Consider the following 57,130-nt stretch of genomic DNA (forward strand, 5'->3'; position numbering starts at 1 on the left):
GGATCGGTGAGCGGGGTCCGGTGCCGTGGATCGCGAGGCGGAGGAGGGAGCCCACGCGGAGCGCCGGCGACCGACGACAACGCGGCGAGGCGCGGCACCGGGGCTCGCGAGCCCGGCACGATCCGAAAGAGACGACCCAGCGGGCCCCGGGCCCCCGGCACGGGTGTGCCGGGGGCCGGAGGGCCGGGAGGCGGGTCCCCGGGGGTTACGGGCGCAGTGCCCGCTCCGCCCTCAGGTCCACCTTGTCCAGCTTCGCGTCGTACTTCGCCAGCGGCTTCGCCGGACCGTCGCTCCGCTTGGCCGCGGCCGGGGCGACGCCCGCCCACTTCTGGATGGTGGTGATGGCCGCGGCGTTCTGCGCGGCGGGCAGCCCGGCCACATTGGCGCCGTGGTTGGCGCCGGGCACGGTGTAGACATAGCTGTCACGGCTGCCCTTGCCCAGCCGGAACGGCTCGGCGCTCCACGGGTCGTTCTGGCCGTTGACGAACATCATCCCGCGGCTGTTGTTCCGCACCCAGCCGTCGATGTCCTTCATGGCGCTGTCCTTGAAGCGCATCGGGATGTCGCGCGGGACGAAGTTCCGCGGCGGCTGGTAGCCGTAGCGGGTGAGCCCCTTGAGGTGCGGCAGCGCGATGTCGGGCGAGCCCAGCTCCGTACCGGCCTGGTAGTAGTACGGCGTGTACGGGGTGAGGCCCTGGTCGGTGTAGAAGGAGAAGCCGGCGATGTCGTCGATCAGCTTGAAGAGATCCTGGTCGGCGAGGTTCTTGGCGACCGGGATCGAGGCGCAGTCGGCGGCCAGGCTGTACTGCCAGAAGCCCCAGGTGAAGTCGAGGACGACGGCCTCGTACGCCCTGTCGAGCGAGCCGACGGTCTTGAAGGTGTACGCGTTGTCGGCCGCGTACTGCTGGTAGATCTTCTGCATCGGTCCGCGCCGGATCAGGGCCTCGCGCTGGACGTTGTCGAGCTTGGTGCGGCACTCCTTGGTGCCGACCTTGGAGAGGAAGCGGTCGTACGCCTTGTCCTCGTCGTTGTCGACGTCGTTCGGGGCGACGTAGGCGACGACACCGTCCATGTCGCGCGGGTAGAACCGCTCGAAGTAGGTGGCGGTCATGCCGCCCTTGGAGCCGCCGGTGGCGATCCAGTTCTCGCTGTAGATCTGCTTCAGCGCGGTGTGGACGCGGTGCTGGTCGCTGGCGGCCTGCCAGATGTCGAGCTTGGACCAGTCGGCGGGGTTGGGCCGGGACGGCGTGAAGAACCGGTACTCCATGGAGACCTGGTTGCCGTCGATGATGGCCGTGGGCTCGCTGCGGCGCGGTGTGGTGCTCAGACCGTAGCCGGAGGTGAAGAAGACGGTGGGCCGGCTGGTGTCCTTGTGCAGCAGGGTGATCCGCTGCTGGAAGGTGCCCTTGGCGGGGTTCCGGTGGTCCACCGGCTGGGTGTAGTTGAGGACGAAGTACCGGTAGCCCGGGTGGGGCTTCTCCTCGATCAGGCTCATGCCCGGTATCGCGAGAACGCGGTCCTTGATGTCCTGAGCGGCGGCCTTCTGGGCCGCCTTGGTGCCTGTCGCGGTCTCCGCGGCGGTGGCCGCTCCCGCGGTCGCTCCGGCCGCGGTCGCGGTGCCGACGAGCATCGCGAACGACAGCACGCCTGTGAGCGCCTTGCGCATGAACCCTCCCCTGACTTCTTCATGTGGGTCGCGGTGAACCTAGCGGTGGTCACACCCGCCCCGCCAGCCCCCACAAGCTGTAACGCACATGAATCCAGTGACAGCCGTGTGACAGAAGGGATCAAAGTGATCAAGGTGGTCAGCAGAGAATCCATCCGGTGGAGCGTCCCACTCCGGACACCTGGCCGGAGGCCCGTACGCAGCGGTTGTGGGCGTGCACCGTGACGGGTCCCGCCTTGCGGGTGAACCGCCCCTTGTCGATCTTGGCGCGTCCGCCGCGCGCCTGGAGGGAGACGCTCATCGACCGGCGCGGTCCGGGCCGTTTGGCGAGGGTGACGGCGCAGGCGGAGCCGCGCTTCTTGTAGACGCGCAGCTCACCGGTGGCGAACTTGACCGTCTTGTCCGGCCGTCCCGAGCAGCCGGCGGGGGCGGGCGGGGCGGCGTACGCGCTGCCGGGGCCGGCGGCGGTGAGGCCGGCCACCGTCATCAGCACGGCGGCGAAGTGCGCGAGCAGCCGTCTCCCGAGGCCCCGTCCCCCGGTCCCCCGGCCCCACGGCCGGCGGCTGCGCGCGGGCTCCTGTCCCCCGAACCGGCGCCCGCGCGCGGGCGCCGTCCCCCTGAGCGTCATCGTCTCTCCCCTCCATGTGATCCTCCGTACTTGCGTACGACGTGCCGACGGCCCCTTTTGGTTGTCGCGAGCGGGCCGAAGTCATCCGGGAGGGGTACCGGGCGCACCCGGTGCTTGCCTTCTCTGCGCATCATGCATCAGGGCGGCGTACGCAGTGGGTCGGAGCCGTCCACGCGCCGGAATCGCGCCGGGAGCCCACCGGGCCGGAATCGCACCGGGCCGGAATCGCGCCGGAATCGCGCCGGGCCCGCCCGGCTCACGACCCGGCCGCTGATCCTGCCCCCGGCTCAGCCGACCACCGCGACCGGCTCGCCCTCCGGCGGCGGCGCGGTGTCCTCGCCGGTGAAGGTCCGCCACAGGGTGGCGTACTGCCCGCCCCTGGCCAGCAGCTCCGCGTGGGTGCCGTCCTCGGCGACCCGTCCATCGGCCATCACCACCACCCGGTCGGCGCGCGCGGCCGTGGTGAGCCGGTGGGCGACGACCAGGGTGGTGCGGCGGCCGGTGAGCCGTTCGGTGGCCTGGCTGACCTGGGCCTCGGTGGCGAGATCGAGGGCGGCGGTCGCCTCGTCGAGCAGGAGTATGTCCGGGTCGACCAGCTCGGCCCGGGCCAGCGCGATGAGCTGGCGCTGACCGGCCGAGAGATTGCGCCCGCGCTCGGAGACCTCGTGCAGATAGCCGCCGTCCAGGGTGGCGATCATGTCGTGGGCGCCGACCGCGCGGGCCGCGGCCTCCACCTCGGCGTCGCTCGCGCCGGACCGCCCGTAGGCGATGGCGTCCCGGACGGTGCCCGCGAAGAGATACGACTCCTGCGGTACGACCCCGAGCCGGTGCCGGTAGGCCGTCATGTCCAGCTCCCGCAGGTCCCGGCCGTCGGCCGTCACCCGTCCCCGGGTGGGGTCGTAGAACCGGGCGACCAGCTTCACCAGCGTGGACTTGCCGGCGCCGGTCTCGCCGACGAAGGCGACGGTCTGCCCTGCGGGTATCCGCAGATCGATCCCGTGCAGGGCGGCCTCGTCGTCCCCGTAGGCGAAGTCGACGCCCTCGAAGGCGAGGTCACCGCTGAGCGAGCGGACCCCGGCGGGTTCCCCGGCGCTCTCGGTGGAGGTCTTCTCCGCCAGCAGCTCCTGGATGCGCCGCACGGACACGGCCGCCTGCTGATAGCCGTCGAAGACCTGCGAGAGCTGCTGCACGGGCGCGAAGAACAGCTCGATGTAGAGGAGATAGGCCACCAGCGCACCGGTGGTGAGGGTGCCGGCCTCGATCCGGCCCGCGCCGACGATCAGCACCGCGGCGGCGGCGACCGACGACAGCAGCTGCACGAAGGGGAAGTAGACGGAGATCAGCCACTGGCCCCTGACCCGGGCCTGCCGGTAGCTGTCGCTGCCGGCCACATAGCGCTCGTTGCCCGCGCGCTCGCGGCGGAACGCCTGCACGATCCGCAGCCCGGAGACGGACTCCTGGAGATCGGCGTTGACGACGCTGACCCGGTCGCGGGCGAGTTCGTACGCCTTCACGGACTGCTTGCGGAAGAAGTACGTACCGAAGATCAGCACCGGCAGGGTCGCGAAGACCACCAGCGCCAGCGAGACATCGATGACGACCAGCGCCACCATGATCCCGAAGAAGGTGACCACCGAGACGAAGGCGGTGACCAGGCCCGTCTGGAGGAAGGTGGAGAGCGCGTCCACATCGGTGGTCATCCGGGTCATGATCCGACCGGTCAGTTCGCGCTCGTAGTAGTCGAGCCCGAGCCGCTGGAGCTGGGCGAAGATCCGCAGGCGTACGGAGTACAGCACCCGCTCGCCGGTGCGGCCGGTCATCCGGATCTCGCCGGTCTGGGCGATCCACTGCACCAGCACGGTGAGCAGCGCCAGCAGGGAGGCCGTCCACACGGCGGCGAGGGCGGCCTGCTCCACGCCCTGGTCGATGCCGTGCCGGATCAGCACGGGCAGCAGCAGTCCCATCCCCGCGTCCACGGTGACCAGCAGCAGGCTCAGCAGCAGCGGCAGCCCGAAGCCGCGCAGCAGCATCCGGATGCCCCGGCCCTCGCCGTGCGACCGCTCGGTTCCGGTGGCCCGCCCCTCGTCGACGGCGGGGGTGTCATCGGCCGGCGGCAGGGCCGCGACCTGGGCGAGCAGCTCGGGTGTCGCACCGGGTTCGGTCCTCTCCCCGGGGCTCTCGTCGCGCACCCAGAGGCGGGGGGTGATGCCGCGCTCGGCGTCGAACTCGGCGTCCAGCTCCTCCCGTACGGTCCGCTCGCGGTCCGGCGCCGGCTCCGCGTCCAGGGGCGGGGCGTGGCCCGGGGAGACCGCGCCCAGCTCGTGCGGGTCGGTCAGCAGCTTGCGGTAGAGGGCCGAGCGGGCGGTCAGCTCGTCATGGGTGCCGATGTCGGTGAGGCGTCCGCCGTCCAGGACGGCGATCCGGTCGGCGAGGCCCAGGGTGGAGCGGCGGTGGGCGATCAGCAGGGTGGTGCGGCCCGCCATGACCGCGCGCAGGGCCTCGTGGATCTCGTGCTCGACGCGGGCGTCCACGGCGGAGGTGGCGTCGTCGAGGAGGAGGAGCCGGGGGTCGGTGAGGATGGCGCGGGCGAGCGCGACGCGCTGCCGCTGGCCGCCGGAGAGGGTGAGGCCGTGCTCGCCGACCCTGGTCTCGTACCCGTCGGGCAGTTCGCCGATGAAGCGGTCGGCCTGGGCGGCGCGGGCGGCGGCCTCGATCTCGGCGGGGGTCGCGTCGGGCTTTCCGTAGGCGATGTTGGCGCCCACGGTGTCGGAGAAGAGGAAGCTGTCCTCGGGGACGAGGCCGATGGCGGCGCGCAGCGAGTCGAGGGTCAGCTCGCGCACATCGTGGCCGCCGACGAGGACGGCGCCGTGGGTGACGTCGTAGAACCGGGGCAGCAGCAGCGAGACGGTGGACTTGCCGCTGCCGGAGGCGCCGACGACGGCGACGGTCTCGCCCTCGCGGATCTCCAGCGAGAAGCCGTCGAGGACCGGCCGGTCCGGGTCGTAGCCGAAGGTCACCCCGTCGAACTCCACGGTCGCGGGCGCGTCGGCGGGCAGCTCCCTGGTGCCGTCCTGGAGGGTCGGCTCGGTGTCGATCAGCTCCAGGACGCGCTCCGCGCCCGCCCGGGCCTGCTGGCCCACGGTGAGGACCAGGGCGAGCATCCGCACCGGGCCGACGAGCTGGGCGAGATAGGCGGAGAAGGCGACGAAGGTGCCCAGGGTGATCTGGCCCCGGGTGGCGAGCCAGCCGCCGGTGGCGAGCATGGCGACCTGGCCGAGGGCGGGCACGGCCTGGAGGGCCGGGGTGTAGCGGGAGTTGAGCCGGATGGTGCGCAGCCGGCCGGCGAAGAGCCTGCGGCTCGCGGCGCGCAGCTTGCCGGCCTCCTGCTGCTCCTGGCCGAAGCCCTTCACGACCCGGACGCCGGAGACCGCGCCGTCCACGACTCCGGCGACGGTGGCGGCCTGGCTCTGCGCGTACCAGGTGGCGGGGTGCAGCCGGACGCGGCTGCGCTTGGCGATCCACCAGATGGCGGGGGCGACGGCGAGGGCGATCAGGGTCAGCGGCAGGGAGAGCCACGCCATGATCACGAGGGAGATCAGAAAGAGGAGGAAGTTCCCGATGGTCATCGGGAGCATGAAGAGCAGACCCTGGATGAGCTGGAGGTCGCTGGTGGCGCGGCCGACGACCTGGCCGGTGGAGAGTTCGTCCTGACGGCGGCCGTCGAGCCGGGTGATCGTCGCGTACATGTCGGTGCGCAGATCGTGCTGGACGTCGAGGGCGAGCCGGCCGCCGTAGTAGCGGCGGATGTAGGTCATGACGTAGACCACGAGGGCCGCGCATATGAGCAGACCGGTCCAGACGGCGAGGGAGCGGCTCCCGTCGCCGATGACATCGTCGATGACCACCTTGGTGATCAGCGGCACCAGCGCCATGACGCCCATGCCCGCGAGGGACGAGCCGAGGGCGAGGATCACATTGCGCCGGTATCTCCAGGCGTATCCGGTGAGCCGCCGGGCCCAGCCGCGCCCGCCCCCGGGTGTGCGGCCATCGGCGCTCCCCGCGCCCTCCGCCTGTCCCGCCGCTGCCTTCGCCGCCGCCACGTGGTGCCTCCCGTCGGATCTGTCCCGCCGGAAGGCACCAACGCCCCGGACAGCGGATTTCATCCCGCTGTAACAAATCCCCGGGGTCAGCGAGGAGCGGAGACGGCGTCCCGCGCGGGGCTCTCGGGCGTCGCCGGGAGCGCCTCGCGCGCCACAGTGGGCGGTACGAAGGCCGTGCGCGCCGGAGCCTTCGGGTTGAGGCCCTTGTGGATGGCGCGGGAGACGGCCTGGACGCTGTTGATCCCGTCGTTCATGGACTTGTTGCCGTGGGTGAGGACGGTGATCGTGTAGTGGTGGCCCTTGCCGGTGAAGGCGCCGATGGAGTGGACCCGCCAGCCGTGGGTCTTCCGGGGCAGCCAGCCGTTCTTGACCTGGACGGTCGCGGTGGCGGGGGCGCCGGCCGGGGTGCCCCAGCGCTGGTCCCTGACGACCTCGCGCATCAGCTTGAGGGCGTAGGCGCGCGAGGCGTCGGTGAGGACCGGGTTCCTGGTGGTCAGCCGGGCGAGGAACCGCTGCTCGTCACGGGCGGTGATCTGGGTGAGGCCCCAGTAGCCGCCGGCGCCGGGGACGGTCTGGGTCATCTCGGCCGCGGTGAGGAAGCGCTTGATCTTGGTCATGCCGAGCTGCTTCCACAGGGTGGTGGTGGAGGCGTTGTCCGACTTGGTGATCATGGCCTTGGCGAGGGACTGCTCGCGCGAGGTCAGCTTGCGCTTGGAGCGCTGGGCGTCGTGCAGCAGCGCGCCCAGGACGGTGGCCTTGACGACGCTGGCCGAGTCGAACTTCGTGGACGCCCGCAGGGAGCAGCTCGTCCCGGTGACGGCGTCGTCGACCTGGAAGGCGATGGTGCCCTTGCGGTTCTTGAGGGCGGCGGTGATGTCCTTCTTGAGCTTGGCGGCGAGCCCGGACTTCTTGGAGACGCAGCTGACCTGCGGGGCAGCCGCTGCCGCGGGGGTGGCGGTCGCGGTGACCGGTATGAGCACGGCGGCGGCGAGCAGGACGGCGAGGACCCGGCCGCGCGGGGCCGTTCGGTGGTGAGTCATGGAGGTTCCCCATCCCCTGGTGCATGGTGGCGGGTGCCCCACTGCGGGCACCCGCCACTCATGACCAACGGGAAACGGGATGGTTGTACGACAATCCTCGGCCCGGCCGAACGGTTACGGACCGGTGACACGCGTGGACGCGCGGGTCAGAGATTGCGGTGCACGGCGCGGGAGACGGCCTCTATCGTCCGGACGCCCTGGCTCATGTCCGCGTTGTCCTGGGTGAGGACGGTGATCGTGTAGTCGCGCCCCGGGCCGGTGAAGGCGCCGATGGAGTGCACCCGCCAGCCGCGGGTGGCGCGGGGCAGCCAGCCGTTCTTGAGGTGCGCGGTGGTGTGCGCGGGGACGCCGGCGGGGGTGCCCCAGCGCTGGTCCGGGGTGACCTCGCGCATCAGCGTGAGCGCGTAGGCCCGCGAGCGCCCGCTCAGCGGCCCGCCGTCGCCGGTCAGCAGCGCCAGGAGTCTGCCCTGGTCACGGGCGGTGATCCGGGTGAGCCCCCAGTAGTCGCCGGCGCCGGGGACGGTGCTCTTCATCCCGGCGGCCCTCAGGAACCGTTCGACCTTCGCGACCCCGAGCTGCCGCCAGAGCGCGGTGGTGGAGGCGTTGTCCGAAGCGGTGATCATCGCCCGCGCGAGCCCCCGCTCCCGCTCGCTCAGCCGCCGCCCCTGCCGCTGCGCGTCCAGCAGCAGCGCCCCGAGGACCGTCACCTTCACGACACTCGCCGAGTCGAAGGCCCGATCGGCGCCCAGCTCGCAGCTGGTGTCGGTGACCCGGTCGTGCACATACACGGCGGTGGACGCGTCGCGGGCGCCGACGGCGTCGAGTATGTCCCGCCCGAGGCGGTAGGCGAGTTCCACATCCATGGAGGTACAGGCGACTTCCGGCTCGGCCGGGGCCGCGGCCGCGGCGGCGGCGGCGGGTAAGGGAAGGAGCATCGGGGTGAGGAGCAGGGCGGAGGTGCGGAGTCTTCTGCGTATGCCTGAGCGGCTTGCCATGGGGCCCCCTTGGTGAGGGGTCCATTGACGCATGGGTGGCTGTGAAGGGGAGGGGGGTTCGGGGCGGTTCAGGGGGTGAAGTCGTACTCCAGGATGTAGGCGGAGGAGTCGAGGACCATGTCGTTCACCTCGACGGCCCACCCCTCCCCGGTGAAGGCGGTCCGGCAGATCAGCACCACGGGCGTGCCCGTCGGCAGGGAGAGCCAGTCGGCCTCCGCCGGGGAGGGCATCCGGGAGCGGATCTCCTCGCGGAAGCGGACCGGTGTGTGGCCGAGTTCAGCGAGCCGGGCGTAGATACCGCCGGGTCCGGTATTGGTCTCGGTGATGGCGGTGCCCGCCACGAGTTCGGCATCGAGATACGAGGTGGCGAGCATGACGGGCCGCCCGTCGAGCGCGAACCGCCGTCTGCGCACACACGCGGACGCGCCTTCGTCGAGCCCCAACAGACGGCGGACCGAATCCGGCGGCTCCTCCTCGGTCACCGAGACCGAATCGACCTCCAGGTCCCAGCCCTTGGCGTCGACCGCCCAGACCGAACGGCCCTCGCCCCACAGCCCCGCCGAGAGCCGCTGGACGCCCCGGCGCCGGATCGGCCGGTACTCGCGCACGAAAACGCCCGCGCCTTTTCTCGCCTCGGCGAGACCCTCCGTCTGGAGCACGCCGAGAGCCTGCCTGGCCGTCATCCGGGCGACGGTGTGGGTGGCCATCAGATCGTTCTCACCCGGCAGCCGGTCTCCGGGGCCGTACTGGCCGGTCTCGATGGCGGCCTTCAGTTCGAGGGCGATGCGCTGGTACTTGGGCTGTCGGCCGCTGCCCTGGCTTGCCACGTGGAGCCCTCCCTGATCATCTCTACGAATCCTATGAAGACCCCCTTGAATTCGCCGCCGCTTACCCGAACGACACACGTCCGGATTCGAACGTCTCTAGAGATGACTTGACTCCGGAGTGTGCATCGCTGTTCACTCAGCGCATCTCTAGAGATGCGTCGGTCCGTACTGCGATCCTGCGGAGGCTCCCGTGTCCAGCACCAACACCACCGAAGCCGGTAGGCAATTCCCTCGCACCCCGCGCAGCGCCCCCCGCGCCCGCGCCTTCCTGCGGGAGCGGCTCACCGCCTGGGGCATCACCGGCGAAGCCGTCTGCACCGCCGAGCTGTTGCTCTCCGAACTGGTCTCCAACGCCGTCCGGCACGCCCCCGTCCCGCCCGGCCGGGAGATCGGCGTACGGCTCGCTCTCGATGACGGCATCCTCCGACTGGAGGTCGCCGACACCGACGACCGCCGCCCCGAGCCCCGGCCGGCGGAGGCCCATGCCGAGGACGGGCGGGGGCTCGCGATCGTGAGTGCGCTCGCGGAGGGGTGGGGGTGGGTGCCCCGGGCGCACGGGATCGGGAAGACCGTGTGGGCGGAGCTGAAGATCCGGTAGCCGGGCCCCCGCTCAGAGGTGCGTCGGGGCGAACATCCGCAGCAGCGCCGGCAGCACCACCACCGACGGGCCCGGTTCCGCGAGGGCCTTCGTGAGGTCGTCCGTCAGGGTCTCGGGGGTGGTGCGCACCGCCGGGACGCCGAAGGATTCGGCGAGGGACACGAAGTCCGGGCGGGACAGTTCCGTGGCCGTCGCCTCGCCGAAGGCCTCGGTCATGTACTCGCGGAGGATGCCGTAGCCGCCGTCGTCGACGATCAGCCAGGTCACCGGGGAGCCGTACTGCTTCGCGGTGGCCAGTTCGGCGATCGAGTACATCGCGCCGCCGTCGCCGGAGACCGCCAGTACCGGGCGGGTGGGGTCGGCCGCCGCCGCGCCGAGGGCGGCCGGGAAGCCGTAGCCGAGGCCGCCCGCGCCCTGGGCGGAGTGCATGGTGTTGGGGCGGCGGGCGTCGAAGGCGGACCAGGCCCAGTAGGCGAGGATCGTCATGTCCCAGAAGCTGGGGGCGTCGTCGGGCAGCGCCCGGCGGACCGAGTCGAGGACGCTCCGCTCCAGGGTGAGCCCCTGGGCGCCGATCCGCTCCCGCACCCGGGCGAGGACCGCGCTCACCCGCTCGGGCGCCGTGGGGTCCGGCCGCTCGTCCACCGTCTCCAGGAGGGCGGAGAGCGCGAGCCGGGCGTCCGCGTGGATGCCGATGCCCGCGTGGTTGGACTCCAGCTTCCCCGCGTCGGCCTCGATCTGGATCACCCGGCCGCGCGGGGCGAAGGTGTGGTAGTTCGAGGAGAGTTCGCCGAGGCCGGAGCCGACCACCAGCAGGACGTCCGCGTCCTCCAGGAAGTCCGTGGTGTGCCGGTCCTCCAGCCAGGACTGGAGCGAGAGCGGGTGCTCCCAGGGGAAGGCGCCCTTGCCGCCGAAGGTGGTGACCACGGGCGCGGCGATCCGTTCGGCGAGCGCGCGCAGCTTCCCGGAGGCGTCCGAGCGCACCACCCCGCCGCCCGCGATGATCGCGGGCCGCTCGGCCCCGGAGAGCAGATGCGCGGCGAGCGCGGTCAGCTCGGGGCGCGGCAGCACGTCCTCGGGAGTGGCGTCCATCGCGGTGACGACCGGCAGCACGGTCTCGGCGAGCAGCACGTCCTGCGGGATCTCCACCCACACCGGCCCGTGCGGGGCGGTGAGCGCCGACTGCCAGGCTGCGGCGATCGCCGACGGGATCTGGGAGGCGGTACGGGCGGTGTGGACGGACTTGACGACGTCCCGGAACGACGCCTGCTGGTCGCGGAGTTCATGGAGATAGCCGTGGCGTCCGCCGCCGAGCCCGGCGGCGGGGATCTGGCTGCCGATGGCGAGCACGGGCGCCGACCCCGCCGCCGCCTCCTGGAGCGCGGCGAGCGACATCAGCGCGCCGGGGCCGGTGGAGAGCAGCAGCGGCGCGACCTCGCCGGTGATCCGGCCGTACGCGTCGGCGGCGAAGCCCGCGTTGTTCTCGACCCGGAGCCCGACATAGGTGAGCGAGGAGCGGCGCAGCGCGTCGAACATCCCCAGCGCGTGCTGCCCGGGGAGGCCGAAGACCGTGGTCGCGCCGAGACCCTGGAGGGTCTCGATCACCAGGTCGCCGCCGTTGCGCCCGGGGGGCGGGTTGAGGGCGGCCTCGGTCTGCGCGGCCGTGGGCCGCAGCTCCACATCGTGGTCGTGGGTCACCGGCCCGCCCTCCCGGCGGCGATCTGGCGGGACATGATCGTGGTCAGTTCGTACGCGGTGTGGGAGGCGGCCACGGCGGTGATCTCGGCGTGGTCGTAGGCGGGCGCGACCTCCACCACATCGGCCGAGACCAGGTTGCAGGAGGCCAGCCCGCGCAGGATCTCCAGCAGCTCGCGGGAGGTCATTCCGCCGGCCTCGGGGGTGCCGGTGCCGGGCGCGTGCGCCGGGTCGAGGCAGTCGATGTCGATGGAGATGTAGAGCGGGCGGTCCCCGATGCGCTGGCGGAGCTGGTCGGCGACCTCGTCGGCGCCCCGGCGATAGACATCGGCGGAGGTGACGATGCCGAAGCCGAGCTTCTCGTCCTCGGTCAGGTCCCCCTTGCCGTAGAGGGGGCCCCGGATGCCGACGTGGGAGAGGGCGGAGGTGTCGAGGATGCCCTCCTCGACGGCCCGGCGGAAGGGGGTGCCGTGGGTGTACTCGGCGCCGAAGTAGGTGTCCCAGGTGTCGAGGTGGGCGTCGAAGTGGAGCAGCGCGACCGGGCCGTGCCTCTTGGCGACGGAGCGCAGCAGCGGCAGGGCGATGGTGTGGTCGCCGCCGAGGGTCATCAGCCGGGCGCCGGTGGAGAGCAGGTCGTCGGCGGCGGACTCGACGGTCTCCACCGCCTCGTTGATGTTGAAGGGGTTGGCCGCTATGTCCCCGGCGTCGGCGACCTGGGCGAGCGCGAAGGGCGAGGCGTCCTGCGCGGGGTTGTAGGGGCGCAGCAGCCGGGAGGCCTCGCGGATGGCGTTGCCGCCGAAGCGGGCGCCGGGCCGGTAGGAGACCCCGGCGTCGAAGGGCACGCCGACGACGGCGACATCGGCGCTGCCGACCTCGTCGAGCCGGGGCAGCCGGGCGAACGTGGCGGGCCCGGCGTACCGGGGGACACGGGACGAGTCGACGGGGCCGCGCGGCTGCTCGGTGCTGCTCATGGTCTGCCTTCTTTCCAACGCTTCGCTGCGTTTTCCGACTCTAGTCAGGGAGGTGGTTCGGGGCGACGGCGGCCGGGGGCACGGCCCGCGGTTCCTCGCCCTCCGGCTCCTCGCCGCCCCGGCCGGCGAGCCGCTCCCGCCAGCGGGCGAGGACGGCCGCGTCGGTGGGCTCGGTGAGGAGGGAGACGGCGACATAGACGGCGAGGGAGGCGAGGAGCCCGTACATCACGGGTTCGGTGGCGAGGATTCCGTACCCCGCCATCAGCCCGATCACGGCGGCGCCGCCGACGGCGACGGCGGCCAGCGCGCCCTGGACGGTGCCGCGCTTCCACAGCAGTCCGCCGAGGATGGGGACGAGGAGTCCGCCGACGAGGAGGTTGTACGCCACGGTCAGCGCCTCGACGACATCGTTGAGGGCGATGGCGATGGCGATCACGGCGACACCCATGACGAGGATGAAGACGCGGTTGCCCCGGACCTCGTCGTGGTCGGCGGCGGGCGCGTCGCGGGAGGTGAGGCCGCGCAGCCGGGACCAGATGTCGTTGTTGGCGACGGTGGCGCAGGCGATCAGCGCGCCGGACGAGGTGGACATCACGGCGGCGAGCGCGGCGGCCAGCACCAGCCCGCGCACCCCCATGGGCAGCTCGTCCCTGACGATCAGCGCGAAGGCGTCATCGGGGTTGTCGAGGTCGGGGTAGAGCACCTTGGCGGCGGTGCCGATCATCGCTCCGGCGATGGCGTAGACGAGACAGTAGGTGCCGGCGGCGGCGCCGCCCCAGCGGGCGACCTTGTCGCCGCGCGCGGTGAAGACCCGCTGCCAGATGTCCTGTCCGATGAGCATGCCGAAGGTGTAGATCAGGACATAGGTGAAGATCGTCTCGCCGCCGATGCCGAGCGGCGCGAAGTACTCGGCGGGCAGCTCCGACCTCATCTCGCTGAAGCCGCCGGCCTTGACGACCGCGATCGGCAGCAGGAGCAGCAGGATGCCGACCGTCTTCACGACGAACTGCACCATGTCGGTGAGGGTGATCGACCACATGCCGCCGAGGGTGGAGTAGGCGACGACGACGGCCCCGCCGAGGATGATGGAGAGGGTCCGGTTCAGGTCGAAGATGACATCGAAGATCGTGGCGTAGGCGATGGTCGAGGTGACCGCGAGCATCAGGGTGTACGCCCACATCACCACGCCCGAGATCACCCCGGCCCGGCCGCCGTACCGCAGATCGAGCATCTCGGAGACGGTGTAGACCTTCAGCCGGGCGATCCGGGCGGAGAAGAAGACGGAGAGGGCGAGGAGTCCGAGGCCGATGGTGAAGACCATCCAGGCGCCGGAGAGGCCGTGCTTGTAGCCGAGGCCGACGCCGCCGATGGTGGAGGCGCCGCCGAGGACGATGGCGGCGATCGTGCCCGAGTACATCCAGGGGCCGAGGCGGCGTCCGGCGACGAGGAACTCGCTCTTGGACCGGGCTCGGCGCATGCCCCACCAGCCCATGCCGAGCATGGCGGCCAGATAGACGACGATCACCGCGTAGTCGACAGCCATCGGATTCCCTCCCTCTCTCGCGTCGCCCGGGCCGGCCGGGTGGGCCGGATCGGGCCGGGCCGATCGGCCGGGGGCGGCCCGGGTCTCGTTGCCCCCTGACGGTAGGTGGCCGGAAAGCGGCGTTGAAGTGTACGTTTCCTCCATATTCGATGACGCCGATGGATGGACTGTCCATGCCGGATGCCACAGCGCTCCCTCCGACCCCGCCGGTCCCGCTGACCGCGCTGCTCGCCCATGAGGAGCTGGGGCTGCGGCAGATCGCCGGCCCCCGGGCGGCGGAGGCGGGCACGGGGGCGGCGGTGCACTGGGTGCACACCTCGGAGATGGCGGACCCGTATCCGTATCTCCTCGGCGGGGAGCTGCTGCTGAGCGCGGGGGTGCTGCTGGCCGACCCGGAGCTGTACGTCCGCCGGATCACCGCCGCGCGGGCGGCGGCGCTCGGGTTCGGGGTGGCGCCGGTGCACGACACGGTCCCGGCGGGGCTGATCGAGGCGTGCGACCGGTACGGGCTGCCGCTGCTCGAAGTGCCGCCGAGGACGACCTTCACGGCGGTGGCGCGGGCGGTGTGGCGGCTGATGGCCGAGGAGCGCCACCGGGAGCTGCGCCGGGTGACGCGGGCGCAGCAGGGTCTGGCGACGGCGGCGGCCCGCCCGGACCCGGTCCCCGCGGTCCTCGCCCAGCTCGCGGCGCACCTGGGCGGCCGGGCGGTGCTGCTGAGCCGCGCGGGCGCCGAACTCGCCACGGCCGGCCGCGCCCCCGGCCCCGCCGCCCGCGCGGCCCTGCTCGCCCTGGCCCGGGTGGTGAGCCCCGCCCGGGAGGCGGCCCCCGGCCGGGAAGCGGCCCCCGGCCGGGAAGCGGCCTCCGGCCGGGAGAGCGGGCCCGCGCCGGGTTCGCCGGGCGCCCGCGCCACGGGTCTCCCGGCGCCGGGGAGCGCCGGCGGTCCCGGCGCGGAACGCGCGCGGCGGGCGGCGCCCCCGCACACGTCTCCCGGTCGCCCCGGGCGGGAGGGCGGCCCCGAGGCGGGCAGCGCCCCGGCACCCGGCACCCCCGGGGACGGCACCCCGCCGGACGGCACCCGCCCCGGGAGCGGCCCGGCCGCCGGCGCGCCGGCGGCCCGCGCCCCCGGGAGCGGCGGCGAGGCCCGGCACGCCCCCGGCAGGGGGTCCACCGGGCCCGTGCCCGCGTCCGCCAGCGACACCGTCGACGGGGTCCATCTCAGCGCCTACGCCCTCGCGGGCGGCGAGGGCCTGGTGCTCGGGCTGGCGAGCCCCGGGCGGGAGGCCGGGGACCACACGGTCGCCGGGGTCGCCGTCGTCCTGCTCTCGCTGCTCACGGCCGAGCACCAGGGGCTCGACAGCGCCGGTCGCGGTGCGGCGCTGGTACGGCTGATGCTGGGGGCCGGGGCCGTGGAGGCGGCCCGGCTGCTGGGGTCGGAGCGGTGGACGGTGGTGCACGCGCGCGGCGGCGGCCCCGCCCCGCTGGCCGCGCCCGCGCTGGGGGCGGCGCTCGGGAGCGCGCTGGTGGACACGGGCGAGGACGGGACCGTACGCGTACTGCTGCCGTCGCCTGCCGCCCCCGAACCGGCGGCGCGGCCCGGCTGGGTCCTCGGGGTCAGCGACCCGGTGGAAGCGGAGCATCTCGCGGCGGCCGACGCCCAGGCGGCGCAGGCCCTGCGCCGGGCGCTGGCCACCGGCCGCGGCCTGGTCCGCCACCGGGGCACGGGGCCGGCGGCGCTGCTGACCTGGCAGGAGGCATCGGCCCACGCCCGGCTGCGCCTCGCCCCGCTCACCGGCTCCCCCGCGCTCGTCGAGACCCTGCGCGGCTGGCTCTCCCTGCACGGGAGCTGGGACCGGACGGCCGCGGCGCTGGGTGTGCACCGCAACACGGTCCGCCAGCGCGTCGCGCGCTGCGCGGCGCTCCTGGGCGAGGACCTGGACGACGCGGACGTACGGATGGAGCTGTGGTTCGCCCTGCGCTCGCTCCCCTGAGCCCGGCCCGCCGCCCCGGGACCCCCGTGAACCCCCGGAGCCCCCGGACAGCGAAACAGCGGTGCCCGCCGGCCCGGCCCTCGCGGACCGGCCCGGCGGGCACCCCGGGTGTGGTTCTACGCCTCCGGCAGCCGCTGTTCGGCCTTGGGCCCCGGCTTGGTCTTGACGAACTTCAGGCCGATGACGCACAGGATGATCCCGCCGAGGAACAGCCCCTTGAGCACGGAGGCGGGCTCCTCACCGGTGAGCATGGCGTAGAGGACCGTCAGGGCGGCCCCGACCCCGATCCAGACCGAGTAGGCCACGCTGATCGGAATCCGGCTCATGGCATAGGCGAGACCCGCCATGCTGAGCGCCAGCCCGACGAAGAAGACGACGGCGGGACCCGTTTTGCTCAGTCCGTCGGAGAGACCGAGGGCCGTGGCCCAGACGGCCTCGAACACGGCACTGATGAGAAGAATCGCCCAGGGCATCAGCTGACCGCCTTCAGTCCGACGACACAGCCGATGAGGCCCAGCAGCAGGACCACCCGCCCGGTGGAGGCGCGCTCCTGGCCGGTCACCATGGCCCAGACGGCCGTGAGCACCGCTCCGATGCCGACCCAGACGGCGTACGCGGTCCCGGTGGGAAGGCTCTTCATGGCGAAGGCCAGACCCGTCATGCTCGCCGCGAGGGCGACACCGAAGACGACGGTCGGAATGGGGCGCTTGAAGTTCTTGGACGCGGACAGCGCTGTGGCCCAGACGGCCTCCAGCACTCCTGATACGACGAGAATGAACCACGCCATGACGGAACCGACCTCCCAGTGGCCAGTCTTGTCGCTGAGCGGGTACTGATCCGTCGTCCGCAGGCCCCATCGGGGGCCTCACCTCCTTGTATAGCACAGCGGACCGGCGCTCCGGCCGTCCGCCCGCGGCGCCGGCGGGTGCCTCCGGTCACTGTGATGTGCGCGGCTTTCCCTGGACAGGGGCGGTAACCGCCCGGTAACTTCACTCTCCAGCCTGAGCAAGCGCTTAGTCGTGCGCCCGCTCACCCCAATCCGCCCAGGGAGGCGTCCGTGCGCCGCAGCGTCTACAACGAGGACCACGAGGCATTCCGGGAGACCGTCCGCGCCTTCATCGAGGCCGAGGTCGTGCCCGTGTACGACGAGTGGTACGCGGCGGGCCAGGCGCCCCGCGACTTCTACACCAAACTCGGCGAGCTGGGCATATTCGGCATCGAGGTGCCGGAGGAGCACGGCGGCGCGGGCCAGGAGTCCTTCAAGTTCCAGGCGATCATCTCCGAGGAGACCGCCCGCGCGGGCGTCTCCTTCGGCGGCTCCGGGGTGCATGTCGCGCTCTGCCTCCCCTACCTCCTCGCGTACGGGACACAGGAGCAGAAGAAGCGCTGGCTCCCCGACTTCGTCTCCGGCGCGGCGATGTACGCCATCGCCATGACCGAGCCCGGCACCGGCTCGGACCTGGCGGGCATGAAGACCACCGCCCGGCTCTCGGACGACGGCTCGCACTACCTCCTCAACGGCTCGAAGACCTTCATCACCGGAGGCGTCCACGCGGACCGCGTCATCGTCTGCGCGCGCACCGCCGCCCCCACGGAGGAGGACCGCCGCCACGGCATCTCGCTCTTCGTCGTGGACACCGCGCTGGAGGGGTACGCGGTCGGCCGCCGGCTCGACAAGCTCGGCCTGAAGACCTCCGACACCGCCGAACTCTCCTTCACCGATGTCAGGGTCCCGGCGCGGGACCTGCTCGGCGAGGAGAACCAGGGCTTCTCCTACCTCGGCCAGAACCTCCCGCAGGAGCGGCTGGCCATCGCGGTCGGCGCGTACGCCCAGGCGTCCGCCGCGATCCGCTTCACCCAGGCGTACGTCCAGGACCGCACGGTCTTCGGACAGCCGGTGGCCGCCTTCCAGAACACCAAGTTCGAACTGGCCGCCTGCAAGGCCGAGGTGGACGCGGCGGAGGCCGTCGTCGACCGGGCCCTGGAGGCGCACGACACGGGCGAGCTGTCGGCGGCGGAGGCGGCGTCCGCGAAGCTCTTCTGCACCGAGGTGGCCCACCGGGTCATCGACCGCTGCCTCCAGCTGCACGGCGGCTACGGCTATATGAACGAGTACCCGATCGCGCGGCTGTACGCGGACAACCGGGTCAACCGGATCTACGGCGGGACCAGCGAGGTCATGAAGTCGATCATCGCCAAGTCCATGGGGCTCTAACCCCTTGGCCGGCCCTCGGAACAACCTCCCGGACAACCTCCCGGACAACCCCCCGAACAGCGCCCTGGACGAGCTGCTCGATCTGCTGGACGTGGAGCGGATCGAGCGGGACATCTTCCGGGGCCAGTCGCGCATGGCGCTCGTGCCCCGGGTGTTCGGCGGCCAGGTCGCCGCCCAGGCCCTGGTCGCCGCGGGCCGCACCGTCCCCGGGGAGCGCCCGCCGCACTCCCTGCACGCGTACTTCCTGCGCGCCGGCGACCCGGGCGCGCCCATCGTCTACACCGTCGACCGCATCCGCGACGGCCGCTCCTTCACCACCCGGCGGGTGGTCGCGGTCCAGCACGGCCGGCCGGTCTTCCATCTGTCGGCGTCGTTCCAGGTGTACGAGGAGGGCCTGGAGCACCAGTCGGCGATGCCGGCCGCGCCCGACCCGGAGTCCCTGCCGACGGCCGCCGAGATCCTGCCGTCGTACGCGGCCAACTTCACCGGTCCGGACGTGGTGGAGAAGCTGCTCAGGGCGCGGGCCGCGGTCGATCTGCGCTATGCCCAGCCGCCCCCGTACGGACAGGTCGGCGAGGAGCGCGAACCGCGCTCCCAGGTCTGGTTCCGCACCACCGGGAAGCTGGTGGACGATCCGCTGCTCCATGTCTGTCTGGCCACCTATGTCTCGGACATGACGCTGCTCGACTCGGTGCTCCTGGCGCACGGGCGCGGCGGCTGGGCGGTGGGCGATGTGGTGGGCGCGTCGCTGGACCACGCGATGTGGTTCCACCGGCCGTTCCGGGCGGACGAGTGGCTGCTGTACGACCAGGAGTCCCCGACCTCCTCGGGCGGGCGGGGGCTCGGCCAGGCGCGGATCTGGACCCGGGAGGGGCGGCTGGCGGTGTCGGTGATCCAGGAAGGGGTCGTCCGGGTGCCGCGCCCGGACCGGGGGGACTGAACCACCGCCCGGACCGGAAGGGCCGGTTGGGGGCGGGCGGGCCGTTGGGGGCGGGCGGCGCTCAGGGCAGCCGGTGCCCGTGGGTGACCCGTTCCACGCCGTAGTAGTCGGCGACACAGCCGGCGGGCCAGCTCCCGTGCTTCCCGAACGGCTCGCCCATCGCGGCGACCGAGGTCGGTGTGTACGGAAGGGTCTCCGCGCCGCCCGCCGCCTGGACCCGCATCCACCGGTCCTGACGGTCCCAGGCGCGGGCCCGCGCCTCCATCTCCCCGCCGAGCTGCCCGAGGGGGACGGCGAGCCCCAGACAGCAGACGGCGCCGGCCGCCACCCCGGCCGCTCCCACCGCCCGGGGCGTCCGGGCGGACCGGGCGCGGGCGCGCACCGCCCGTCCCAGCAGGGTCCCGGCGCCGACGAGCAGGACGACGTACAGCAGCAGGTAGTCGTTCCAGGCCCGTGAGACGGTCGCCGTCCCCGCGCCGAAGACGGGGTAGGCGATCACGGTGCAGAGGTAGCCGGAGACGAGGAAGGCCGCCGCCCCGGCGGCGGCGAGCGTCCGGCGGTGGACGAGGACCACCGACGGCCCCGCCCCGCCGCCCCGGCAGACCAGCCCCAGCACCACCCCGGCGGCGACGGCGCCCAGGTACTGCCAGGTGGTGAGGAGGGTGGCGAGGATCTGCCCGAAGGCGTCGAGCGCACCGGTGAGGGACTCGGGGGCGAACATCGAGGCGTTGGCGCCGTACCGCTCCCGGCGGTTGCGGGAGCCGGGCGAGGCGAGCAGCACCACCGTCCCGGTGGCGGTCCCCGCGAGACCGGCCAGACACCAGGCCCGCGCGTATCCCCGCCGGACCCCGGTGACGAGCCGGCGGCCCAGCGGCAGCACCGTGCCGAGCACCACGAACCCGACGACGGCCGCCGCCTCCGAGAGGGTGGCCAGCAGGGCCCCCGCCAGGAACACGGCGGCGAGCGCGGCCCGCCGGCCGGAGCGCGTCCGGGCGAGCAGCAGCGGCAGGACGGCGGCGCAGGCGAGCACGGGCGCCAGGGTGTGCGAGACCGCCGAGGCGGGCCAGTAGAACGTCTTGTACGTGTTGGGGCTGGCGAGCAGGAAGACCGCCGCCACCGTCGACGCCACCAGCAGGGGGACACCGCGCGGCGTCCGCAGACCGGCCCGGCGCAGCGCGAGAGAGGTCACCGACCAGAGCACCGCGAGCACGAGCACCCCGCTGACCGGGGCGAACCACCGGTGTCCCGCGACGTCGTGGACGGCGTAGGCCCCGACCAGGACGGCGTTCACGATCCGGCCGTTGTCCTTGGACCAGAACTTCTCCACCATGCCGGTGACCCCGGACTCCCGGGCGGCGGGCAGAAAGCACCAGTCGTCGGCGCCGGGGCGCACATGCTGTCCGTACCAGAGCGCCGTGGCGAGCAGGGCGAGCGGCAGCAGGGCGAGCAGGAGCGGCCGGCACGCCGCCGGGGTCCCGCGCGGGCGGGTGCCCGTCGCGCCGGCGGCGCGGGCGGGCCGGGGGCGCTCGCCCGGCGGCGGGGAAAGGACCGTGCCCGACGAGCCCTCGGTCATGGGGAGCTCCACCCTTCGTTCGCTCTCGCAGTCGTGGTCGTGGTGGTGATCGCTGTCGTGGTGGCGATCGCTGTCGTGGTCGTGATCGCTGTCGTGGTCGTGGTCGTGCGGGGCCGGCCGCCCCCGGGTGCGGCGGCGGGACGGGAGGGGTCAGGCCGGGTCGGACTCGTCCGCCGGGCGGGCCCGGGGCAGCTCGCCCGCCGGGGCGGGGGCCCGGGGGGCGACCGCGCCGGCGGTGATGGCCCACCGGGCGAGCAGGAAGGAGAGGGGTGTCACCAGGACACCGGCGGCCAGGGCGGCGATGTTCTTGTCCATGCCGAGCAGTTCGACGGCGAGGAAGAGCAGCGCGCCGCCGCCCACCAGACCGGCCAGGCTGGAGAGCGGATAGCGGACGAAGGCCCGCCAGGTCGGTCTGGTCCTCAGGGTGACCGAGGAGTTCAGCAGAAAGGAGACCACCACGCTGACCGTGTAGCCGAGGACATGCGCGGCCAGATAGGGAATCCAGCGGTTGGCCGTGGCGTAGACGGCGAGATAGACCGCCGTGTTGACGAAGCCGATCGCCGAGAAGACCGCGAACTGGCGGACGGTGCGGGCCTTTCGCCGCTCACCGGTCCCGGGCGCGGCGGGCGGCGTTTCCTCCTGGGGAGGGGCCGGGGGCGCCACCCGGGTCTCGCTGGTCTCCCGGACCACGTAGTGGGGCCTCCTCTTGGCCTCGTGGTAAATACGGCCCACATATTCACCGATGACCCCGAGAGTCATCAGCTGGATTCCGCTGAGGGCCACAACGGCGGTGAGCAGCGAGGTGTACCCGGGAACTCCGACACCGTGCAGAGCGGCCTGGAGAATGACCCAGACGGCGTATCCCAGTGCCGCGAGAAAGAGGGTGAGACCGGTGTGAATGGCCAGCCGCAGCGGGCGGCTGTTGAACGAGATGACACCGTCGATTCCATAGTTGAGCAGATTCCGGATGCCCCATTTCGATGTTCCGGCCGCGCGCTGGACATTCCGGTAGGTGAAGCTGACGGTGTCGAAGCCGATCCAGGAGAAGATTCCCTTGGAGAAGCGGTTGCTCTCGGGCAGCGCGAGCACGCCGTCGACCGCGCGGCGGGAGAGCAGCCGGAAATCGCCCGCGCCGTCGACCACGTCCACATCCATGAAGTGGCCCATCGCCCGGTAGTAACCGGAGCTGAGGGCGGAGCGGAGCAGCCCCTCGCCCACCCGGTCCCGGCGCGCGATGACCTGATCGAAGCCCTGGCGGCGCAATTCCAGTATGCGGGGGACGAGTTCGGGCGGGTGCTGGAGGTCCGCGTCCATGAGGATCACCGCATCGCCCCGGGCCATCCGCAATCCGGCGAGCAGGGCGGCCTCCTTGCCGAAATTGCGGCTGAAGGAGGTGTAGCGGACGCGGCCGTCGGTGGCGGAGAGGGTGCTCAACTGCCCCCGGGTGCCGTCGCGGCTGCCGTCGTCCACATAACAGATCTCAAAGGTTCGCCGGGTGGACGCGAGCACTTCCGCCAGCGCCGTGTGAAAGGCCCCGATCACCTCGGATTCATTGAAGCACGGAACGACAACGGACACCTGGCATTCCGCCATGCACGCCAACTCTCCCCTCGGATTCGTCGAGAGCCGTGTGCCGGATGCGTGCCGGTCCGCACGGGAGCGCGGACCGGCCGGACCGCAACAGCCGCCCTCCCGGACATTGTCCTTCCGCCGGTAATCGGGCCGGTCGTTCGCAGCGCCCGGGAAATGCGCCGTTGGGGTGAAATTCACCGCCTCCGGCACCCGGTTCCGGTTTCGGCGCACCGCCCGGGGCCGTATTCCCGCCGTGAGCGCGTGGCGCGGCGCCCGCCCCGGCCCGCCCGCATACCGTCCGGCGTATGACCGAAACGGATGCCCCGCCCGCCGAGAGCACCTTCACGGTGCTGGTCGCCGCCTTCGCGAATCTCGGTATCGCCGTGGCGAAGGCCGTCGCGGGGGTCGTCAGCGGCTCCAGCGCGATGCTCTCGGAGGCGGCGCACTCGGTCGCCGACACCGTCACCGAACTGCTGCTGCTCACCGCGCTGAAGCGGGGCGAGCGGCCCGCCGACGAGGACCATCCGCTGGGCCACGGCCCCGAGCGCTACATCTGGGCGCTGCTGGCCTCGGTGGCGACCTTCGTCGGCGGCGCGGTCTTCGCCGTGTACGACGGTGTCCACACCCTCACCCACGGCGAGGAGTTGGGCGATCCGCTGCTCTCGTACATCGTGCTGGGGGTGGCGTTCGTGCTGGAGGGGTTCTCGCTGCGGACCGGGCTGCGGCAGGTGCGGGCCGAGGCGGCCCGGATCGGCGCGCCGGCCGCGCACTATCTGCGGGTCACCCCGGACACGGCGGTCAAGGCGGTGGTGCTGGAGGACTCGGCGGCGCTGGTGGGTCTGGTGCTGGCGGCCGGTGGTCTGGTGGGCGCGCGGCTCACGGGGTCGGGGGTGTTCGACGGGGTGGCGTCGATCCTGATCGGGCTGCTGCTGGTGTACGTGGCGTGGGTGCTGGGCCGCAGCAACGCCCGGCTGCTGATCGGCCGCCCGCTGCCGCCGGCGATGCGGGAGGCGGTGCGGGAGGAGATTCTCACGGTGCCGCACATCGTGGCCGTACTGGAGCTGACGACGCTGATCCAGGGGCCGCGCGAGCTGCTGATCGCCGCGAAGGTGGACTTCCGGGACGCTTCGAGCGCCCGGCAGGTGGAGTGGGCGTGCGAGGAGGCGGAGGAGCAGCTGCGGGAGCGTTTCCCGTCGGTCCGGCGGGTGTATCTGGACCCGACGCCGGGGCTGGGGGCGGAGCGGGAGCCGGAGGGGCCGCCCGGCGGCCGGGGGCCCGGGGCCTGAGGAGCCGGGGCCCCGGCCCGTGGCCGGGGGTCCGGCGTCAGGCCAGCTCGGCGGGGACGGTCAGACCGGCCGCCTCCAGCAGATAGGCGGTCATCGGGTCGTAGAAGCGGGGGTCGGTCACATGGTCGTCCAGCGGGATCGTCACCTGGAGGGTGCCCTCGGCCTCGCCGAGGAAGAGCGCCGGGTCGTTGCAGTCGGCGTACCCCACCGCGTCCAGTCCGCGCTGTGCCGCGCACCCCGCCCAGCCGTGGTCGGCCACCACCAGGTCGGGCCGGGGTCTGCCGTCGCGCTCCAGGCCGTCGAGGACGGCGGCCATCGGCGCCGGGGAGTGGGTGTGCCAGAGGGTGGCGCCGCGCTCCAGCACCGCGACCCCGGCGAACTGGAAGACCATGCCCTCGTCCGCCATCAGCCCGCCCGGGATGCGGACGATCTCGCAGCCGGCGGTGCGCAGCGCCTCGGCGGTCTGCCGGTGGACATCGAGGAGGCCCCCGGGGTGCCCGGTGGCGAAGAGCACCCGCTCGCGCCCGGCGGCGGCCTTGCGCAGCCGGGCGGCGAGCCGCTCCAGGGCGTCGACCGTCAGCTCCGGGTCGATGGTGTCCTGGCCGGCCCGGTGCCCGGGGTCGTCGATGACCCCGCACCGCTCGGCCATCACCGCCAGCACGTCCTGCTCGTCGGTCCAGCGCTCCCCCAGCTCCAGGCCCAGCCAGTAGTGGCGGTCGCCGTTGGCGAGCTTGCGGTAGTGGGAGAGGTTGTTGTCGCGCGGGGTGGCGACGTTCCCGGCGATACGTGTGCGGACGAGGTGGTCGACGAGGGCGGCACGGCTCGGTATCGGCATGGGCCCATTGTGCCGTCAGCGGGCCCGGCGCGCGGGGAGGGCGTCCGGATCGTGGCCGGGCGCCTCCGCCCCCGCTCCGGCCTCCGCCCCCGCCCCGGCCTCCGGCCCGGACGCCCCGCCCCCGACGCCCCGCCCGCCTGCGCCCCGCCCCGGCTCAGGCCCTCCGCTCACCCGGCCCGGCGGCCAGCGCGGCGAAGGCGCCGTGGGCCAGCCTGCGCAGCAACGTTTCCGTGTCGGCGCGGTCCATCGGGGCGCCGTCCCCCGACCCCAGGTGCGGGGTCGAGTTCAGCAGCCCGAAGACGGCGTGCACCGCCGCCCTGGCCTCCGGCTCCGGCACCGCCGGGTGCACCCGGCGCACCGCCGTCACCCACAGCTCCGCGTACTGCCGCTGGAGCCTGCGCACCCGTTTGCGGTCGGCCTCCCGCAGCCGGTCCAGCTCGCGGTCGTGGAGGGTGATCAGCGGGCGGTCGTCGAGGGCGAAGTCGACATGGCCGTCGATCAGCGAGGCGAGCAGCGCGCCGGGGTCGGCGGCCGACTCCTCGACCCGCAGCCGGCCGCCGCTCAGCAGCCGCTCGCTGATCCCCACCAGCAGCTCCGCCAGCATCGCGTCCTTGCCCGCGAAGTGGCGGTAGAGACCGGGGCCGCTGATTCCGACGGCGGCCCCTATCTCGTCGACCCCGACGCCGTGGAAGCCGCGCTCCGCGAAGAGCCGGGCGGCCTCCCTGAGGATCTGCTCCCGGCGCGTGGGCGCATCCGTCCTGGTGTTCATGGAACCCGATTCTAGACAAGGCTGTTAGCGGTCGTTAACCTGAAAGCACGCGTTAACGCTCATTAACAGGCATTAACAGGAGTGACACGATGCAGCAGGCACCCGTGCTCACCGGCACGGCCGACCCCGCGTCCCCGGCCTGGCAGGCCAATGAGGCGGCGCACCGGGAGCTGGCCGGCACCCTGCGCGCCACCCTCGCGCGGGCCCGGCTCGGCGGCGGCGAGGAGGCCCGCGCCCGGCACACCGCCCGGGGCAAGCTGCTGCCGCGCGACCGGGTGGACACCCTGCTGGACCCCGGCTCCCCCTTCCTGGAGCTGGCCCCCCTCGCCGCCCACGGGATGTACGAGGACCAGGCCCCGGCGGCCGGAGTGATCGCGGGAATCGGCCGGGTGAGCGGGCGCGAGGTGGTGATCGTCGCCAACGACGCCACCGTCAAGGGCGGCACCTACTACCCGATGACGGTGAAGAAGCATCTCCGCGCCCAGGAGATCGCCCTGGAGAACCGGCTCCCCTGCGTCTATCTGGTGGACTCCGGCGGCGCCTTCCTGCCGATGCAGGACGAGGTCTTCCCCGACCGGGACCACTTCGGCCGGATCTTCTACAACCAGGCCCGGCTCTCCGGCGCCCGCGTCCCGCAGATCGCCGCCGTCCTCGGCTCCTGCACCGCCGGCGGCGCCTATGTCCCGGCGATGAGCGACGAGGCGGTGATCGTGCGGAACCAGGGCACGATCTTCCTCGGCGGCCCGCCCCTGGTGAAGGCCGCGACCGGCGAGGTCGTCACGGCCGAGGAACTGGGCGGCGGCGAGGTCCACTCCCGGGTCTCCGGCGTCACCGACCACCTCGCCGAGAACGACGCCCACGCCCTGCGGATCGTGCGGAACATCGTCGCCACGCTCCCCGCCCGCGCCCCGCTCCCCTGGACGGTCACCCCGCCCGAGGAGCCGGCGGCCGACCCCGCCGGGCTGTACGGCGCGGTGCCGGTGGACTCCCGTACGCCCTACGACGTGCGGGAGGTGATCGCCCGGATCACCGACGGGTCCCGGTTCGCCGAGTTCAAGGCCGAGTTCGGGCAGACCCTGGTCACCGGTTTCGCCCGGGTCCACGGCCACCCGGTCGGCATCGTCGCCAACAACGGCATCCTGTTCTCCGAGTCCGCCCAGAAGGGCGCCCACTTCATCGAGCTGTGCGACCAGCGCGGCATCCCGCTGCTCTTCCTCCAGAACATCTCCGGCTTCATGGTGGGCCGCGCCTACGAGGCGGGCGGCATCGCCAAGCACGGGGCGAAGATGGTCACGGCCGTGGCCTGCGCCCGGGTGCCCAAGCTGACCGTCGTCATCGGCGGCTCCTACGGCGCGGGGAACTACTCGATGTGCGGCCGGGCCTACTCCCCCCGCTTCCTGTGGATGTGGCCCAACGCCAAGATCTCCGTCATGGGCGGCGAGCAGGCCGCCTCCGTGCTCGCCACCGTCAAGCGGGACCAGCTCGCGGCGCGCGGCGAGGAGTGGCCGGCGGCGGACGAGGAGGCGTTCAAGTCCCCCATCCGCGACCGGTACGAGGAGCAGGGCAGCGCCTACTACGCCACCGCCCGGCTCTGGGACGACGGGGTGATCGACCCGCTGGAGACCCGCCAGGTGCTGGGCCTCGCCCTGACCGCCTGCGGCAACGCCCCGCTGGGGGAACCCGGCTTCGGCGTCTTCCGGATGTGACCCCCGGGACGCGGACCCCCTGGACGCGGGCCCCCGATGCGGCCCTTCGAGACGCGGACCTCTGAGATGACGGTGACGATGTTCGACACAGTCCTTGTGGCCAACCGGGGCGAGATCGCCGTGCGGGTCATCCGCACCCTGCGGGCGATGGGGGTGCGCTCGGTCGCGGTCTTCTCCGACGCGGACGCGGGCGCCCGCCATGTCCGGGAGGCCGACACGGCGGTCCGGATCGGCCCGCCGCCCGCCGGGGAGAGCTATCTGAGCGCCGAGCGCCTGCTGGAGGCCGCCGCCCGGACGGGCGCGCGGGCCGTCCACCCCGGCTACGGCTTCCTCGCGGAGAACGCGGCCTTCGCCCGCGCCTGCGCGGACGCGGGCCTGGTCTTCATCGGCCCGCCCGCCGCCGCCATCGCCCTCATGGGCGACAAGATCCGCGCCAAGGAGACCGTGCGCGCCGCCGGGGTCCCGGTGGTGCCCGGCTCCTCCGGATCGGGGCTGGGCGACGAGGAGCTGGCCGCCGCAGCCCGGGAGATCGGGATGCCGGTGCTGCTCAAGCCCTCGGCGGGCGGCGGCGGCAAGGGCATGCGGCTGACCCGGACGGAGTCCGCGCTCGCGGAGGACATCGCCACCGCCCGGCGCGAGGCCCGCGCCTCCTTCGGGGACGACACCCTGCTGGTGGAGCGGTGGATCGAGCGGCCCCGGCACATCGAGATCCAGGTGCTCGCCGACGCCCACGGCCGGGTGATCCATCTGGGTGAGCGCGAGTGCTCGCTCCAGCGCCGGCACCAGAAGGTGATCGAGGAGGCCCCCTCGGTCCTGCTGGACGAGCGGACCCGCGCGGCGATGGGCGAGGCGGCGGTGCAGGCGGCCCGGTCCTGCGGCTACACCGGCGCGGGGACGGTGGAGTTCATCGTCCCGGGCGGCGACCCCGGCTCGTACTACTTCATGGAGATGAACACCCGGCTCCAGGTCGAGCACCCCGTCACCGAGCTGATCACCGGTCTCGACCTGGTGGAGTGGCAGCTGCGGGTCGCGGCCGGTGAACCCCTGCCGTACGCGCAGGAGGACATCGCGCTCACCGGCCACGCGATCGAGGCCCGGATCTGCGCCGAGGACCCCGCCCGGGGTTTCCTCCCCTCCGGCGGACGGGTGCTGGCGCTGCGCGAGCCACGGGGCGAGGGCGTGCGCACCGACTCGGGGCTGAGCGAGGGCACCGAGGTCTCCAGCCTGTACGACCCGATGCTCGCCAAGGTCGTCGCGCACGGCCCGGACCGCCCCACCGCGCTGCGCCGGCTGCGCGCGGCCCTCGCGGAGACGGTCACCCTCGGCGTACCGACCAACGCCGGTTTCCTGCGCCGGCTGCTGGCCCACCCCGATGTCGTCGCCGGGCGGCTGGACACCGGTCTGGTGGAGCGGGAGGGCGCCGGGCTGCTCCCGGAGGGGGTACCGGACGAGGTGTACGCGGCGGCGGCGGCCGTACGGCTGGCGGCGCTGGCGCCCGTGCCCGACGCGGCGGGGTGGACCGACCCGTTCTCGGTGCCCAGCGGCTGGCGCGCCGGGGGGAGTCCGGCGCCGCTCGTCTTCCCGGTGCGGCTGCCGGGCGGTGAGCCGGCGACCGCCTCGGCGCCCGCGGCCTTCGAGGTCGCGCCGGAGACGGTCGCGGTCACCGTCGACGGTCTCACCCACACCTTCCACCGCGCCGGTGACTGGCTCGGCCGGGACGGCGACTCCTGGCAGGTCCGGGACCACGACCCGGTCGCCGCGTCCCTGGGCGGCGCGGCCCGCTCCGGGGCGGACACCCTCGCGGCGCCGATGCCCGGGACGGTCACCGTCGTCAAGGTGGCCGCCGGGGACGAGGTGGCCGCCGGGCAGGGTCTGCTGGTGGTGGAGGCGATGAAGATGGAGCACGTCATCACCGCGCCGCACGCCGGGACCGTCACCGAGCTGGAGGTGACCCCGGGGACCACGGTCGCCATGGACCAGGTCCTCGCGGTGGTCACCCCCGCGGCGGAACCGGCGAACCCCATGACCGGGTCCGGGGGCGCGGTCACCGGCCGACCGGCGCCGGCGGGCTCCCCCGTCCGGGAGGAGGGTGCGCGCCATGGCTGACGGGCTCCCCATGCGCGTCCCCGCGCCCGGCCTCCCGGCGCGGGTCCGCATCCACGAGGTCGGCCCGCGCGACGGCCTCCAGAACGAGAAGACGACCGTCCCCACCGAGGTCAAGGCCGAGTTCATCCACCGGCTCGCCGCCGCCGGGCTGACCACGATCGAGGCCACCAGCCTCGTCCGCCCCGACTGGGTGCCCCAGCTCGCCGACGCCGAGGCGCTCTACCCCCGGCTGGCCGGTCTCGAAGGGGTCGACCTCCCCGTCCTCGTGCCCAACGAACGGGGACTGGGGCGCGCGCTCGCGCTCGGGGTCCGCCGGATCGCCGTCTTCGGCTCGGCGACCGAGACCTTCGCCCGCCGCAACCTCAACCGCACCGTCGACGAGTCCCTCGCCATGTTCGAGCCGGTCGTCGCCCGCGCCCGGGCGGAGCGGGTCCACGTGCGCGGCTATCTCTCCATGTGCTTCGGCGACCCGTGGGAGGGCCCGGTGCCCGTCCGCCGGGTCGTCGGGGTCGCCCGGCGGCTGCTGGACCTCGGCTGTGACGAGCTGTCGCTCGGCGACACCATCGGCACCGCCACCCCCGGCCATGTCAGGGCCCTGCTCACCGCGCTGAACGAGGAGGGTGTGCCCACCTCCGCGCTCGGGGTGCACTTCCACGACACCTACGGCCAGGCGCTCGCCAACACCTTCGCCGCGCTGGAGCACGGCGTGACGACGGTGGACGCGTCGGCGGGCGGCCTCGGCGGCTGCCCGTACGCGAAGAGCGCCACCGGGAACCTCGCCACCGAGGACCTGGTGTGGATGCTCCACGGCCTCGGCATCGAGACCGGTGTCGATCTGGCCCGCCTCACCGAGGCCAGCCTCCGGCTCGCCGCGCAGTTGGGCCGCCCCAGCCCCTCCCGTACCGTCCGCGCACTCTCCCCGGAGGAATGACGCCATGTCCCTGGACCACCGGCTCGCCCCCGAGCACGAGGAACTCCGCCGTACCGTCGAGCGGTTCGCCCACGATGTGGTGGCCCCGAGGATCGGCGGGTTCTACGAGCGCCATGAGTTCCCGTACGAGATCGTCGCCGAGATGGGCGCCATGGGTCTGTTCGGGCTGCCCTTCCCCGAGGAGTACGGCGGGATGGGCGGCGACTATCTCGCCCTCGGGATCGTCCTGGAGGAGCTGGCCCGGGTGGACTCCTCCGTGGCGATCACCCTGGAGGCGGGGGTCTCGCTGGGCGCGATGCCGATCCACCGGTTCGGCACCCCGGAGCAGAAGCGGGAGTGGCTGCCGAAGCTCTGCTCGGGCGAGATGCTCGGCGCGTTCGGCCTGACCGAGCCGGGCGCGGGCAGCGACGCGGGCGGCACCCGGACCACGGCGGTACGGGACGAGCGGGCCGGCGAGTGGGTGATCAACGGGTCCAAGTGCTTCATCACCAACGCGGGGACGGACATCACCGGGCTGGTCACGGTGACCGCGGTCACCGGCCGCGCGCCCGACGGCAAGCCCCTGATCTCCTCGATCATCGTCCCCTCCGGCACCCCCGGTTTCACCGTCGCCCCCGCCTACTCCAAGGTCGGCTGGAACGCCTCGGACACCCGGGAGCTGTCCTTCGACGGGGTGCGGGTGCCGCTGGCGAACCTGGTGGGCGAGGAGGGCCGGGGGTACGCCCAGTTCCTGCGCATCCTGGACGAGGGCAGGATCGCCATCTCCGCGCTGGCGACCGGGCTCGCCCAGGGGTGTGTGGACGAGTCCGTGAAGTACGCCGGGGAGCGGCACGCCTTCGGGCGCCCGATCGGCGAGAACCAGGCGATCCAGTTCAAGATCGCGGACATGGAGATGCGGGCGCACATGGCCCGGATCGGCTGGCGGGACGCGGCGTCCCGGCTGGTGCGGGGGGAGCGGTTCAAGAAGGAGGCGGCGCTGGCGAAGCTGTACTCGTCGACGGTGGCGGTGGACAACGCGCGGGAGGCGACGCAGATCCATGGGGGGTATGGGTTCATGAACGAGTATCCGGTGGCGCGGATGTGGCGGGACTCCAAGATTCTGGAGATCGGGGAGGGGACGAGTGAGGTGCAGCGCATGCTGATCGCCCGCGAACTGGGCCTCCCCACCTGACGCCACGCCCCTCCCCCCGGCCCGCCACTCGAGCCGCCCCCGCGGACTCCCACCGGCCTCCCCTTGAGCCCGGTCCCCGCGGATTCCCAGCCCGTCCTCCACTTGAGCCCGCCCCGCGGACTCCCACCGGCCTCCCCTTGAGCCCGGACCCGGCGGACTCCCAGCCCGTCCGGCGCTTGAGGACGGACCCCGCACCACAGGAAACCCGAGCAATTTTCAGCCCGTCCGGCGCTTGAGGACGGACCCTGTGCGACAGGTCGCCGCATCCTGCGGGCCTCGGGTCGGGGGCCAGCCCCCGAACCCCCGCTCCTCAAACGCCGGAGGGGCTGAGGTGTGCGGCTCACACTCCGAAGGGGCTGAGGTGTGCGGCTCACCCTCCGAAGGGGCTGAGGTGTGCGGCTCACACTCCGGAGAGGCTGGGGTGCGCGGCTCACACTCCGAAGGAGCTGGGGTGCGCGGCTCACACTCCGAGAGGCTGAGGGGCGCGGCTCACACTCCGGAGGAGCTGAGGTGGTGCGTCTCGCCCGCCGGAGGGGCCGAGTGGGTGCACCCTGCCCCGCTGGCGAGACCGGGTGGACGCGCCTCGAACACCGACGAGCACGGGTGAACGCACCCCAAACACCAACAAGGCCAGGCGGGTCCACCCCAACCACCAACGAGGCCAGACGGGTCCACCCCAACCACCGGCGGGGCCGGACGGGTGCCGGCGAAGCTCAGTGGACACACCCCGAACACCGGGTGAACAACTTCACAACTCCCACCCCCAAGGGGACGAGCCCTCCGACCAACGGAAAAAGTTAGGTTAGGCTAACCTCACCCAGTCGCCCTCTCGTCCCCTTTGCGCTGTCCCCGAGCGGCGACCAATCCCCCCCCCCACACCCAGAAGGGCCCTCGCATGCGCTCGCATCTGCTCAATGACGGAACGGCGGACGCCTACCGGCTCGCCGTGACGGAGGGAGTCGAGCGGGTGGCACACCGCCTCGCCACAGTCCGGCGGCCGTTCACCGGGGTCACCCCCCGGGAACTCGCCCCGCAGGTCTCCGCCGTCGATCTGGCGGAGCCCCTCGGCTCCACCGGGGCCGCCCTCGACGAGCTGGAGCGGCTCTACCTCCGGGACGCGGTCAACTTCCACCACCCCCGCTACCTCGGCCACCTCAACTGCCCGGTGGTCATCCCCGCCGTCGTCGGCGAGGCCGTGCTCTCCGCCGTCAACTCCTCCCTGGACACCTGGGACCAGAGCGCCGGCGCCACCCTCATCGAGCGCCGGCTCATCGACTGGACCGCCGAGCGGATCGGCCTCGGCCCCGCCGCCGATGGCGTCTTCACCAGCGGCGGGAGCCAGTCCAACCTCCAGGCGCTGCTGCTGGCCCGGGAGGAGGCGAAGACGACCGACCCCACCCGGCTCCGCGTCTTCACCTCCGAGTGCGGGCACTTCAGCGTCCAGAAGTCCGCCGCCCTGCTCGGCCTCGGTCCCGATGCCGTGGTCGGCGTCCCGGCCGACCGCGACAAGCGGATGCGCGCGGTCTCGCTCGCCGCCGAGCTGGAGCGGTGCGTACGCGGCGGACTGGTCCCGATGGCCGTCGTCGCCACCGCCGGAACCACCGACTTCGGCTCCATCGACCCGCTGCCGGAGATCGCCGCGCTGGCCCGGCAGTACGGGGCGTGGACGCATGTGGACGCGGCGTACGGCTGCGGCCTGCTCGCCTCCCCCACCCGCCGCCATCTGCTGGACGGCGTCGAGCAAGCCGACTCGGTCACCGTCGACTACCACAAGTCCTTCTTCCAGCCGGTCAGCTCATCGGCCGTGCTGGTCAGGGACGGTGCCACGCTCCGCCATGTCACCTACCACGCGGACTATCTCAACCCCCGGCGGGCCACCGAGGAGAGAATCCCCAACCAGGTCGACAAATCCCTCCAGACCACCCGCCGCTTCGACGCCCTCAAGCTGTGGATGACACTGCGGGTGATGGGCGCCGACGGGGTGGGCGGCCTCTTCGACGAGGTCTGCGAGCTGGCCGGGGCCGGCTGGGAGCTGCTCGACGCCGACCCGCGCTTCGAGGTCCTCGTGCGGCCCAGCCTCTCCACCCTGGTCTACCGCTATGTCCCCGGGGCGGTCACCAGCCCCGCCCTCATCGACCGGGCCAACCTCTACGCCCGCAAGGCGCTGTTCGCCTCCGGTGCGGCGGTGGTCGCCGGGACGAAGGTGGCGGGCCGCCAGTATCTGAAGTTCACCCTACTCAACCCCGAGACGACGACCGCCGACATCACCGCCGTACTCGATCTGATCGCCGGCCACGCCGAGCAGTACCTGGGAGAGAACCGCCTTGTCCACGCCTCGTGAGCCCCTCGACTTCCTCGGGATCGGCCTGGGCCCGTTCAACCTCGGCCTCGCCGCCCTCACCGAGCCCCTCGACGGGCTGAACGGTCTCTTCCTGGAGTCCAAGCCGGACTTCGAGTGGCACTCGGGGATGTTCCTCGACGGCGCCCACCTCCAGACCCCGTTCCTGTCGGACCTGGTCACCCTCGCCGATCCGACCTCGCCGTACTCCTTCCTCAGCTATCTCAAGGAGTCGGGACGGCTGTACGCGTTCTACATCCGCGAGAACTTCTATCCGCTGCGGACCGAGTACAACGACTACTGCCGCTGGGCCGCCGCCCGGCTCGGCTCCATCCGCTTCGGCACCACCGTCACCCGCGTCGACCACGACGGCGAGCTGTACCGGGTCCGCACGGCGGCCGGGGAGACCTTCCGGGCCCGCCGGCTGGTGCTGGGCACCGGCACCCCGCCGTACATCCCCGAGCCCTGCCGGGACCTCGGCGGCGACCTCCTCCACACCTCGCGCTATCTGGAGCACCGGGAGGCGCTCCGGCGCAAGAAGTCGATCACGATCGTCGGCAGCGGCCAGAGCGCGGCGGAGATCTACCAGGACCTGCTCTCCGGGATCGACACCCACGGCTACCGGCTCAACTGGGTCACCCGGTCGCCTCGGTTCTTCCCGCTGGAGTACACCAAGCTGACACTGGAGATGACCTCCCCGGAGTACATCGACTACTTCCACGCGCTGCCCGAGCGGACCCGCTACCGCCTCGAAGCGCAGCAGAAGGGCCTCTTCAAGGGCATCGACGGGGACCTCGTCAACGCGATCTTCGACCTGCTCTACCAGAAGAACCTGGACGGCCCGGTCCCCACCCGGCTCCTCACCAACTCCCGCCTCAACGGGGCGCGGTACGAGAACGGCACGTACACCCTCTCCCTGTGCCAGGAGGAGCAGGGCAAGGAGTACGAGCTGCACACCGAGGGCCTGATCCTCGCCACCGGCTACCGCTACACCGTCCCGGCGTTCCTGGAGCCGGTGCACGACCGGCTCCGCTTCGACGGTCGGGGCCGCTTCGACATCGCCCGCAACTACTCCATCGACACCACCGGCCGGGAGGTCTTCCTCCAGAACTCGGGTGTGCACACGCACTCGATCACCTCGCCCGACCTGGGGATGGGCGCGTACCGCAACGCCTACATCATCGGTGAGCTGCTCGGATACCAGCCCTACCCCGTCGAGAAGTCCATCGCGTTCCAGGAGTTCGCCGTATGAGCCCCGCCACGACAGCGCCCACGGCCATAGTCCGCGGTTTCACCGTGCGCCCCCTCGACCCGCTGAGCGACGCCGAACTGGTGCACCGGTGGGTGACCCACCCCAAGTCCGCGTTCTGGATGATGCAGGACGCCCGGCTCCAGGACATCGAGCGCGAGTACATGGCGGTGGCGGCCCATGAGCACCACCACGCCTTCATCGGCGAGCTGGACGGGGAGCCGGTCTTCCTGATGGAGCGGTACGACCCCCGGTATGTGGAGCTGGTGGGGCTGTACGAGCCCGAGCCGGGCGATGTCGGGATGCACTTCCTCGTCGCACCGGCCGGCACACCCGTGCACGGCTTCACCCGGGCCGTGATCACCGCCGTCATGGCGGAGCTGTTCGCGGACGCCACGACCCGGCGGGTCGTGGTCGAGCCCGATGTGCGCAATGACGCCGTCCACGCACTCAACACCTACGTGGGGTTCGAGATCGTCGAGAAACTGGAGAAGCCGGAGAAGGACGCGGTGCTGTGCGTCTGCACCCGCGAGGGCTTCGCGGGGAGCGAGGCGTACGCGGCGCTTCAGGGCGCCGGGCCGCGGGAGGCGGGCCGATGACCCCCACCGGCGCCGTGGCACATCTGACCCCCGGGCCCTGGGAGCGGGCCAACCGGCTGCTGGTGCGGAAGGCGCTCGCCGAGTTCGCCCATGAGCGGCTGCTGACCCCGGAGCCGCTCGGCGCGGACACCTACCGGGTGCTGAGCGACGACTGCGGCGCCGAGTACCGCTTCGGCGCGCGGCTCTTCGCGCTCGACCACTGGCAGGTCTCCCCCGACTCCATCACCCGGCACCGCGACGGCGCCCAGCGGCCCGTCGACGCGCTCGACTTCTTCCTGGAGCTGCGCGGCGCCCTCGGCCTGAGCGAGAAGATCCTCCCGGTTTATCTGGAGGAGATCTCCTCCACCCTCGCCGGGACCGCCTACAAGCTCACCGGGAAGCCGGTGACCTCCGCCGGGCTGGCCCGGGCCGGCTTCCAGGCCATCGAGACCGGGATGACCGAGGGCCACCCGTGTTTCGTCGCCAACAACGGCCGGCTCGGCTTCGGGGTGCACGAGTACCACGCGTACGCCCCCGAGGCCGCCAGCGAGATCCGGCTCATCTGGCTGGCCGCCCACCGCGACCACGCGACCTTCACCTCCGGTGAGGATCTGGCGTACGACTCCCTGATCGCGACGGAGCTCGGAGAGACGGCCCTGGCCCGGTTCGACGCCCGGCTCCGCGCGCTGGGACTCGACCCCGCCCAGTATCTGCTGCTGCCGGTCCACCCCTGGCAGTGGTGGAACAAACTCTCCGTCACCTTCGCGGCGGAGATCGCCCAGCAGCGGCTGGTCTGCCTCGGCGAGGGCGACGACACGTATCTGGCCCAGCAGTCGATCCGTACCTTCTTCAACACCGCCGCGCCGGAGAAGCACTACGTCAAGACCTCGCTGTCGGTCCTCAACATGGGCTTCACGCGCGGGCTCTCCGCCGCGTACATGGAGGCCACCCCGGCGATCAACGACTGGGTGGCCCGGCTGATCGACGCGGACGACATCCTGCGGGCCGCCCGCTTCTCGATCATCCGCGAGCGGGCGGCGATCGGCTACCGCCACCGCCAGTACGAGGCGGCGACCGACCGCCACTCCCCGTACCGCAAGATGCTCGCCGCCCTCTGGCGCGAGAGCCCCGTCCCCGCGCTCCGGCCCGGCGAACGCCTCGCCACCATGGCGTCCCTGCTCCATGTCGACCAGGAGGGCGCGTCCTTCGCGGGCGCCCTGATCGACGAGTCGGGGCTCGCCCCCGAGGAGTGGCTGCGCGGCTATCTGCACGCCTATCTCACCCCGGTGCTGCACTGCTTCTACGCCTACGACCTGGTCTTCATGCCGCACGGCGAGAATGTGATCCTGGTCCTCGGGGACGACGGCACGGTCCGGCGGGCGATCTTCAAGGACATCGCCGAGGAGATCGCGGTGATGGACCCGCACGCGGTGCTGCCCCCGGCGGTGGAGCGCGTCCGGGTGGAGGTCCCGGAGGAGATGAAGCCGCTCTCCGTCTTCACCGATGTCCTGGACTGCTTCCTCCGCTTCCTGGCCCCCGCCCTGATCACCGAGGGCCGCCTCGGCGAGGCGGCGTTCTGGCGCACGGTGGCGGAGTGCGTCCGCGCCTACCAGTCCTCGGCCCCCCACCTGGCGGACCGCTTCGAGCGGTACGACCTCTTCACGGAGGAGTTCGCCCTCTCCTGCCTCAACCGCCTCCAGCTCCGCGACAACGAACAGATGGTGGACCTGACGGACCCGTCGGGGGCCCTCCAGCTGATCGGCACCCTGAAGAACCCCCTGGCCGGGTTCTCCTCCTGACGGGACGGGCGCGCCCGACACGGTCCCTCGTGCGCGCCCGTCCTCTCCCTCTCCCTCAGGGCTGCCGGGCGAGGAGCCGCGCGGGCACCACCGTACGAGCGCGCTCGTACAGGTCGCGGGCTGCGTGCTGCCTCAGGTGCGGCCGAATCCGGCGGCACATGGCGGCCATGCGCTGGTCGGTACGGCCCGACTGGACCAGGGGGTAGTCGTCCAGCGCCAGATTCCAGGTGTGGCAGGCCGCTTCCAGGTGACCGATTTCGAGCTGCCGCTCGGCGAGCATGGCGCGATAGCGGACGCGTGTGCGGCGGAACACGTCGTAGCGGAGTTGGTCCGAGCGCTCCAGGGCGGAGACCGAACCGGCGATGTCCCCGAGTTCGTAGCAGACCTGGCCGAGGTGGTAGTTGAGCGCCGACGGGTCGTAGGACCCGAAGGGCTTGGACCGGGACTCGGCCTTCTCCATCGCCGTCTCGGCATCCCTGAGGTGCGTCAACGCCCGGCCCCGATCGCCGGTCGACGCCGCCGCATGCGCCTGCTGTCCCGCCAGGAAGGCCCGCATGCGCGGTCCGGCCTGCGGCGCGGCTGCGGCGGCGGCGTCCCCGAGCCGCAGCGCCGTCCTCCCATGCCCCAGGTCGACGGCCTGGACGCTCATCCCCCGCAGGGTTGTGCAGTACGTCAGATGGTCCTCAGCCGCGCCGGCCAGCTGTAATGCCTTGAGGTAGTACTGCTGCGCCAGCCCGTGATGGCCCTCGTCCACCGCCATGTAGCCGGTGAGGTAGCACAGGTCCGCGGTGGCCGACAGCATCGCCTTCCGCACGGACTCCGGGGCCTCCGCCCGCAGATACGGTGCCACGGTGTTCACCAGGAACGCGGCGGCCATCGGCCGCGCGTGGCGACCACCGAATTGGTCGTCCAGCTCCGAGAGCCGCTCGGTCATGGCGACGACCATGTCCACTTCGGCGCTTCCCATCCGGAGCGCCCTACCGGACTGGACGGCTTCCATCCGCCCCAGAACGTCGGGCCAGTTGGGGACCGTCAGGGCGACGGAGAAGAGTCCCGCACCCACGATGCCGCGGCGGGAGGGGTCCATGTCGTGCCTCCCCAGGTCGACGAGCCCGTCCACCATACTCGGGCAGGTATTCGACCGCTGGGACGGTGGAGGGAATCCGGCCTCGGCGTGTGTCACCGGCCGGTGGAGCCGGCGCGCGAGCGCCTCAAGGATCACCGGGCGCACGGCTTCTCTCGGCACATGGCCCTTGAGCCACTGGCAGACCGACGGCTCGCGGTACTTCAGCCCCATCCCACGCTCGGTCCCGACACGATTCACCGCCTGGACGAACTGACGCAGCGTCCACCCGGTCGCGCCGAACACTCGGCGGAGGTCCTCATTCGGGTTCAGCGCTCCCACTGGTCATCAACTCCCCCCGCCGGTTCGTCTTCTTAAAGCTCTACAGGCCCGGCGGCGCCACCACGGTACCGCTCTGCGTAGTCGGAGGGTTGCCTAGAGCGAGGAGACGACACCGAGGGCACCGCCCGCAGAAGGGATGGCAACGGAGCATGCGCGACCCGGCCCGCCAGCGAACCCACCCCATGGAAGCCCGCGAGACCGATCCGACCCGCCCCATAGCGGTCGGTGACCTCAGCTCCATCGCCCCGGAGTGGGTCCCGCGCGACGGGTACGCCGAGCCGACCCGGGAGATCCTGCTCCACCTGGAAGCGGGGCTGAAGCAACTCGCCGCCAACGCAAGGACCCACGGGTGACCCCCATGCACACCCCCGAGACCCCCCCTCCCCCCTACACCCCCGACCTCGGCGAGGTCGCCAAGGACACCTCCCTCAAGAAGGTCGGCCGGGTCATGGGCCAGGTCGGAGGCCGCTACCAGCTGCGCCCCCTCGCGGGCGGCCGGGAGTGGGACGTGCGCCCCGAGCACCTGGCCCCGGCAGCCCGGTCCGATGTCCTCAGCGCCTGGGTCGCCGAGATCAACTCCCGCAGCCGGAGGGGTCTCTGAGATGCCCGGACCGTCACACCTCATATGCGGCGCGGGCTCCCTTCTCGCCCTGAGCGGCCCGCTCATTCTCCGGTGCGTCCTGGAGCAGCACCGGTCCGGAGCGCACTGGGGCCCGGTGGGGCCCGGGCCCTGCGAGACCTGGGCGTCCTGGGAGACCGGACACCTGCCCACGTCCGCACTCTCCCTCCCCCGGTGCGGCGAGCCCCCCGCCTGCACCCTCTTCCACCACCATCCCGGCGCCCACAGCCCCGCCCTCTCCGACCCGCTCCGGCATCTCTCGGACAGACCACGGGTGCCGCTGCTCTGACTCCGTCCCCGCCGGGCCTTCCGCATCCATGCTCCCCCACGGCGGAATCCCCGGCGGGGGCGGGTGGATTCTGTCCAAGCGGTAGCCTCCCGGCAGCCGCATATCGCAAGGGAAGGACCCTCGCGTGGCAACGCCTGCACCTTCAGATCAGGTTCCATGGGCAATGCGGTTGGTCACCGACCGGCTGCCAATCGGACCTCCCTCCTACGTATCCGTGACGCTCGACCCGAGCACGCAGACCGCCGTCTACACCGACAACACCGGCCAGGCGACGGACAGGGGCAAGCACGGCACCAGCAAGACCACTGGCACCGCATCGATGTCCGGGGGCGGCGACGGACAGGGCCCGCAGCCCCAGACCCACGACGACCACACCACCGACTACCAGTCGGACTGACTCGCGATGGCCTCCACCGTCCTGGTCATCACCGCGCTGGAGGACGTCACCGCGGACTGGGTGATCTCCGAGCTGAACGAGCGCGAGGTGGCGGTCGCCCGCGTCGACCCGGCCGACATCGGATCGGGCCTGACTTTCGGCGCCCGGATCGGCGCCGGGACACCGACCTGGAGCGGGCGGTTGGTCACGAGCAGCCGGGTGGTGGAGCTGGAGGACGTGGCGGCGGTGTACTACCGCCGCCCCGGCCCCTGGCGATACGCCCACCTACCCGCTCAGCAAAGCGACTTCGCCACGGCCGAGGCACGGCACGGACTCGGCGGCGTCCTGAACAATCTGCACGACGCCATCTATGTCAACCATCCGTCGGCCGTCACCCGAGCAGATTTCAAACCCGCTCAGCTCCAGCTCGCCACGCGGTTGGGACTGGCCATCCCGCCGACGCTCATCACCAACGACGCGGACGAGGCAGCCGGTTTCGCCGCCGAGTACGGGCCCGTCATCTACAAGACGTTCCGCGGTCTGCCCCGGGACGACGACGGACACGCCGGTGCGATCTGGGCCCAGCGGGTCGACCCCGGTACCTTCGACGATTCCCTGAAGGTCACGGCGCACTTGTTCCAGGCCGAGATCCCGAAGTCCGGAGATGTGAGGGTGACCGTGGTCGGCCGCCGCGTCTTCGCCCAACAGATCATCCATCCCGACGGTGCGCTCGACTGGCGCCGCGGCGACTGGGACGAGCTGAAGCACGCTTCCGTCACCGTCCCGGCCGGTGTCGAAGCAGCGCTGCACGGCTACCTGGCCGCATGCGGCCTGGTCTTCGGCTGCTTCGACTTCGCTCTCACCGGCACCGCCCGATCGGCGGAGAACTGGACCTTCATCGAGTGCAACCCCAACGGCCAGTGGGGCTGGCGCCCGGACGCCTGCGACATCACCACCGCATTCGCCGACCTTCTGCAGAACGGAGCACACCGTGGACCCCATGAGTGACATCGAGGCCGACGCGGCCGGTCTGCGCGCCGGCCTGGCGCGCTCCCTCACCGGGGATCGTCCGGGTGAGGGAAGCTGGAGGGCGGCGGTAGCCACGGTGCCACGGCACCGGTTCGTGCCGGGCTTCTACCTGGCATCAGGCAGGGTCGACGGGCGGGGGCTGCCCGTGTGGGAGCCGGTCACCGCAGAGCTCGACCACGGCCGGTGGCTGGCAGCCGCGTACGCGGACACGACACTGATCACACAGTTCGACGGCGACGAGGCGGACTGGAAGAACCCGGCAGCCCGTCATGGCGGAGCTCCAACCTCCTCCTCCACTCTGCCGTCACTCGTGGTCCGGATGTGGTCCGACGCGGACATCGAGGAAGGGCACAGTTTGCTGGAGATCGGCACCGGTACCGGCTACTCGACCGCGCTCGCATGCGAACGCCTCGGCTCGGCGGCCGTCACCTCGGTCGAGGTCGACGGCCGACGGCTGGAGCAGGCCGCCGGAGCACTGTACGGGCTGGGCTACACCCCCACCTTGGCCGTGGCGGACGGGCTGTACGGGTACTGGCCCGAAGCACAGTTCGACCGGATCGTGGCCGCCTGCTCCTTCCGCGCCGTGCCGCCGGTGCTGCCGGCGCAGACCCGACCGGGTGGGAAGATCCTTCTCACTCTCTCGGGCTGGCTCCACGGATACGCCCGTGTCCTGCTCACCGTCGCCAAGGACGGGACCGCCGAGGGGCCGTTGCTGAGCGGCACGGTGTCGTTCATGCCGGCGCGCACCCATGCGGCGCCGGAGTTCGGCAACCCCGCCCACTGGGCCGCCGGCCTTCCCGGGGAAGGCCGCAGCGCGAAGCACAGCCCGGAGCGCATCACCGCCGCCACCGAGGAGGCGTTCCATCTTCGGTTCCTCGCCCAGTGCGCGGTGCCTGGCGCCCAGATGACGACGGTCGGCGATGTGGTGCACCTGGCCGACGTGGTCACCGGCTCCGCCGCCACCCTCACGCCGTGCGAAGGCGGCTGGGTGGTGCGCGAGGGCGGGCCGGTCGGGCTGTGGGACCGCGTCGAGGCAGTCCTCAGCTCATACGACGCGGCCGACCGCCCCGGCCCGGAGACCTTCCGGCTGCACGTCCACCACGGCGGGCAACACCTGCGGCACCCGCGAATGCCACCCCTGTCCCTGCCAAAGCCCTGAGACGGCGTCTCACCGCACACGGACTGGCGGGTGCCCGCGTTCGGATCACCCCTGACGGGGTCGTCCACCTCTCCCGTGGCCGCTAGGCGGCGACCCTGGGCGCGCCTTGAAGCGGGTTCCCGGCGGCCGGGAGAGCGGGCAGGCACCCATGACGACGGCCCCAGCGATGAGCGCTCGGGGGGCCGTGGGCCCATGTGGGATGTTCCCGCTCATGGCCGGAGGCCGTGCCCCCGGGGCGCGGGTCGAGCCGTCCCGCTCCGGGCGCGGGGGCCCGGGCACGGGACGGCCCGGTACGGGAGGGGGCGCCCGATGGTGTCAGGCCCCGGAGCCGGCCTCGCCCCACGGCACCGTCGGCGACTTGTAGTACGCGATCCCCAGCGCCTCCCACCTCGGCGCCTGCGCCGCCAGCCGGTGGCGGAACTCGGACCACTCGCCGCCGGCGGACCAGCCGCGCTCGGCGGTACTCAGCAGGCGGGGGAAGGCCATGTACTCCAGCTGCTCGGTCGTCTCGACCGTCTCCGTCCAGATCGCGGCCTCCACACCCAGGACCGCGTCCTGCGGGACACCCTCCAGATAGGTGGCGGGGTCCCAGTCGTAGGAGTGGTCGACCTCCACCAGGCCGGCCCACTTCAGGCCCAGCTCGTCCTCGGCCGTGTACTTGTGGTCGAGGTAGGTGCGGTCGGCCGGGGAGAGGATCAGCCGGACGCCCTGGGCGGCCAGCCCGGCCACCCCGGCGCGCTCCTCGGCCGAGGTGCCGTCCCACCCCCAGTACTGCGCCACCGCGCCCGGCGCGGGCTCGGCGCCCGCGAGCTGGTGCCAGGCGACCACGGTCTTGCCGTACTTGGCGACCACGGCCTGGGCGCGCTTCATGAAGACGGCGTAGTCCTCCGCGCTGGTGGCGTCGGCCTCGTCGCCGCCGATGTGGAGGTACCGGCCCGGGGTGATCTCCGCGACCTCGCGGAGCACATCGTCCACGAAGTCGTAGGTGATCTCCTTGCCCACGGTCAGCGAGCTGAAGCCGACCTCCGTCCCGGTGTGCACCTCGACCGTGACCCCGTCGGGGTTCAGCTCGGGGTACGCGGCGAGCGCGGCGGCGGTGTGGCCGGGGAAGTCGATCTCGGGGATGACCTCCAGATGGCGGGAGGCCGCGTACTCGACGATCTCCGTGTACTGGGCCTTGGTGTAGTGGCCGCCGGAGCCGCCGCCGACGGCCGTGGCCGCGCCGGCGACGGTCAGCTCGGGCCAGGAGTCGATGGCGAGCCGCCAGCCCTGGTCGTCGGTGAGGTGCAGATGCAGCTTGTTGATCTTGTAGAGGGCGAGCTGGTCGATATAGCGCTTGAGCTGCCCGACGGTGAAGAAGTGGCGTGCCACATCGACCATCGCGCCCCGGTAGGCGAAGCGCGGGGTGTCGGTGACGACCCCGCCGGGCACCGTCCACGGACCGGGCTGCGCGGTGTCCCGCTCCACGGCGGGCGGCAGCAGCTGGCGCAGGGTCTGTACGGCGTGGAAGAGCCCGGCGGGCTCGCGGGCGGTGAGGGTGAGCGCGCCGTCCGCCGACTCCAGCCGGTAGCCCTCGTCCCCGAGGGCGCTCTCGGCCGGGTCGAGCCGCAGCCGGATGCCGTCCTCGCCGTCCTCGGAGGTCAGCGGGAGGAGCAGACCGGTGGAGGGGCGCAGCACCCCGGCGAGGTAGTCGCCGACGGTGCGCGCTTCGCCAGTGGCCCCGACGCGGATGGCCGTCTCGGAGGTGAGGGTGTACGCGCCGTCCCCCGGCAGCACCGACGCCGGGGCCGGTACGACCCGGCCGAGGGCGGTGGGAAGAGGGGGCGTTCCGGGCGGTGTCACAGCAGAGTCCCTTCGCCGGGCGCCGCGCCTGAGGACGCCCACCGTGCCCATGGTGCCCCGTGACCGGGTTCCAGGTATAGACCATCTAGTTTGAACGGCTCCGCCCGGAGCCGCTCCGCGCCCGCCCGAACCCACCCGGGCGCCGCCCTTCCGGGTGAAAGAATCGCCGCATGGCGGAAATCATCCAGAAGGACGGGACCTGGACCTTCGACGGGGACACCGTGCGCGTCGTGCCCGGCTCCGACAAGGGCGTGAGCCCGCTGCGCAGATCGCTGGGCGAGCTGGCCGTGCCACTGGCCGCGCTCGTCGGGATCTCCTTCGAGCCGGGCCGGAAGTCGGGCCGGCTGCGGCTGCGGCTGCGCGACGGCGCCGACCCGCTGCTCCAGATCACCGGCGGCAAGCTCTCCGAGGGGTCGGACCCCTATCTGCTGACCGTGGAGAACGACCGAGGCGGAGTCGCCGGGTACTTCGTCGACGCGGTGCGCACCGCACTGCTCCTGGAGCAGATCCCCGCCGATCCGGTGGACCGCTATCTGCTGCCGGGGCCCGCCGTGCCGATCACGGTGAGCGCGGGCGACGGCACCGCCGCCTTCGACGGGGAGCGAATCCGGCTGTCGTGGAACTGGAAGACGGAGGAGTCCAAGACATCCGGCGGGCCGCGCACGATCGCCCTGGATGAGGTGGCGGCGGTGGAGTGGCTGCCGACCTCCGGTCTGGAGAACGGATACCTCCGCTTCACCGTGGGCCGGTCGCCGGCCACCACCCCGCCCAAGTACGACCCGCACGCCGTGGAGCTGTGGGGCTTCCGCAAGGACCCGCTGATGGCGCTGGTCGCGGCGGCGGTGGTGGCACGGATGCCGCATCCGTACGCCACGGCGGCCCCCTTCCTCTCTTCCCCCTCCCCGGCCTCCCCGGCCGAAGCCCCGCCGGCGGCGCCCGCCGCGCCCGCCGCGCTCCCCGGCGGCGGCGACCATGACGCGCTGCTGCGCCGGCTGCGGGAGCTGGGCGATCTGCGGCAGAGCGGGGTACTGACCGAGGAGGAGTTCAGCACGGCCAAACAGGCGATCCTCCGACAGCTTTAACACCACTCCTGCCCGGAATCGGGCAGGATTCTTGCAATGGTGGCGATCTACCCTTCAGTATCGACGGGTGCTCGAACATCATCAGCCCGGTCGTCCGCCGTCCGCCCCACCCTCGACACCCTCGACACCCTCGGCGGCACCGCATGACGACCTCATAGACCACCTGGTCCGCAGCACCGCGCTCCGGCGCGGCGAGGCGGCCCGGGTGGTGCTCGATGTGCTGGCGTACTTCGACGAGAGAACCGAGGAGTACGTCCGCCGCCGCCACCGGGAGCTCCAGTCCGGCGGCCTGGCGAACACCGAGATCTTCGAGCGGATCGCGGCCGAGCTGCCGCACCGCGCCGTGACGCCGCCGGAGCTGTCGCTCCGCCAGCTGCGCCGCATCGTCTACGGCTGACAGCCGCCCGGCCGGCGGCGTTCCGCGTCCCGGCCGGGCGGCGTCCGGGCCCACACCCCCGCCCCTGTGCACGGCGGGGATCTTCACGGATGATCTACGGAGGGGAAGAACCCATGTGCGGAATTGTCGGATACATCGGTCGGCGCGATGTGGCGCCGCTGCTGCTGGAGGGCCTTCAGCGACTGGAGTACCGGGGCTACGACTCCGCCGGCATCGTGATCACCAGCGCCAAGTCCCCGGGGCTGAAGCTGGTCAAGGCCAAGGGCCGGGTCCGTGACCTGGAGGCCCGCGTCCCCAAGCGCTTCGCCGGCACCACCGGCATCGCCCACACCCGCTGGGCCACCCACGGCGCCCCGAGCGACCGCAACGCCCACCCCCACCTCTCCCCCGACAGCCGGGTGGCACTCGTCCACAACGGCATCATCGACAACGCCTCCGAGCTGCGCGTACGCCTGGAGGCCGAGGGTGTCGTCTTCGCCTCGGAGACCGACACCGAGGTCCTCACCCATCTCATCGCCCGCTCCCCGGCCGACACCCTGGAGGAGAAGGTCCGCCAGGCGCTGAAGATCGTCGAGGGCACCTACGGCATCGCCGTGATGCACGCGGACTTCGGCGACCGGATCGTTGTCGCCCGCAACGGCTCCCCGGTCGTCCTCGGCATCGGCGAGAAGGAGATGTTCGTCGCCTCCGACGTCGCCGCGCTGGTCGCCCACACCCGCCAGATCGTCACCCTCGACGACGGCGAGATGGCCACCCTCAGGGCCGACGACTTCCGTACGTACACCACCGAGGGCTCGACCACCACGGCCACCCCGACCACCGTGGAGTGGGAGGCCGAGTCGTACGACATGGGCGGCCACGACACGTACATGCACAAGGAGATCTCCGAGCAGGCCGACGCCGTGGACCGGGTGCTGCGCGGCCGGATCGATGACCGGTTCGCCACCGTGCACCTCGGCGGGCTCAATCTGGACCCGCGCGAGGCCCGCTCGATCCGCCGGGTGAAGATCCTCGGCTGTGGCACCTCGTACCACGCGGGAATGATCGGCGCGGGGCTGATCGAGTCCCTGGCCCGCATCCCGGCGGACGCCGAGCCCGCGTCCGAGTTCCGCTACCGCAACCCGGTGGTGGACCCCGACACCCTCTACATCGCGGTCTCCCAGTCGGGTGAGACCTACGACGTGCTCGCCGCCGTCCAGGAGCTGAAGCGCAAGGGCGCCCGGGTGCTGGGCGTGGTGAACGTGGTGGGCTCGGCCATCGCCCGGGAGGCGGACGGCGGCACCTATGTCCACGCCGGACCCGAGGTCTGTGTGGTCTCCACCAAGTGCTTCACCAACACGGTCGTCGCCTTCGCGCTGCTGGCGCTGCACCTGGGCCGCATCCGCGACCTCTCGGTCTCCGAGGGCAAGCGGATCATCGAAGGACTGCGCCGGCTGCCCGAGCAGATCACCGAGATCCTGGAGGCCGAGGCGGACATCAAGAAGCTGGCGGAGGAGTACGCGGGGGCCCAGTCGATGATGTTCATCGGCCGGGTGCGCGGCTATCCGGTGGCGCTGGAGGCCTCCCTGAAGCTCAAGGAGATCTCCTACATCCATGCCGAGGCGTATCCGGCGTCGGAGCTGAAGCACGGGCCGCTGGCGCTGATCGAGCCCGCGCTGCCGACGGTGGCGATCGTCCCGGACGACGACCTCCTGGAGAAGAACCGGGCGGCACTGGAGGAGATCAAGGCCCGCAGCGGGCGCATCCTCGCGGTGGCCCACCGGGAGCAGGAGAAGGCCGACCACACCATCGTCGTGCCGAAGAACGAGAACGAGCTGGACCCGATCCTGATGGGCATCCCGCTCCAGCTCTTCGCGTACCACACGGCGCTGGCGATGGGCCGGGACATCGACAAGCCGCGCAACCTGGCGAAGTCGGTCACCGTCGAATAGCACCGGAGCCCGGGAGCCGCGACCGGGACCACCACGGGACCGGAGCCGGGACCGCACGGACGGAATCCGGTCCCCCCGCACGCCGCCACCAGAGTGTGCGGGGGGACCGGGCCGACCGGCTCGCGGCCCAGTGCGCGCCGGCCCGCGCGGCCTGGGCCGGTGGCCGTCACTCCCCGGCCGGCAGCGCGTTCGGGACCCGAACCGTCCCTGCTCGTACGGGATATGGGGCGCCCCACTCCACGGCGGGCTCCCCTCCGGTCCTCCCGGTCCGTCCTCGCACGGTCTCGGCACAGGCCAACGACCGTTATGTACCCTTCACAAGCGCACAACGCACCTCTGCGGCGGGGGAGATTTCACGGCGGCCGGAATCGGCTGACCGGGTGTCACCGACCGGGCGGCGGTCAGGGGATGACGACGACGGGGCGCTGGGCGCGCCGCGCGAGGCGGCCGGCCACCGAGCCGAAGATCCGGCCGACGATGCCATGGGTGGAGCCGACCACGATCGCGTCGGCGGAGTACTCCCGGCCGACCTCTTCCAGCTCGTGGCAGATGTCGCCCCCGCGCTCGACCAGAATCCACGGCACCTCGGCGAGATAGTCCGCGCAGGCCAGCTCCAGGCCCAGGACCTCGGTGCGGTGGTCGGGGACATCCACGAAGACGGGGGGCTCGCACCCCGCCCAGACGGTGGTGGGCAGCCGGTTGGCCACATGGACGATGATCAGACCGGAGCCGGAGCGCCGGGCCATGCCGATGGCGTAGGCGAGCGCCCGCTCACTGGAAGTGGACCCGTCGAAGCCGACGACGACTCCGTGGCGGAACGCCGGATCGCAGGAATGGCGTGACTCTTCGGCCGCCTGCAGATCCGACGTGGGGTCGGCTACCTGCTTGCGGTCCGCGGGTTCGGGGATCTCGTGACCTGCCATCGGTGTCTCGGCGAAGGAAGTCCTCAGTAGAGGGAACGACATGGCGACGGATGCGGTGTCCGGGAATATCTTCCCTGGCCCATACCCGCAAGGGTACGGCGACACTCCTCTCCTGCCCAAGGGCCGGCCGGCCCAATCAGACGTTCAAGGGAGCATGCCTGAGGAGGTCCCGGATGGCAATGCCACTTGGTGCCTACAGCTGTCTGGGCCGGCCCGGGGCCCGCGCCGGCCGCCGCGGACGCGCGGCGGGACCGGACACCCGGCCCCGGGACCGGGCCCGCAGACGGCGGCAGGGGCCCGCGGGGCCGGGTATGTCAGCGGCGACCCGGGACGGCCGGAATCGGGGTGGTACGCCCCGGTGTGAAACGATCACTCTGGCAAAGCCGCACACATCGCGGGCTCCCCCGGCGGGGCGCCCGTGAGCAGGACGGCCTACTGGCCGGTACACGACCTTTCCGAGCAGGTCGCGCGGCCGTTCCGGAGTGGTCGCGCGCGGGTCGGCCGCCCGGCCGGGGCACCCGTGCCGCAGTGACCGGAAGGCTGCGCTCCTCGTTGGCTCCTCGGTCACCCAGCAGCCCGAGGGAGCTTCCGTGTCCCCACGCCCGTCCCCGCGCACCCGAGCCCGCACCCGTCCGCCGTCGGCCGTCCGCTCCCCCTCGGCCCGGGGCGCCCGCGGCTCCCGGGCCGCCCGCTCCCCCGCGGCCGACTCCGCGACCGACGTGGTCCGGTGGGCGGCGTTCAGCTGCCTGCTCGTCCCCGTCGTCCTGGTGGTGTACGGGGCGTCGGTCGGCGGCGCGGCGGCGGTGGCGCTCGGTCTCGCCGCCGTGACGACCGTCTGCCGGATGCTGCTGCGGCACGCGGAGCGCGGCGCGGCCGGGGCACACGCCCGCGACCGGAGGGCGGGGCCGGAGGGCCGGCACGCGGGGGCGCGGGACCGGCACACGGGGACGGCGGGGACGGGGCGCGGGCGGCGGGCCCGGACGGCCGGCGGCACACGCCGCGGAGGTCGGCACAGCGGCTGAGAAGGCCCCTGGGACTGACCCGTTCGCACGCCCGCACCCGTATAGTTTCAGCCAACTTCGTGCTGGTACCCATCCCTTGGGGAAATGGCCTGCCTACCCCCTTGTCACCTGGCAGGAAAGGACTATTCGCGTCGCTCACACCCAACGGGGACGGGCCATGCGCGCACGGCGCACTTCCCTGGGGAGCCTGCGAGTGGAACCCTTCGTGATCGAATGCTTCGCGCCAAGTTGTCAGGCAGACATAGCGGGGCATGACGAACTTGTCACGGCGGCGCCACGGGACGCAGTAGATTCGATCTTGAGTATCGAAGGCTCGTAACTCGTGCAAAACCGAGGGGAAACGTGCAGGAGCGAAAGGCCCGAAACGAACGGGGAGACGCGAATACCGAGGGGGGCTTAGCGTCATGAGTCAGGACTCCGCCGCACCGGAGGTAGCACGAAAGCTCTCGGGGCGCCGGCGCCGGGAAGTCGTCGCGGTACTGCTCTTCAGCGGCGGTCCCATCTTTGAGAGTTCCATCCCGCTCTCGGTGTTCGGTATCGACCGACAGGACGCCGGGGTTCCGCGCTATCGACTGCTCGTCTGCGCAGGCGAGGAAGGGCCACTGCGGACCACCGGTGGCCTCGAACTCACCGCGCCGTACGGCCTGGAGGCCATCGGCAGGGCGGGCACCGTCGTCGTACCGGCCTGGCGGTCGATCACATCACCGCCGCCGCCGGAAGCGCTGGACGCGCTGCGCCGGGCGCATGAGGAAGGAGCACGGATAGTAGGACTGTGCACGGGCGCGTTCGTCCTCGCCGCCGCCGGTCTGCTGGACGGCCGTCCGGCGACCACGCACTGGATGTACGCGCCGACACTGGCGAAGCGGTACCCGTCCGTCCATGTGGACCCCAGGGAGCTGTTCGTCGACGACGGCGATGTGCTCACCTCGGCGGGCACGGCGGCCGGAATCGATCTCTGTCTGCACATCGTGCGCACCGACCACGGCACGGAGGCCGCCGGGGCGCTCGCCCGCAGGCTGGTCGTGCCGCCGAGGCGCAGTGGCGGGCAGGAACGCTATCTGGACAGGTCTTTACCCGAGGAAATCGGGTCGGACCCGTTGGCCGAGGTCGTCTCCTGGGCGCTGGAGCATCTTCACGAGCAGTTCGACGTGGAGACGCTGGCGGCCAGGGCGTACATGAGCCGACGGACCTTCGACCGGCGATTCCGATCCCTGACCGGCAGCGCGCCGCTCCAGTGGCTGATCACCCAGCGGGTGCTCCAGGCGCAGCGGCTCCTCGAAACCTCGGACTACTCCGTGGACGAGGTCGCCGGGCGCTGCGGCTTCCGTTCGCCGGTGGCACTGCGCGGGCACTTCCGACGGCAGCTGGGCTCGTCCCCGGCCGCCTATCGGGCGGCCTACCGGGTGCGCCGGCCCCAGGGCGAGTCGGCTCCGGCCTCGGTGGTGGAGTCGGTCGTACCGGTACAGGCCAGGCGGACGGCCGCCGCGGCGGGTGTCCCAGGTCACACCGCCACCTCGACCGTCCCCCCGGAGCTGGGAAAGCCGCCGGCCGGCGCCTACGCGGCGGGCCACGGACGTCCCAGCCTGCCCGGTCAGCGGAGTGCGCCATAAGGTAGTCGCATGAACGACCGCATGGTGTGGATCGACTGCGAGATGACCGGGCTCTCGCTGTCGGACGACGCACTCATCGAGGTGGCCGCACTGGTCACCGACTCGGAACTGAACGTGCTCGGAGAAGGGGTGGATGTCGTCATCCGCCCCCCGGACGCGGCCCTGGTGACCATGCCCGAGGTGGTGCGGCAGATGCACACCGCCTCGGGCCTCCTCGGCGAGCTGGCGGGCGGCACCACGCTCGCCGCCGCCGAGGAGCAGGTCCTCGCCTATGTCCGCGAGCATGTGAAGGAGCCGGGCAAGGCCCCGCTCTGCGGGAACTCGGTGGGTACGGACCGGGGCTTCCTCCTGAGGGACATGCCCGCCCTGGAGAGCCATCTCCACTACCGGATCGTGGATGTCTCGTCGGTGAAGGAGCTGGCGCGCCGCTGGTATCCCCGGGCCTACTTCAACAGCCCGGAGAAGAGCGGCAACCACCGGGCGCTGGCGGACATCCGCGAGTCGATCGCGGAGCTGCGCTACTACCGGGAGGCGGTCTTCGTACCGCAGCCCGGCCCCGACTCCGAGACCGCCAGGACCATCGCGGCGAAGCACGTGCTCGCGCCGGAGCAGCCGGAGTAACCGGAGCGGTCCCAGCGGTACGGAGCGGTACGGAGCAGGGCGCGGGAAGAGGGTGGCGGGGGTCCGGAAGGGCTCCGCGCCGGCGGCGGGGAAACCCTGGCGCGAGCACCCCTCGGAACCCTGTACACTTTTCCTCGGCCGGTAAGAAAAACGACCGGTCATGGTGGGTGTAGCTCAGCTGGCAGAGCACCTGGTTGTGGTCCAGGATGTCGCGGGTTCAAGTCCCGTCACTCACCCTGATGGATGAAGGGGCCGACCTCGGAAACGAGTCGGCCCCTTCGTCATGCCCGGGCCGAGGGAATCGCCAGGGGGACGGCCGGGGGAACACGGCGGGAACAAGGGCCCCGGCCGGCGGGCCCGGCCCTTGGCGTCCGCCCCGCCCCCTCCGGGAGAACCCCCGGAAACGGCGCGTCCCGGTCGGATTGGGGGAGCCGACCGGGACGCGCGGGTGGGGGGCAGGAGTTGCTCAAGGGGTGGTGCGGGGCCACCGGGGCCCGCGTCCTCTCGCCTGGGGGTGCGAGAAGCGGGAAGCGGGCTCTTTCTCCGCGGTGTGTGGCACCACGCTACCGAGCCCAGAACAGGCAAACCACCCATTCCGGGTGAGGGTCTCCGTTCTTAGGACGCGCTTAAGGGCGGCATCGGAACCCATTAAGACGCCGGGCCGCCGGCCTCCCCGAGGGGAGAGCGGCGGCCCGGCGGGCGGCGGCCCGGGCCCGTGGCCCGGCGCCGCGAGGCGGTCAGGAGTCGGGGCCGCCGCCCACACGGGAACGGGAGCGGGGACGGCCGCCCCGGGGGCGGCGGCGCTCCGGGACGCGGTGGCCGCGCCGGCGCTCGCCGGGGACGGCCACCAGCGCCTCCAGGCCGAGCCAGATCCGCACCTCCGTGCCGCCCAGCACCGAGCTGCCGATACGGACGTCACCGCCGGTGGACTCGGCGACCCGGCGCACGATGTCCAGGCCGAGCCCGGTGGAGCCGTCCCGTCCGTTGCTGTTGCCGCGGGCCATCGCCGCCGCCGGGTCGGCGATGCCCGGACCCGCGTCGGAGACCAGGACGATCACCGCGTCCTCGCCGTTGTGGACATCGACCGAGAAGGCGGTGCCCTCGGGCGTGTGGCGGAAGACATTGCCGAGCAGCGCGTCCAGGGCGGCGGCCAGCTCCGGGCGGGCCACCGGGAGACGTACGGGACGGTCGACGCCGGCGACCCGGACCTTGCGGCCCTCGTCCTCCGCCAGGGCGGACCAGAAGTCCATCCGCTCCCGCACCACCTCGGAGACATCGCAGCCCGCGCCCGGTCCGGCGGCCGTCGTCTGCGGCTTGGCCTCCCGGGCCGTACGGATGATGGTGTCCACCTCGCGTTCGAGCTGCTCGACCGCCGCGCGGGTCTGATCGGCGGCGGGCCCCTCGCCCAGCGAGGCCGCGTTGAGCCGCAGCACGGTGAGCGGGGTGCGCAGCCGGTGGGAGAGGTCGGCGGCCAGCTCCCGCTCGTTGGCGAGGAGCTGGACCACCTGGTCGGCCATGGCGTTGAAGGCGATCGCCGCCGAGCGCAGCTCGGGCGGGCCCTCCTCGGGGACCCGGGCCCCGAGCCGGCCCTCGCCCAGGTCGTGGGCGGCGCCCGCGAGCCGCTGCGCGGGCTGCACCATCCGGATGCCGAGGCGGTCGGCGACCGCGACCGAGCCGACGATCAGCGCGACACCGACCCCGGCGAGCATCAGCCAGGCGGTGACCACCCCCTTGGTGACCTCCTTGTCGGGGATGAAGACCTCGACCAGCGCGATCTGCCCGGTGCTGATGGCGTTGGGCTGGATCAGCGCCCAGCCGCCGGGGACCTCGGTGGTGGAGGCCCGGCCGAGCCGCTGGGTGGTGACGAGATCCGCCTCGGCGGCCCGGCGGATACCGATCTCCTCGGCCGCCGCGCCGGAGCCCTTCGGGGCCGGGATGTGGACCGCCATCCGGCCCGCCGAACCGGCCTGGGTGGAGTTGACGGCCTTCTCCAGCTGCTCGCGCTCATCCGTGATGGAGAGGGTGGGGACGAGAGCGGCGGCCTGCCGTTCGGCGTTGGTGAAGGCCCGGTCCCGGGCCATCTCCTTGATGACCAGTCCCAGCGGTATGGCGAAGGCCACCACCACCATCACGGTGACAGCCAGGGAGACCTTGACCAGCGCCCATCTCATCTTTGATGTCCTCGTCGGTGTCCGGGTGGGGGGTGTCCGGGTGGGGAGCCCTCCGGCGGTTCGAGTTTGACCCCGACCCCGCGGAGGGTGTGCAGATAGCGCGGCCGGGCCGCGGTCTCGCCGAGCTTGCGCCGGAGCCAGCTCAGATGGACGTCGATGGTCTGGTCGTCCCCGTAACTCTGCTGCCAGACCTCGGCGAGCAGTTCCTTGCGGGGGACGACCACACCGGGCCGCCCGGCGAGAAAGGTCAGGAGGTCGAACTCCCGGCGCGTCAGATCCAGCGTGACGCCGTCGAGTTCGGCCTGCCGGCGCAGCGGGTCGATGGAGAGGCCGCCGACCTGGAGGACCCGTGAGGGCGGGGCGTCGCCGGCCGGGACGCGGGAGCGGCGGAGCACGGCCGCCATCCGCGCGGAGAGGTGCTCCACGGAGAACGGTTTGGTGAGGTAGTCGTCGGCGCCGTCGTTGAGCAGCCGGACGATCTCCGTCTCGTCGTCCCGCGCGGTCGCGATGATCACGGGCACGTCGGTGATGCCACGGAGCATCTTCAACGCCTCCGAACCGTCCAGATCGGGCAGGCCGAGGTCGAGAATGACCACGTCGAACCGGAAATGGGCCACCTCGCGCAGCGCCTCCAGGGCCGTGCCGACGCTCCGCACCGTATGGGATGCCTCGGTCAGATGCCGGATGAGGGCGGAGCGCACGAACTGGTCGTCCTCGACCACGAGCACACTTGCCATGGGCGGCACCGTACGCCATGCCGAGTGGCCCGGTCTCCCGGGGGAGTTGGGCGGCCGGCCGGAGCGCGGCCGGGCGCGCCGCCGGGCCGCCGCGTGGGCACACCGCCGGGCGCGCGGTCGGGCCATCACCGGGAATGCCATCCGGAATAGGCCCATCCCATCGGGGACAGAGTTGGGGCACGTGGTGCAGTATGGGGCCGATGCGTAGAGGACTTGTACATGCCATTGCGTGGTCGATGGCCACCGGGGCAGCGGTGACCCTGACCTGGTGGGGGGTTCACACGGTGATGTCCGGGACCGCGTACGACCGGCCCCGCGCGGTGGCGATCGACACGGACGCCGAGAGCACCGAGCCGGAGGAGCCGCAGGCCTCATCCACCAAGCGCCCCCGGAGCGCGCCCCCGAAGACCGCTTCGGAACGGGCTCCGGAGACGGCGGACCGGTCGGAGGAGACGGTGCCCGGCCCGACGCGGTCCTCGGCCGGCGGCACGGTCCAGGGCAATCAGACGCCGATGTCGTCCAGCCCGTCCGCCTCGGCGGCCTCGACGAGCAATGTGAAGCCGTACACCGTGGACGGCGGGCGGGTCGTGCTCGACCTGGGCAAGAGGTCCGCGGAGCTGGTGTCGGCGACGCCCAACGCGGGCTGGACGATGGATGTGTGGAAGGAGCCGTGGTGGATTCGGGTGACCTTCACCAAGGACGGCCGTGAGGTGTCGGTCTTCTGCACCTGGCACGCGGGCCCGCCGACCGTCGTGTTCGACGACCGCTGAGCCGGGGACTCCCGGAGGCCTTCCGGGCCCCGGGGGTCACTGGAAGACGGCGGGCGGCGGCGCCGGGGAGGGCTTGGCGCCGGCGTCGGTGACGGGCTCGGCGCCGCCGGTGAAGTCCCTCAGCTCCCGGCCGTGTTCGACCCGGCCGGGGTGCGGGTCGCCCGCCACCCGGCGGGTCAGCTCGGCGACCGGGAGAGCGGTGTCGGAGGCGAGCAGCACGGCGTTCCCGAAGCGCCGGCCGCGCAGTACCGCCGGGTCGGCGGCGAGCGCCAGTTCGGGGAAGACGGCCGCCGCCGTGGCGACCTGGGCCCGGAGGTGGGCGAGTGGCGGGCCGTCGGCGAGATTGGCGGCGTACTGACCGCCGGGCCGCAGCACCCGGCGGACCTCGGTGAGGAACTCGGTGCTGGTGAGGTGCGCCGGGGTGCGGGCGCCGCCGAACACATCCGCGATGATCAGATCGGCCCAGTCGTCGGGGAGTTTCCCGAGTCCGGCGCGGGCGTCCATGGCGCGCACCCGGACACGGGCGTTCGGGTCCAGCGGGAGATGGGTGCGGACCAGCTCGACCAGGGCCGCGTCCAACTCGACGATCTGCTGGGTGGAACGGGGGCGGGTCGCCGCGATGTAGCGGGCGAGCGTGAAGGCGCCGCCGCCGAGATGGACGGCCCGGAGGGGGCGTCCGGGCGGGGCGGCGAGATCGGCGACATGGCCGAGGCGGCGCTGGTACTCGAAGGTGAGCACGGCCGGATCGTCGAGATCGACATGTGACTGCGGGGCGCTGTCGATGAGCAGGGTCCAGCCGTGGGGCCGGTCCGGGTCGGGTATCAGCTCGGCGTTTCCGCCGTCGACCCGCGCGGCCACCGGGTCGGGCCGGCCCGGCCCTCCCGTACGCCGCCGCTTGCTCTTCGCCACCCGGCCATTATCCGTGGACTGCCGGGGCCCGGCGCGGCGGGGGCGGCCGTTCCCCGGGGAGCGGCCGTTCCTTGGGGGGCGGCCGTTCCTCGGGGGCGGGCCGGGCGCGCCGCCCGGGGCGCGGAGGGCGGCGCGGTCAGCGGCGGCTGTCGGCGGCCTCGATCAGCCGGGCCGCCTCTCCCAGGGCGCGGCGGAGCACCGCCGGGTCGGTGACCCGGTGCGGGTGCTCGGGCGGGAGGAGCCAGCCGGTGCCGCGCACGGGGGGCTCGGCGGGGACGCGCGGGCCCCGGCCCCAGGTCTGCGTACAGGCGCTGCCGGGGAGGTCCCAGCCGGCGGCGGTGCCGGGCGGGACCAGGAAGCCGAGGGTGTCGCAGCTTCCGTCGTGGAGTACGGGGCCGACGGCGGGGGCGGCGGTGCGGCGCAGGATGTCGACGGCCTCCAGGCCCTGCCGGGCGGGGACGGTCACCAGATCGCAGGCACCGGCGGCGCAGTCGCCGGGCGGGGGGCTGCTGTCGGCGCCGGGCCGGTGGCGGGCGGTGGTCGCGGGGGTCGCGGTCACGGCCGGGGGTGGGGGTGGGAGTGGGGTGGCCGGGGTGGCGGGTGCGGTGCCGGTGAGGGTCGGGGCGGGTGCCGCCGGTGCCCGGACGCCACCGCGAGCACTGATCTCCATGCCGGCCTCCATCACGGGGGAATCCCTTCCTCGCTCCAGGGGAGGCACGGACCGGGCCTCCCGGGTGTTCAACGGACCGGGGCGTCAAGGGCTACGGCGGCACACCGCCCAAAGGATGGCAGTTCATGGCAGATCGCGGCTGAGTTATCCCTTTTGCGGCCAAACTGTGGGTGTACAGGCCGTCACAGCAGGTACGTTCCCGGCTCGCTCGCCGGGAGGTGCGGCCATCCGCGAGAGAGGGCTCGGCCATGGGGACATCACAGGGTGCGGCGGCGGTTCCCAACAGCTCCTTCCGGCGGCTGCGCGGGCAGCTCTCCCCGGGGGAGTTCGCGGCGGCCGTCCGCAGGGCCGCCCGGCAGATCGGCGAGCAGGTGTCGTGCGACGCGCGCTATGTGGGGCGGGTCGAAGCGGGCGAGATCCGCTGCCCTAACTACGCCTACGAACGGGTATTC

General features: G+C 72.5%; 49 protein-coding genes, 1 tRNA gene and 1 riboswitch (1 of these 51 cut by a window edge). Of the genes, 28 read left to right on the plus strand and 22 right to left on the minus strand.

The features are described from left to right. Positions 1-205 precede the first annotated feature (205 nt). From ACWCRA_RS32465 to ACWCRA_RS32490, 6 genes are all read right to left on the minus strand, one after another. The gene (locus tag ACWCRA_RS32465; RefSeq protein WP_451069246.1) at positions 206-1,666 is read right to left on the minus strand and encodes a S28 family serine protease; all 1,461 of its coding nucleotides are present in this window, start codon (positions 1,664-1,666) and stop codon (positions 206-208) included. A gap of 139 nt (positions 1,667-1,805) precedes the next feature. Next, positions 1,806-2,294, minus strand: coding sequence for a hypothetical protein (locus ACWCRA_RS32470; protein ID WP_451069247.1), 489 nt, complete (start codon positions 2,292-2,294; stop codon positions 1,806-1,808). 287 nt (positions 2,295-2,581) lie between these two features. Next, positions 2,582-6,394, minus strand: coding sequence for an ABC transporter ATP-binding protein (locus ACWCRA_RS32475; RefSeq protein WP_451069248.1), 3,813 nt, complete (start codon positions 6,392-6,394; stop codon positions 2,582-2,584). Between the two features lie 86 nt (positions 6,395-6,480). Beyond that, complete coding sequence (locus tag ACWCRA_RS32480) at positions 6,481-7,434, minus strand: serine hydrolase (RefSeq protein ID WP_451069249.1); 954 nt, start codon at positions 7,432-7,434, stop codon at positions 6,481-6,483. Between the two features lie 146 nt (positions 7,435-7,580). Beyond that, entirely contained in the window at positions 7,581-8,429 is an 849-nt protein-coding gene (locus tag ACWCRA_RS32485) for a serine hydrolase (protein WP_451069250.1), read from the minus strand. A gap of 68 nt (positions 8,430-8,497) precedes the next feature. Then, positions 8,498-9,256 (minus strand): GntR family transcriptional regulator, encoded by a 759-nt coding sequence (locus ACWCRA_RS32490; protein WP_351553526.1) that lies wholly within the window; start codon positions 9,254-9,256, stop codon positions 8,498-8,500. Between the two features lie 190 nt (positions 9,257-9,446). On the opposite strand from ACWCRA_RS32490, the gene ACWCRA_RS32495 reads away from it, so the two are divergent. Next, the gene (locus tag ACWCRA_RS32495; RefSeq protein ID WP_451069251.1) at positions 9,447-9,854 is read left to right on the plus strand and encodes an ATP-binding protein; all 408 of its coding nucleotides are present in this window, start codon (positions 9,447-9,449) and stop codon (positions 9,852-9,854) included. Positions 9,855-9,866: 12 nt separating this feature from the next. Here ACWCRA_RS32495 and ACWCRA_RS32500 read toward each other — a convergent pair whose 3' ends face one another. Genes ACWCRA_RS32500 through ACWCRA_RS32510 form a run of 3 tightly spaced genes read right to left on the minus strand, consistent with a single transcriptional unit; the run spans position 9,867 to position 14,060 of the window. Continuing rightward, complete coding sequence (locus ACWCRA_RS32500) at positions 9,867-11,549, minus strand: thiamine pyrophosphate-binding protein (RefSeq protein ID WP_351553522.1); 1,683 nt, start codon at positions 11,547-11,549, stop codon at positions 9,867-9,869. Continuing rightward, on the minus strand, positions 11,546-12,517 hold the full coding sequence (speB, locus tag ACWCRA_RS32505; protein WP_451069252.1) for an agmatinase: 972 nt from the start codon (positions 12,515-12,517) through the stop codon (positions 11,546-11,548). The genes ACWCRA_RS32500 and speB overlap by 4 nt, the downstream gene beginning before the upstream one ends. Before the next feature lie 40 nt (positions 12,518-12,557). Beyond that, positions 12,558-14,060, minus strand: a complete 1,503-nt coding sequence (locus tag ACWCRA_RS32510) for a sodium:solute symporter (protein WP_451069253.1) — start codon at positions 14,058-14,060, stop codon at positions 12,558-12,560. Between the two features lie 173 nt (positions 14,061-14,233). Here ACWCRA_RS32510 and ACWCRA_RS32515 point away from each other — a divergent pair, with 173 nt between their 5' ends. After that, positions 14,234-16,048 carry a PucR family transcriptional regulator ligand-binding domain-containing protein gene (locus ACWCRA_RS32515; protein WP_451069254.1) on the plus strand — a complete coding sequence of 605 codons (1,815 nt, stop codon included), beginning with the start codon at positions 14,234-14,236 and terminating at the stop codon, positions 16,046-16,048. A gap of 116 nt (positions 16,049-16,164) precedes the next feature. Here ACWCRA_RS32515 and ACWCRA_RS32520 read toward each other — a convergent pair whose 3' ends face one another. Together ACWCRA_RS32520 and ACWCRA_RS32525 are read right to left on the minus strand one after the other, a co-directional pair. Next, a complete protein-coding gene (locus tag ACWCRA_RS32520; protein ID WP_351553511.1) occupies positions 16,165-16,521 on the minus strand; it encodes a DMT family transporter in 357 nt (118 codons plus the stop codon). Continuing rightward, positions 16,521-16,835, minus strand: coding sequence for a DMT family transporter (locus ACWCRA_RS32525; RefSeq protein WP_351553508.1), 315 nt, complete (start codon positions 16,833-16,835; stop codon positions 16,521-16,523). The genes ACWCRA_RS32520 and ACWCRA_RS32525 overlap by 1 nt, the downstream gene beginning before the upstream one ends. A gap of 17 nt (positions 16,836-16,852) precedes the next feature. Continuing rightward, a riboswitch (guanidine-III (ykkC-III) riboswitch) is annotated at positions 16,853-16,917 on the minus strand. A gap of 188 nt (positions 16,918-17,105) precedes the next feature. On the opposite strand from ACWCRA_RS32525, the gene ACWCRA_RS32530 reads away from it, so the two are divergent. Continuing rightward, a complete protein-coding gene (locus ACWCRA_RS32530) occupies positions 17,106-18,263 on the plus strand; it encodes an acyl-CoA dehydrogenase family protein (RefSeq protein ID WP_351553506.1) in 1,158 nt (385 codons plus the stop codon). A 4-nt stretch (positions 18,264-18,267) separates the two neighbouring features. Next, complete coding sequence (locus ACWCRA_RS32535) at positions 18,268-19,203, plus strand: acyl-CoA thioesterase (protein ID WP_451069255.1); 936 nt, start codon at positions 18,268-18,270, stop codon at positions 19,201-19,203. 61 nt (positions 19,204-19,264) lie between these two features. Here the strand turns inward: ACWCRA_RS32535 and ACWCRA_RS32540 are convergent, their stop codons facing one another. Together ACWCRA_RS32540 and ACWCRA_RS32545 are read right to left on the minus strand one after the other, a co-directional pair. Continuing rightward, positions 19,265-20,776: a DUF6056 family protein gene (locus ACWCRA_RS32540; RefSeq protein WP_351553500.1), complete on the minus strand. Its 1,512-nt coding sequence runs from the start codon at positions 20,774-20,776 to the stop codon at positions 19,265-19,267. 150 nt (positions 20,777-20,926) lie between these two features. Beyond that, a complete protein-coding gene (locus ACWCRA_RS32545) occupies positions 20,927-22,369 on the minus strand; it encodes a glycosyltransferase (RefSeq protein ID WP_451069256.1) in 1,443 nt (480 codons plus the stop codon). 284 nt (positions 22,370-22,653) lie between these two features. Between ACWCRA_RS32545 and ACWCRA_RS32550 the strand changes: the two genes are divergently transcribed. Then, the gene (locus tag ACWCRA_RS32550) at positions 22,654-23,634 is read left to right on the plus strand and encodes a cation diffusion facilitator family transporter (protein WP_351553495.1); all 981 of its coding nucleotides are present in this window, start codon (positions 22,654-22,656) and stop codon (positions 23,632-23,634) included. A 37-nt stretch (positions 23,635-23,671) separates the two neighbouring features. Here ACWCRA_RS32550 and ACWCRA_RS32555 read toward each other — a convergent pair whose 3' ends face one another. Both ACWCRA_RS32555 and ACWCRA_RS32560 read right to left on the minus strand, forming a co-directional pair. Further along, positions 23,672-24,469 (minus strand): phosphatase, encoded by a 798-nt coding sequence (locus ACWCRA_RS32555; protein ID WP_351553492.1) that lies wholly within the window; start codon positions 24,467-24,469, stop codon positions 23,672-23,674. Between the two features lie 154 nt (positions 24,470-24,623). Beyond that, positions 24,624-25,238, minus strand: coding sequence for an SACE_7040 family transcriptional regulator (locus ACWCRA_RS32560; protein WP_351553489.1), 615 nt, complete (start codon positions 25,236-25,238; stop codon positions 24,624-24,626). 89 nt (positions 25,239-25,327) lie between these two features. Here ACWCRA_RS32560 and ACWCRA_RS32565 point away from each other — a divergent pair, with 89 nt between their 5' ends. From ACWCRA_RS32565 to ACWCRA_RS32600, 8 genes are all read left to right on the plus strand, one after another. Beyond that, on the plus strand, positions 25,328-26,944 hold the full coding sequence (locus ACWCRA_RS32565; RefSeq protein ID WP_451069257.1) for a carboxyl transferase domain-containing protein: 1,617 nt from the start codon (positions 25,328-25,330) through the stop codon (positions 26,942-26,944). A gap of 78 nt (positions 26,945-27,022) precedes the next feature. Further along, positions 27,023-29,050 carry an ATP-binding protein gene (locus ACWCRA_RS32570; protein WP_451069258.1) on the plus strand — a complete coding sequence of 676 codons (2,028 nt, stop codon included), beginning with the start codon at positions 27,023-27,025 and terminating at the stop codon, positions 29,048-29,050. Beyond that, a complete protein-coding gene (locus tag ACWCRA_RS32575; RefSeq protein WP_451069259.1) occupies positions 29,043-29,981 on the plus strand; it encodes a hydroxymethylglutaryl-CoA lyase in 939 nt (312 codons plus the stop codon). The genes ACWCRA_RS32570 and ACWCRA_RS32575 overlap by 8 nt, the downstream gene beginning before the upstream one ends. Positions 29,982-29,985: 4 nt before the next feature. Beyond that, positions 29,986-31,152: an acyl-CoA dehydrogenase family protein gene (locus tag ACWCRA_RS32580; protein ID WP_351553477.1), complete on the plus strand. Its 1,167-nt coding sequence runs from the start codon at positions 29,986-29,988 to the stop codon at positions 31,150-31,152. Positions 31,153-32,047: 895 nt separating this feature from the next. Beyond that, on the plus strand, positions 32,048-33,493 hold the full coding sequence (locus ACWCRA_RS32585) for a pyridoxal phosphate-dependent decarboxylase family protein (protein WP_351553474.1): 1,446 nt from the start codon (positions 32,048-32,050) through the stop codon (positions 33,491-33,493). Continuing rightward, positions 33,477-34,742 carry a lysine N(6)-hydroxylase/L-ornithine N(5)-oxygenase family protein gene (locus ACWCRA_RS32590; RefSeq protein WP_351553471.1) on the plus strand — a complete coding sequence of 422 codons (1,266 nt, stop codon included), beginning with the start codon at positions 33,477-33,479 and terminating at the stop codon, positions 34,740-34,742. The genes ACWCRA_RS32585 and ACWCRA_RS32590 overlap by 17 nt, the downstream gene beginning before the upstream one ends. After that, on the plus strand, positions 34,739-35,338 hold the full coding sequence (locus ACWCRA_RS32595; RefSeq protein WP_451069260.1) for a GNAT family N-acetyltransferase: 600 nt from the start codon (positions 34,739-34,741) through the stop codon (positions 35,336-35,338). Before ACWCRA_RS32590 ends, ACWCRA_RS32595 begins: the two co-directional genes overlap by 4 nt. Beyond that, complete coding sequence (locus ACWCRA_RS32600; RefSeq protein ID WP_451069261.1) at positions 35,335-37,116, plus strand: IucA/IucC family protein; 1,782 nt, start codon at positions 35,335-35,337, stop codon at positions 37,114-37,116. Before ACWCRA_RS32595 ends, ACWCRA_RS32600 begins: the two co-directional genes overlap by 4 nt. A 55-nt stretch (positions 37,117-37,171) precedes the next feature. On the opposite strand, the gene ACWCRA_RS32605 is transcribed toward ACWCRA_RS32600, so the two are convergent. Continuing rightward, positions 37,172-38,521, minus strand: coding sequence for a tetratricopeptide repeat protein (locus tag ACWCRA_RS32605; RefSeq protein WP_451069262.1), 1,350 nt, complete (start codon positions 38,519-38,521; stop codon positions 37,172-37,174). Between the two features lie 149 nt (positions 38,522-38,670). On the opposite strand from ACWCRA_RS32605, the gene ACWCRA_RS32610 reads away from it, so the two are divergent. The 6 genes from ACWCRA_RS32610 to tgmC all read left to right on the plus strand — a co-directional run bounded on the left by ACWCRA_RS32610 (position 38,671) and on the right by tgmC (position 41,993). After that, on the plus strand, positions 38,671-38,874 hold the full coding sequence (locus tag ACWCRA_RS32610; RefSeq protein WP_451069263.1) for a hypothetical protein: 204 nt from the start codon (positions 38,671-38,673) through the stop codon (positions 38,872-38,874). Between the two features lie 5 nt (positions 38,875-38,879). Continuing rightward, on the plus strand, positions 38,880-39,122 hold the full coding sequence (locus ACWCRA_RS32615) for a hypothetical protein (protein WP_351553572.1): 243 nt from the start codon (positions 38,880-38,882) through the stop codon (positions 39,120-39,122). A gap of 1 nt (position 39,123) precedes the next feature. Further along, a complete protein-coding gene (locus ACWCRA_RS32620) occupies positions 39,124-39,429 on the plus strand; it encodes a hypothetical protein (protein WP_351553457.1) in 306 nt (101 codons plus the stop codon). A gap of 163 nt (positions 39,430-39,592) precedes the next feature. After that, a complete protein-coding gene (locus tag ACWCRA_RS32625; protein WP_351553454.1) occupies positions 39,593-39,826 on the plus strand; it encodes a putative ATP-grasp-modified RiPP in 234 nt (77 codons plus the stop codon). A 6-nt stretch (positions 39,827-39,832) separates the two neighbouring features. Beyond that, on the plus strand, positions 39,833-40,813 hold the full coding sequence (gene tgmB, locus ACWCRA_RS32630) for an ATP-grasp ribosomal peptide maturase (protein ID WP_451069264.1): 981 nt from the start codon (positions 39,833-39,835) through the stop codon (positions 40,811-40,813). After that, entirely contained in the window at positions 40,806-41,993 is a 1,188-nt protein-coding gene (gene tgmC, locus ACWCRA_RS32635; protein ID WP_451069265.1) for an ATP-grasp peptide maturase system methyltransferase, read from the plus strand. Before tgmB ends, tgmC begins: the two co-directional genes overlap by 8 nt. A gap of 315 nt (positions 41,994-42,308) precedes the next feature. On the opposite strand, the gene ACWCRA_RS32640 is transcribed toward tgmC, so the two are convergent. Beyond that, positions 42,309-43,886 (minus strand): beta-N-acetylhexosaminidase, encoded by a 1,578-nt coding sequence (locus ACWCRA_RS32640; RefSeq protein WP_451069266.1) that lies wholly within the window; start codon positions 43,884-43,886, stop codon positions 42,309-42,311. Positions 43,887-44,005: 119 nt separating this feature from the next. Here ACWCRA_RS32640 and ACWCRA_RS32645 point away from each other — a divergent pair, with 119 nt between their 5' ends. The 3 genes from ACWCRA_RS32645 (at position 44,006) to glmS (ending at position 47,245) form a co-directional block, all read left to right on the plus strand. Beyond that, positions 44,006-44,917: a DUF4429 domain-containing protein gene (locus ACWCRA_RS32645; RefSeq protein ID WP_451069267.1), complete on the plus strand. Its 912-nt coding sequence runs from the start codon at positions 44,006-44,008 to the stop codon at positions 44,915-44,917. 154 nt (positions 44,918-45,071) lie between these two features. Next, positions 45,072-45,314: a hypothetical protein gene (locus ACWCRA_RS32650; protein WP_351553570.1), complete on the plus strand. Its 243-nt coding sequence runs from the start codon at positions 45,072-45,074 to the stop codon at positions 45,312-45,314. Positions 45,315-45,427: 113 nt separating this feature from the next. Next, a complete protein-coding gene (glmS, locus tag ACWCRA_RS32655) occupies positions 45,428-47,245 on the plus strand; it encodes a glutamine--fructose-6-phosphate transaminase (isomerizing) (protein WP_351553441.1) in 1,818 nt (605 codons plus the stop codon). Positions 47,246-47,646: 401 nt separating this feature from the next. On the opposite strand, the gene ACWCRA_RS32660 is transcribed toward glmS, so the two are convergent. Further along, positions 47,647-48,168, minus strand: coding sequence for a universal stress protein (locus ACWCRA_RS32660; protein WP_351553438.1), 522 nt, complete (start codon positions 48,166-48,168; stop codon positions 47,647-47,649). A gap of 590 nt (positions 48,169-48,758) precedes the next feature. Here ACWCRA_RS32660 and ACWCRA_RS32665 point away from each other — a divergent pair. From ACWCRA_RS32665 to ACWCRA_RS32680, 4 genes are all read left to right on the plus strand, one after another. After that, on the plus strand, positions 48,759-49,190 hold the full coding sequence (locus ACWCRA_RS32665) for a hypothetical protein (protein WP_451069268.1): 432 nt from the start codon (positions 48,759-48,761) through the stop codon (positions 49,188-49,190). Between the two features lie 404 nt (positions 49,191-49,594). Beyond that, on the plus strand, positions 49,595-50,800 hold the full coding sequence (locus ACWCRA_RS32670; RefSeq protein WP_451069269.1) for a GlxA family transcriptional regulator: 1,206 nt from the start codon (positions 49,595-49,597) through the stop codon (positions 50,798-50,800). Positions 50,801-50,809: 9 nt separating this feature from the next. Beyond that, positions 50,810-51,421 (plus strand): oligoribonuclease, encoded by a 612-nt coding sequence (gene orn, locus ACWCRA_RS32675; protein WP_351553433.1) that lies wholly within the window; start codon positions 50,810-50,812, stop codon positions 51,419-51,421. Between the two features lie 163 nt (positions 51,422-51,584). Further along, positions 51,585-51,657: transfer RNA gene (locus tag ACWCRA_RS32680), tRNA-His, on the plus strand. Positions 51,658-52,158: 501 nt separating this feature from the next. On the opposite strand, the gene ACWCRA_RS32685 is transcribed toward ACWCRA_RS32680, so the two are convergent. Further along, positions 52,159-53,592: a sensor histidine kinase gene (locus tag ACWCRA_RS32685; RefSeq protein ID WP_351553430.1), complete on the minus strand. Its 1,434-nt coding sequence runs from the start codon at positions 53,590-53,592 to the stop codon at positions 52,159-52,161. After that, on the minus strand, positions 53,589-54,329 hold the full coding sequence (locus tag ACWCRA_RS32690) for a response regulator transcription factor (protein WP_351553427.1): 741 nt from the start codon (positions 54,327-54,329) through the stop codon (positions 53,589-53,591). The genes ACWCRA_RS32685 and ACWCRA_RS32690 overlap by 4 nt, the downstream gene beginning before the upstream one ends. Positions 54,330-54,520: 191 nt before the next feature. On the opposite strand from ACWCRA_RS32690, the gene ACWCRA_RS32695 reads away from it, so the two are divergent. Next, positions 54,521-55,099: a hypothetical protein gene (locus tag ACWCRA_RS32695; protein WP_451069270.1), complete on the plus strand. Its 579-nt coding sequence runs from the start codon at positions 54,521-54,523 to the stop codon at positions 55,097-55,099. Positions 55,100-55,135: 36 nt separating this feature from the next. Here the strand turns inward: ACWCRA_RS32695 and ACWCRA_RS32700 are convergent, their stop codons facing one another. Both ACWCRA_RS32700 and ACWCRA_RS32705 read right to left on the minus strand, forming a co-directional pair. Beyond that, entirely contained in the window at positions 55,136-56,008 is an 873-nt protein-coding gene (locus tag ACWCRA_RS32700; protein ID WP_451069271.1) for a spermidine synthase, read from the minus strand. Between the two features lie 136 nt (positions 56,009-56,144). Beyond that, positions 56,145-56,567 carry a hypothetical protein gene (locus tag ACWCRA_RS32705; protein WP_451069273.1) on the minus strand — a complete coding sequence of 141 codons (423 nt, stop codon included), beginning with the start codon at positions 56,565-56,567 and terminating at the stop codon, positions 56,145-56,147. A 359-nt stretch (positions 56,568-56,926) separates the two neighbouring features. On the opposite strand from ACWCRA_RS32705, the gene ACWCRA_RS32710 reads away from it, so the two are divergent. Then, on the plus strand, positions 56,927-57,130 hold the 5' portion of the coding sequence (locus ACWCRA_RS32710) for a tetratricopeptide repeat protein (RefSeq protein ID WP_451069272.1). The gene runs 1,275 nt beyond the window's last position; only the first 204 of its 1,479 coding nucleotides appear in the window; the start codon lies at positions 56,927-56,929; the stop codon falls past the right edge of the window.

Source organism: Streptomyces sp. NPDC001889 (genome assembly GCF_053594535.1).

Coding starts and splice junctions, on each gene's coding strand:
- speB (WP_451069252.1), bottom strand. CDS start 12,517: ATGAGCAGCACCGAGCAGCCGCGCGGCCCCGTCGACTCGTCCCGTGTC.
- ACWCRA_RS32625 (WP_351553454.1), top strand. CDS start 39,593: ATGCGGTTGGTCACCGACCGGCTGCCAATCGGACCTCCCTCCTACGTA.
- ACWCRA_RS32470 (WP_451069247.1), bottom strand. CDS start 2,294: ATGACGCTCAGGGGGACGGCGCCCGCGCGCGGGCGCCGGTTCGGGGGA.
- ACWCRA_RS32575 (WP_451069259.1), top strand. CDS start 29,043: ATGGCTGACGGGCTCCCCATGCGCGTCCCCGCGCCCGGCCTCCCGGCG.
- ACWCRA_RS32595 (WP_451069260.1), top strand. CDS start 34,739: ATGAGCCCCGCCACGACAGCGCCCACGGCCATAGTCCGCGGTTTCACC.
- ACWCRA_RS32670 (WP_451069269.1), top strand. CDS start 49,595: ATGAGTCAGGACTCCGCCGCACCGGAGGTAGCACGAAAGCTCTCGGGG.
- ACWCRA_RS32565 (WP_451069257.1), top strand. CDS start 25,328: ATGCAGCAGGCACCCGTGCTCACCGGCACGGCCGACCCCGCGTCCCCG.
- ACWCRA_RS32485 (WP_451069250.1), bottom strand. CDS start 8,429: ATGGCAAGCCGCTCAGGCATACGCAGAAGACTCCGCACCTCCGCCCTG.
- ACWCRA_RS32515 (WP_451069254.1), top strand. CDS start 14,234: ATGCCGGATGCCACAGCGCTCCCTCCGACCCCGCCGGTCCCGCTGACC.
- ACWCRA_RS32600 (WP_451069261.1), top strand. CDS start 35,335: ATGACCCCCACCGGCGCCGTGGCACATCTGACCCCCGGGCCCTGGGAG.
- ACWCRA_RS32580 (WP_351553477.1), top strand. CDS start 29,986: ATGTCCCTGGACCACCGGCTCGCCCCCGAGCACGAGGAACTCCGCCGT.
- ACWCRA_RS32540 (WP_351553500.1), bottom strand. CDS start 20,776: ATGACCGAGGGCTCGTCGGGCACGGTCCTTTCCCCGCCGCCGGGCGAG.
- orn (WP_351553433.1), top strand. CDS start 50,810: ATGAACGACCGCATGGTGTGGATCGACTGCGAGATGACCGGGCTCTCG.
- ACWCRA_RS32550 (WP_351553495.1), top strand. CDS start 22,654: ATGACCGAAACGGATGCCCCGCCCGCCGAGAGCACCTTCACGGTGCTG.
- tgmB (WP_451069264.1), top strand. CDS start 39,833: ATGGCCTCCACCGTCCTGGTCATCACCGCGCTGGAGGACGTCACCGCG.
- ACWCRA_RS32610 (WP_451069263.1), top strand. CDS start 38,671: ATGCGCGACCCGGCCCGCCAGCGAACCCACCCCATGGAAGCCCGCGAG.
- ACWCRA_RS32690 (WP_351553427.1), bottom strand. CDS start 54,329: ATGGCAAGTGTGCTCGTGGTCGAGGACGACCAGTTCGTGCGCTCCGCC.
- ACWCRA_RS32615 (WP_351553572.1), top strand. CDS start 38,880: ATGCACACCCCCGAGACCCCCCCTCCCCCCTACACCCCCGACCTCGGC.
- ACWCRA_RS32685 (WP_351553430.1), bottom strand. CDS start 53,592: ATGAGATGGGCGCTGGTCAAGGTCTCCCTGGCTGTCACCGTGATGGTG.
- ACWCRA_RS32525 (WP_351553508.1), bottom strand. CDS start 16,835: ATGGCGTGGTTCATTCTCGTCGTATCAGGAGTGCTGGAGGCCGTCTGG.
- glmS (WP_351553441.1), top strand. CDS start 45,428: ATGTGCGGAATTGTCGGATACATCGGTCGGCGCGATGTGGCGCCGCTG.
- ACWCRA_RS32645 (WP_451069267.1), top strand. CDS start 44,006: ATGGCGGAAATCATCCAGAAGGACGGGACCTGGACCTTCGACGGGGAC.
- ACWCRA_RS32510 (WP_451069253.1), bottom strand. CDS start 14,060: ATGGCTGTCGACTACGCGGTGATCGTCGTCTATCTGGCCGCCATGCTC.
- ACWCRA_RS32560 (WP_351553489.1), bottom strand. CDS start 25,238: ATGAACACCAGGACGGATGCGCCCACGCGCCGGGAGCAGATCCTCAGG.
- ACWCRA_RS32465 (WP_451069246.1), bottom strand. CDS start 1,666: ATGCGCAAGGCGCTCACAGGCGTGCTGTCGTTCGCGATGCTCGTCGGC.
- ACWCRA_RS32520 (WP_351553511.1), bottom strand. CDS start 16,521: ATGCCCTGGGCGATTCTTCTCATCAGTGCCGTGTTCGAGGCCGTCTGG.
- ACWCRA_RS32585 (WP_351553474.1), top strand. CDS start 32,048: ATGCGCTCGCATCTGCTCAATGACGGAACGGCGGACGCCTACCGGCTC.
- ACWCRA_RS32640 (WP_451069266.1), bottom strand. CDS start 43,886: ATGGGCACGGTGGGCGTCCTCAGGCGCGGCGCCCGGCGAAGGGACTCT.
- ACWCRA_RS32660 (WP_351553438.1), bottom strand. CDS start 48,168: ATGGCAGGTCACGAGATCCCCGAACCCGCGGACCGCAAGCAGGTAGCC.
- ACWCRA_RS32480 (WP_451069249.1), bottom strand. CDS start 7,434: ATGACTCACCACCGAACGGCCCCGCGCGGCCGGGTCCTCGCCGTCCTG.
- ACWCRA_RS32620 (WP_351553457.1), top strand. CDS start 39,124: ATGCCCGGACCGTCACACCTCATATGCGGCGCGGGCTCCCTTCTCGCC.
- tgmC (WP_451069265.1), top strand. CDS start 40,806: ATGAGTGACATCGAGGCCGACGCGGCCGGTCTGCGCGCCGGCCTGGCG.
- ACWCRA_RS32555 (WP_351553492.1), bottom strand. CDS start 24,469: ATGCCGATACCGAGCCGTGCCGCCCTCGTCGACCACCTCGTCCGCACA.
- ACWCRA_RS32570 (WP_451069258.1), top strand. CDS start 27,023: ATGTTCGACACAGTCCTTGTGGCCAACCGGGGCGAGATCGCCGTGCGG.
- ACWCRA_RS32545 (WP_451069256.1), bottom strand. CDS start 22,369: ATGGCGGAATGCCAGGTGTCCGTTGTCGTTCCGTGCTTCAATGAATCC.
- ACWCRA_RS32695 (WP_451069270.1), top strand. CDS start 54,521: ATGGGGCCGATGCGTAGAGGACTTGTACATGCCATTGCGTGGTCGATG.